Genomic DNA, 57,671 nt, shown 5'->3' on the forward strand with positions numbered 1-57,671 from the left:
CGACCAGGATCAGCTCGCCCTTGTTGATGACGCCCACGCGGTCGGCCATCTCCTCGGCTTCTTCGATATAATGGGTCGTGAGGATGATCGTCGTGCCCATCTCGCGCAGGCGGCGGACCATGTTCCACATGTCGCGGCGCAGCTCGACATCGACCCCGGCAGTGGGTTCGTCGAGAAACAGGATGTCGGGATCGTGCGCCAGCGCCTTGGCGATCATCACGCGGCGCTTCATGCCGCCCGACAATTCCTTGAGGATCGTCTTGCGCTTATCCCACAGCGACAATTCCTTGAGGATCTGCTCGATCCGCGCCGGATCGGGGCGGCGGCCGAACAATTCGCGGCTGAAGCTGACCGTGCTGAGCAGGGGCTCGAACAGGTCCATCGTCAGTTCCTGCGGAACCAAGCCGATGCGCTTGCGCACCTCGCGGAAGTTCCGCTGCCAGTCCTTGCCGTCGACCAGCACTTCACCGCCCGACGGCTTCACGATGCCGCAGATGATGCTGATCAATGTCGTCTTGCCCGCGCCATTGGGACCGAGGAGCGCGAAAATCTCCCCCCGCCGAATGTCGAGGTCGACCGCCTTCAGCGCTTCGGTGCCGCTACCATATTGCTTGCGCAAACCGCGGATGGAGAGGATGGGGTCGCTCATTCGACCGGCCCAGGCTCGGCCGGTGTGGCGTCCTCGCGCATCAGGCCGTGGCGCATCAGCATCGGGATGTTGGCCGCGGCGAACAGGAAGGTGAGTGGGATCGCGCCCCACAATTTGAAGCCGATCCAGAAATCGGTGGAGCTGTTGCGCCAGACAATCTCATTGAGCAGGGCCATGAAACCGAAGAAGATGGCCCAATTGCGGGTAAGCTTGCGCCATCCGCACATGTCGAGCCCGGGATAGGCGCTGCCGAGCACGACCTTGAGCAAGGGACGGCCGGTCAGCAGCCCGAAGCCGAGCAGTGCACTGACGAGCATATAGTAGACCGTCGGCTTCATCTTGATGAAGGTTTCGTCGCGCAGCCAGATGGTCAGCCCGCCGAGCAGTACCACCATGACGCCCGAAAACAGCAGCAGCGGCGACACCGAGCGGTAGCGCAGCGCCGAGTAAAGCATCGCCGCAACCATCGCGACCATGAATGCCCCAGTCGCCACGAACACCTTGAGCGCGCCGGGTACGGGCGCGAAGAAGTTGACGAGGAAGAAGACGAGCAGCGGCCCGAGGTCGATCAGCAGCTTCGCGCCGCCCTGCGGTTCGGCTTTGGTCGTGGGAGGGGACGTCATTCGGGCGGCAGGCCTGCAATTGCCCTAGCCACCGCGCGGGGATCGAACGGGCGCAGGTCGTCCGCCTGCTCGCCGACGCCGATGGCATGGATCGGCAGACCGAACTTCTCGGCTGCCGCGACAAGCACGCCGCCGCGCGCGGTGCCGTCAAGCTTGGTCATGATGAGGCCGGTCACGCCCGCGCTCTCGCGGAACACTTCGACTTGAGCAAGGCCGTTCTGCCCCGTGGTGGCGTCGAGCACGAGCAGGATGTCGTGCGGCGCTTCGGGGTTGAGCCGGCCGAGCACGCGGCGGATCTTCGACAATTCGTCCATCAGGTGCGACTTGTTCTGCAGTCGCCCGGCGGTGTCGACGATGAGGGCATCGATGCCCGTAGCAGTCGCCTGCTTGACCCCGTCGAACACGATCCCCGCGGCATCGCCGCCTTCCTTGCCGGTTATCACCGGGGCCCCGATCCGCTCGCCCCAGATTTTAAGCTGCTCGATCGCGGCGGCGCGGAACGTGTCTCCGGCAGCGAGCAAAACGCCATAATCCTGCTCCTTGAGCAGCCGCCCGAGCTTGCCGATTGTGGTGGTCTTGCCCGATCCGTTGACGCCGATCACGAGGATGACGTGCGGGCGGGGAAAACCCCATACTTCGAGCGGCTTGGCGACCGGCGCTAAGATCTTCTCGATCTCTTCGGCAAGGATCGTGCGAAGCCCACGCTCGTCGAGTTGCTCGAACCTGCGCGCGGCAATCGCCTCACGGATCCGGCGGGACGCCTCGGGGCCAAGGTCCGACGCGATCAGCGCTTCCTCGATGTCGTCGAGGGTCGCGGTGTCGAGCGCCGCCGTGCTGGTCAGGCCGGTGAGGTTCTCGGCGACGCGTTCGGCGGTTTTGGAAAAGCCGCCGCGCAGGCGGTCGAGCCAACTCATGCCCACACCGCCGTCAGCGCGTTGCCCGCACGTCCGGTGACCCGCGCGCGCCCCGTCTCGCCGCGTGCCGCGCCGTCAAGCCGAACGGGCGCGAACGCGTCGCTATGCCCTTGCCCAGGGCCTTCGATCAGCACCGGCTGGACCGACCCGACCAGGCTGTCGAGCCAGCGGCTTCGACGCTCGCTTGCCGCGGCACGCAGGCGGGCGGCACGGGCTTTAACGACTTCGGACGCGACTAGGGGCATCCGCGCGGCCGGGGTGTCAGGACGTGCGGAGAAGGGGAAGATATGTGCGGCGACGACGTCGCAATCGTCGAGCAATCTGAGTGAGTTCAAGGCCATCTCTTCAGTTTCGGTAGGAAATCCGGCAATCAAGTCGGCGCCGATCGTCGCGTCCGGGCGTGCCGCCTTGATCTTCGCGACCGCCGCCACTGCCTCGGCGCGGCTGTGGCGGCGCTTCATCCGCTTGAGGATCAGGTCGTCGCCCGCCTGAAGCGACAGATGGAAATGCGGCATCAGCCGCGGTTCGCCGGCAATGAGCTCGAACAAGGCCTCGTCGATCTCGATACTGTCGAGCGAGGACAGGCGCAGCCGCCTCAGCCGCGGTTCGGATGTCAGTAACCGCTGGCAAAGTGTGCCTAGTCCGCCCGCATAGTCCGTAATGTCGACCCCGGTGAGGACGATCTCCTTCGCCCCGAGGTCGATCTCGCGCGCCACCGCATCGCGGATCGCTTCGAACGGCAGCGACCGGCTCTCCCCGCGCGCCTGCCAGATCGAACAGAATGTGCAGCGATGATCGCACCCAGTCTGCACCACGACGAAGCTCTTGACCTTGTGCAGCATGCCGGTGGGGACGGATGACGTCATGGCGTCATCCATCGCGAACGCGTTGAGCTTGCTCGCATTCCCCACCACCAGCGCCACGCCGGGCATCTCCGCGAACATCCCCGACTTCAGCTCCGCAGCGCACCCCGTCACCAGGATCCGCGCATCAGGCCGATCCCGATGCGCCCGGCGGACGGCCTGGCGGGTCTGGCGCACCGCCTCGTTGGTTACCGCGCAGCTGTTGACCACCACCCAGTTCTCGCCCGCCGGCGCGGACCGCGCGATGGTCTCGCTCTCGGCAAAGTTGAGGCGGCAGCCGAGCGTGATCGTCTCGACGCTCATGCCAGGGCCGCCAAATCGAGTTCGCCGGTGAACACGTGTGTCGCGCCGCCGCGCATGCGGATCGGCTGGCCCGGCGCCCAATCGATCGTCAGCGCGCCGCCGGCCATCTCGACATTCATCGGCGACTGCGCGCGTTTGGTCAGGATTGCCGCGACCGCGCTTGCGCAGGCGCCCGTTCCGCACGCCGGCGTCTCGCCTGCGCCACGCTCGAACGTTCGCAATTTCAGCGTGTTATCGGCCAAGGTTGCGACGTTGACGTTGATCCGCTCTGGAAATGCGGGGTCGTTCTCGATGCTTGGTCCGAGCTCGTCGAGCGAAACCTCGCCGACATCGGGCACGAAGAACACCAGATGCGGGTTGCCGACATTGACCGCCACCGGATTTTCGAGCGCGTCCCACGCCATCGGCAGCGGATTCGTATCCGTCGGGTAGGCCAGCGGGATATCGTCCCAGCCAAAGCGCGGTGCGGGCAACACGACCTCGACCTCGGCGCCCAGATCCTCGCCCGTCAGCAACCCGCCCGCGCTGTCGACGCGCCGCGCGCCGGTCAGCTGGATCACGCAGCGCGTCGCATTGCCGCAGCTTTCGACCTCGCCGCCGTCGCTGTTCCAGATGCGCATCCTGAGGTCGGCGGCATCGCTCGGCTCGAGCACGATCAGCTGGTCGCAGCCGACACCGGTGCGGCGGTCGCATATGGCCCGCGCGAGCGACGGCGTGACGTCGAATGGCGCTTCTCGCGCGTCGACGATCACGAAATCGTTGCCCAGCCCATGCATCTTGTGGAAGGTGCGCCGCATCGGTCGCGTGACTTAGGGAGCGCGCCGACCATAGTCCACCAGCCGCGAGATGATCCTGACATGCAACGAGCCGCCAATGACGTCATGCAATCGGTCATCTTCTCCGCGGTGCTCGATGCCATCGCTGCGCTGAAGGCGGGGTCGGGCGGTCTGCCCAACAACCTGTTGCGCGACGTGCAGGCGATTCATCCAAACGTCACCTTCGCCGACCTGCCCAAAGCGCTTCAAGACGCCATCATCGCCAGCGCGCGCACGGCGTTCACTCAGCTGCTGAAGGAGGGCTATGCGGTCGGGCCCAAGCAGGCGATGCAGGCCAGCCGCCCGATGGACCGCGTTCCCGAGCGCGAGCGTCGCGGTCCGACCGAGCGCCGCGACATCCGCCGCACCCCCGGTCGGCGCGGACCCGGTGGCGGGGGCAGGCCGGGCGGCGGAAAGCCGGGTGGCGGTCCCAAGCCCAGCGGCGGCAAACCCCGCGGTTGAACTGAAGCCGCGCCTGCGCTAGGGGCGCCAGCGTCTTAAGGACAACATCGATGAGCGCGTCCACGGATGCACGCTGGCCGGCGAGGTTTCGCCCGCCGGCGTCTTTTGCGTTTTGCCGCGCGTTTCATCGCTGAGGAGAATTGAATGTTCGACACCCTGAGCGATCGGCTCGGTAGCGTATTCGACCGGCTTCGCGGGCGCGGCGCGCTTAACGAGGCCGACGTGCGCGCCGCGATGCGCGAAGTGCGCGTCGCCTTGCTCGAGGCGGACGTCGCGCTGCCGGTCGCCCGCGATTTCGTCGATCAGGTCACCGAAAAGGCCGTGGGCGCCGAAGTGCTGCGGTCGGTCACGCCGGGGCAGATGGTGGTCAAATATGTCCACGACGCCTTGGTCGAAACGCTCGGCGCCGAAACTGCCGAGCTGAACCTTGGCGTCACGCCGCCGGCCGTGATCATGATGGTCGGGCTCCAGGGCTCGGGCAAGACGACCACCACCGCCAAGCTCGCCAAGCGCCTGACCGAGAAAGACCGCAAGAAGGTGCTGATGGCCAGCCTCGACGTCGCACGGCCCGCGGCGCAGGAGCAGCTTGCGGTGCTCGGCCGCCAGGCGAACGTCGATACGCTGCCGATCGTCCCCGGCCAGCAGCCTGTCGACATCGCGCGGCGCGCGATCCAGTCGGCGCGGCTCCAGGCCTACGACGTTGTCATGCTCGACACCGCCGGCCGCCTCCACGTAGACGATCAGTTGATGGCCGAAATGAAGGCCGTCGCCGAGACCTCGACCCCGGCGGAAACCCTGCTCGTGGTCGATGCGCTGACCGGGCAGGACGCGGTCAACGTTGCCAAGGGCTTTGCGGGGCAGGTCGACCTCACCGGCGTGGTGCTCACCCGGCTCGACGGCGATGCGCGCGGCGGCGCGGCATTGTCGATGCGCGCGGTCACCGGCAAGCCCATCAAATTCGCCGGCGTGGGCGAGGGGATCGACGCGCTCGAGGCCTTCCACCCGCAGCGCGTCGCGGGGCGGATCCTCGGCATGGGCGACGTCGTCAGCCTGGTCGAGCGCGCTGCGGAAACGATCAAGGTCGAGGAAGCCGAAGCGCTCGCGGCCAAGATGGCCAAGGGCAAGTTCGACCTCGACGATCTGCGCGCGCAGCTTCAGCAGATGCAGCGGATGGGCGGGCTCGGCGCGCTGGCCAACATGATGCCGGGCCTCAAGGGCATGAAGGGCGCGATGGACAAAGCGGCCGACAGCAAGGCGCTGGTGCACATGGAAGCGATGCTGTCGTCGATGACCGCCAAGGAGCGCGCCAAGCCCGAGGTGATCAACGCCAAGCGCAAGATCCGCATCGCCAAGGGCAGCGGCACGACCGTTCAGGAAATCAACAAGCTGCTCAAGATGCACATGGAAATGGCCAACGCCATGAAGCGGCTGAAGAAAATGGGCGGCTTGGGCAAGCTCGCCGCGATGTTCAACAAGGGTGGCCTGGAAGGAGCGCTCGGCGGGCTCGCACCGCCCGGCGGCATGCCGCCCGGCGGGCTTGGCCTCCCCGGCGGCACGGGCGGCTTGCCTGGCCTCGGCGGCCCCGCCTTCAACCTTCCCCCCGGTTTTGACAAGTTTTCAAAGAAATAAACGAATAGACTGAAAGGAATACGAAAATGGCAGTTGCAATTCGCTTGGCCCGTGGCGGCTCGAAGAAGCGTCCTTATTATCGCATCGTCGTTGCCGACAGCCGCAACGCGCGCGACGGCCGCTTCATCGAGAAGGTCGGCACTTACAACCCGCTGCTGGCAAAGGATTCGCCGGATCGCGTGAAACTCGACGCCGACCGCATCAACCATTGGCTGGGCGTCGGCGCGCAGCCGTCGGACCGCGTCCTGCGCTTTCTTGATGCCGTGGGCATCAAGGAGCGCCCGGCGCGCAACAACCCGAAGAAGGCCGAGCCTGGCGAAAAGGCCAAGGAGCGTCTCGAAGCGCAGGCCGCCAAGGCCGCCGAGGCCGAGGAAGCCGCCAAGGCTGCCGCCGAAGCGCCGGCCGCCGAGGAAGCCGTGACCGAGGAGGCCGCGCCGGCCGAAGCCGCTGCGGAAGAGGCCGCTGCCCCGACTTCGGCGGAAGACGTCGCCGCCGAGCAGGCGCCGACGGACACCGCCGATCTCCCGGCTGAAGAGCCGGTGGCCGAGGAAGCTGCGGCCGAGGCTTCTGCGGGTGAAGAAGCCCCTGCGGCCGACGTTCCCGCCGAGGCCGCTGAAGCCGCGGCCGAGGCGTCTGCGGGCGCCGAAGGCGGCGACACGCAGCCTGCTCCAGCCGAAGGTTCGGACGAAGGCGCAACCGCTGACTCGCCGCAGGCCGCCGACGCCGCCGAAACCACCGGTGAAAGCGCGGATGCGCCCGCCGAAGGCGCCGCCGAGGACGCGAAGGCCTGAACGTGATGAAGGATGGCGGCGGCGAGCAACGGATTGCGCTCGCCGCCGTCGCCGGCGCGCATGGCATCAAAGGTGAAGTGCGTCTCAAGCTGTTCAGCGACAGCGCCGAAAGCCTGTCGCGGCACAAGACGCTATTCGTCGGTGGGGAAAAGCGGCGCCTGATCGCGGCGCGCGATGGCGGCAAGGCCGCGATCGCCCGCTTCGAAGGCATCTCCGACCGTTCGGCCGCCGAGGCGTTGCGCGGTTCGCTGGTCGAAATCGACCGCGACGCGTTGCCGCCGCTCGAAGACGGCGAATATTATCACGCTGACCTGATCGGGCTTCCCGCGATCGACGCTGGAGGCAAGCCCGTCGGCACGGTCGCCGCAGTCGAAAATTACGGCGCGGGCGACCTGCTCGAAATCGAGACCGCGGAGGGCAAGCGCTCGCTCATCCCGTTCCGCGACGGCATTGCCGACCTCAAGGACGGCAAGATCATCCTCGATCCCGACTTTCTCGCCTAAACGCCTTCCTCCGCCTCTTCGACAACCTCCGGCGCTTCGCGCCAGCGCGGTTGCTCGGCGCACAAATCGTTGCGGATGGTGGTCGCGGCAACCCCGCCTTCGCCCATCGCATGGCTGATCTGGTCGAGGCCGTGGACGACGTCCCCCGCGGCATAGAGGCCTGCGACGCTGGTCCGCTGGTGGTCGTCGCACAGGAAGCAGCCGTCTTCGGCCAGTTTCGCGCCGACCATCTCGCCCAATTGCGTGTGCGTGTCCGATCCCAGCGCGGGATAGACGCTGTCGAAGGTATGATGCCCCTCGGCGGTATCGACGACGATGAATTCGTTGGAGATCGCCGCTGCCTGCGCGGGGCCATCAACGCACACGATCCCCGCCGCGTCGAGCTTCTCGCGATCCTCCGTTTTGACCTTCATCGCCTTGTCGGGGGCGATCAGCGTGACGTCGGCGGTATAGCTGCGGATGAACAAAGCCTCGGCGACGCCGTGGCTACCGCTGCCGATCACGCCCACCTTCTTGTCGGTCACCTCGTAGCCGTCGCAGATCGGGCAATAGCGGATCAGGCCCTTGGCTAGCGCCTCGTCGTGCAGTTCCTCGTCCATCGGCGGCTTGCGGTTGGTGACGCCGGTCGCCAGCAGCACCGTGCGGGCGGTCACGCAGCCCGATCCCCAGGTTGCGGTGAACAGGCCGCTCTCGTCGTCACGATCCAGCTTGGTGACATGTTCGGTGACGACCTTTGCGCCATATTTGCACGCCTGGTCGCGCATCCGTTGGAGCAGCTCCTTGCCGTTGATGCCATCGGGGTAGCCGGCATGATTGTGCGTGCACGGGATCCAGCTCGCCCGGCTCTTGCCGCCATCGACGACCAGAATGTCCATGTGAAAGCGCGCGAGGTAGATCGCCGCGGTGAGGCCGGCGGGTCCGCCGCCGATGATCAGGCAGTCGAGGGGTTTGGGGTCATCCATCCGCCCCCAATGGATTGCCGCAGCACCAGTTCCAAGCTGTCGTGACAAGCGGCGTGCATCGTCCTAGCAAAGACGGCAGGTAACAGGTAGCAGGTGGTGACAATAGCTTCTTCGATCCGGCGGTGGAGCGGGGCCAATTGGTTTCTCATCGTCCTACCCGTGTTGGCCGCGACGGCGTGGATGACCAGCCGCACCGCGTTCGCAGGCGGCCATTCGGGGTCGCTGGAAGCGGCTCTCCTATTCGATGCCTGCGTGACCGTGCCGGCGCTATATGCGCTGTGCTATTGGCGGAAGCGCGCTTTGTGGCAGACGGCGCTTCGCATGTTGGGCGTGGCGTGCCTTGGAATCTACGCCATGAGCTGGATCGTCCCACCCGAAGCACAGCGACTGCTGCCGTCCTTCGAATTCGCACGGACGATCGGCCTCGCCCTGCTGATCGCGATCGAATTGCGGATCGTTTTTGTCACCCTGAAGCTGGTGTTCAGAGGCAAGGCAGACGCCGAGCAGATTGCCGCCGCGACCGGGGCCCCGCCGCTAATCGCCAAGCTCATGATCCTTGAGGCGCGCTTCTACAAAGCGGTCTGGCGCTTCCTGCGGCGCGGGGGCTAAACGCCGCCCGGTGACCTGGGCCGCAACCATCCTGACCCTATACCCCGAGATGTTTCCGGGACCGCTTGGCATCAGTCTGGCGGGCAAGGCGCTGCAGGACAGCATCTGGGCCCTCAACACGGTGCAGATCCGCGACTTCGCCACGGACAAGCACCGCAGCGTGGACGATACGCCCGCGGGCGGCGGTGCGGGCATGGTGCTTAAGCCGGACGTGCTCGCCGCGGCGATCGATAGCGTGTCCGATGGCCGCCCCATCCTCGCCATGACCCCGCGCGGCACGCCGCTAACCCAAGCGCGCGTTCGGCAATTGGCGGCGGGCGAGGGCGTCATCCTGCTCTCGGGCCGCTTCGAAGGTTTCGACGAGCGAATCATCGAGGCGCGCGATGTCGAATCCGTCTCGATAGGCGATTACGTCCTCTCGGGCGGAGAGGTCGCGGCGATGGTCGTGCTCGACGCTTGCGTCCGGCTGCTCCCCGGGGTAATGGGCGCGGCCTCCAGCGGAGAGGAGGAGAGCTTCGAAAGCGGCCTCCTGGAATATCCGCACTATACCCGACCAGTGACATGGGAAGGGCGCACGATCCCCGAAGTGCTGCGGTCGGGGGATCATGCGAAGATCGCGGCGTGGCGCCTCGAGCGCGCCCGCGAAGACACACGGCTAAGGCGGCCGGACCTGATCGAGCGCCACGGGGGCGCATCGCAGGCACCGCCCTCTGGCGCGCGGCGAAGAGATACGAAGGCTTAACGACGATGAATCTGATCGAGACCCTCGAGCGCGAAGCGATCGACGCGCTGACCAAGGACAAGCCCGTCCCCGAATTCCGCCCTGGCGACACGCTTCGCGTCGGCGTCAAGGTCATCGAAGGCGACCGCACCCGCGTCCAGAATTTCGAGGGCGTGTGCATCGCCCGCGCCAACAAGGGTGTCGGGTCCAGCTTCACCGTCCGCAAGATCAGCTTCGGCGAAGGCGTCGAGCGCGTGTTCCCGCTCTATTCGCCGATCATCGACAAGATCGAGGTCGTCCGCCGCGGCGCCGTCCGCCGCGCCAAGCTTTACTACCTGCGCGGCCGCACCGGTAAGTCGGCACGTATCGCCGAGCGCCGCGACCCGCGCCGCGAAGCCAAGACGACCGAAGGGGCGTAAGTCCTTCGGGCGCCCCTAGCCGCGCACCGCATTCCGGTCGACCAGGCGGGTGTAAAGATGCCAGGTCGAATAGCCGAGCCAAGGCAGCACCAGCGCCAGGCCGATGAATAGCGGGATCGAGCCGAGGATCAGCAGGCCAAGGACGATCAGACCCCATTGCGCAAGCGTGCCCGGATTCGCCCGGGCCGCGCGCCATGAGGTCGACACCGCACGCGACGCGCTGACATCGCGATCGACCAGCATCGGCAGCGAAACGACGCTGATTGCCAGCACCAGCGCGGCGAAGATCAGGCCGACGACATTGCCAACCACGATCAATGCCCAGCCTTCGGGCGTGGTGAACAGCCGCGTGACAAAGTCGCCGATCGAATAGGGCTCGTACCAGGCAATTCCTGAAAGCTGTGCTGGCGCCGAATAGCCCCAGAAAAGCACGTAAAGCGCGCCCGCGGCGACCAACCACATCCCGAAAATCACCAGCAGCAGCCCGGCGACTATGCCGATATCGTCCCAGGCCGGACGTTTGCGTACGTCCAGGAAGTGTGACCAGTTGGATGTCAGGCCAGCTTCGCGGCGCCGGGCTAGTTCGTAGAAGCCGACCGCGGCAAGGGGGCCGAGCAATCCCACGCCCGCTGCCACCGGGAAGAAGAGGGGCAGCAACGGCGCACTAGTCGTCATCACCGCAGCAGCGATGCCGATCAGGGGATACAGCAGACCAACGAAGATCAGGTCGCCGCGCATGGCGCTGAAATCCTCCCAGCCCTGCCGAAGCGCGATGCGCAGATCCCCGCTGCCGATCTTGCGCACCGGAATATCCGGCGCCGTGGCCGACGTGGAAGCGGCTGCACTATGGGTCGCCATGACACCTCTCCTTCGTCAAGGTGCCGTCCGGCGTTGGCGCCGGGCGCCTTGCAAGTCCGCTTTAGCACAACGCGGCGCCGACGGGCAGAGGCACAAGAGTTTCGGCTTTCGGGCCCCTCGTCTAAGCGCTGCATTCATGAAGGACGTATCTACGCTTGTCGCCCGCCAGTATGAGGCCTTCGCCTATCCGCAGCCGTTCGCCGACCTCGCCGAGGAGATTAGCAATGGCTACAGTCAGGTGGGCGATCCATCGCTTTACGGACCGGTTTTGTGGCCCGAGGGGCGGCCCCCGGGACGGCTGAAGATTCTTGCCGCCGGCTGCGGGACGATCCAGGCAGCTTACGCGGCCTTCATGAATCGCGAGGACGAGGTGGTCGGCGTCGACCTGTCCGACGCCTCTCTCGGCCATGAGCGCTACCTCCAGGAGCGGCACGGCCTTTCCAACCTTCGGCTGTTCAAGGGCGACCTGATCGACGTGGCCGCGACCGGCCAGGACTTCGACGTGATCCTGTGCACCGGCGTGTTGCACCACATGGCGGACCCCGGCGCAGGCCTGGCCGCCTTGCGGGATGTCCTGGCGCCGGGCGGGGTCATGGTGCTGATGCTCTATGGGCAGACCGTGCGCACCGGCGTCTACATGCTGCAGGATGCCTTCCGCCGGATCGGCATCGAGCAGACCACGGCCGGAGTCGCCCAGGTGCGGCGCATCCTCAAGGAACTGCCGCAGCGCCACTACGCCAACGATTATGTCCGCGCCGCCGACGAGTTGAAGCACGACACGGCCGTGGTCGACACCTTCCTCCATCCGCAAGACCGCGCCTATACCGTTCCGCAGATCTTCGATCTGGTCGAAGACGCCGGCCTGCAGTTCCAGAACTGGGTGGATAATTACCTCTATTGGCGAAATGGTGCGTGGGGCGCCGGCACCGCCATCGCCGATGCCGTCGACCCGCTGCCGCCGCGGGAGCACTGGGCTGCAATCGAAATGCTCCGTCAAAGCGCGGGCATGCACACCTTCACCGTGCGCGGGGTGGACACCGACCTTGCCATCGTCGATTTCGACCAGGGCGACTGGCGCGGCTTCGTGCCGCATCGCGGTCCCGGCCTGTTTCGCAAAGGCCCGGCGCTGTTCCAGCGCGGCTATTACCAGTTGAAGGCGCTCGATCTTGAGGAGTTTGTGATCGAGGCCGTCGACGGCCGGCGGAGCATCGGCGACATCATCGGCCTGCCCGCGCTGGCCGACATTCCGCGCGAGGAGCGCGACCTGTTCGGTCAGCGCTACTTCGAACATTTGTGGAAGCTCGGCCACGTCATGATCGCGCTGCCGCCGCGCTAGATCCGGACGCGCGACACCACCAAGGTCTGGTTGGGTGCATATTGCGGCCGGGCGAAGCGGGGCTTGGCGTCAAGCAAAGGAGCGGCGCTGACGGGAAGTCCCGCGCGCATCCCGACCAGCTTGAACGTCACGGGTTCGGCACGGTCGATGCGGATGTGCAGCTCCGCCCCGTCGCAGCTTCGGCCGAAGCAGCTGATGAGATATTCGCCTTCTTCGGCCGCAGCGTCGATCGGGCGCACAAAGCCCGCCGTGCCGGCCGCCCGAATGCGCGCGTCCTTCGGCCCGATCAGGGTTAGGCGCGTCGATCCGTTGGCGCGCAGGCGGGCCGTCACTGCGCGCTCGCGCCCGTTGGCAACCGTCGACACCACTTGCGCAGTGGGTGCGGCGATGCCTGGCGCGCGCGGCGCGGCGGCGACCCAGCGCTTCGCTTCGGCCGTGGGCAACGCCGCCCAGCGCCAGTCGGCCATCTCCCGATAGGCATGGGGCAGCGGCGCCTTGCCGTTGAGGATGGACCAATAGGCTTTGCCCGTTGTCGCATCGGTGACGTGCTCAATGACGAACCTCTGCTGCCGGTCGGCCGAATAGGCCGGGACCGCCGCAACCATCGCCCACAAGAGGATCATGGGGGACATCGCTACGAGCCCAGCAACCCGCCGCATCGGTCTGACGATCAGGGGTTTTGCCTCGATCAGCGCCGGCAGGATGATGAGCACGCCCAGCGGTGCGAACACCCACAGCGGCCCGGCATTGAGCAACTCCTCGAGCAGGCCGAGCATTGCGCCCCACGTCAGGTACAAGGCGACAACCGCTGCCAGAGCCCCGGCTTGCTCGGCGCGGGGCCACCAGCGGCGCGCGAACATCCCGATCAGAAGCAGGGTCGGGGGCAGGAGGAAGAAGACGACCCCGCCCGGTGCGGCGATGGCGATGATCGCGCCAAGGATCAGGAAGACCAGCCAGAACAGGGGCCGCAAGTGCGTGCGATCTACCCGCCGTCCGACCGTCGCCAGAAGCACAACCGCGACCAGCGCCACCGTCGCGGAAATGGCAAGGTGCGTCCACATCGGGTGCGCGCGCCAGAAGTGACCTGGTCGCGCAGCGCCGAGCAGGGCAAGCATAAGCCACGTTAGTCCCGTCGATAGTAGCAGTGTGCCAATGACAACGGCGCCGGTCCGCGCCAAGCCGCCACGCGCCCAGCTGACGCGGGCGACGGCGAGGAGCAGCGCGGCAAGAACAAGGAGGCCGACCGCAAGCGGCAGCGTGAACAGATAGCGCCCGCCAAGGTCCATGAAGATCCAGTCGGCCTGCGCCTTGGGCACGCCCGGGTCGAGCTCCGCCACCAGCGCCAGCGTCTGGTCGCCCATATGCTGCAGCGTCGCGCGGTCGAGCGCGGCGAGGTCGTCGCCCGGGCTGTGGTAGCGCGTCTCGTTGCCGATCGGCGCCAGGTTGAGCGTTAGCCAGCCGCGCTCCGCCAGCGTGTTCACGTCGGTATAATTGGGCATCAGCCGATAGACGTCGGTCGACAGCGAATTGGCGACGGGATTGGCGGCGGCGCGCTTGAAGACCGCGATGGCGGCGGCGTTGGGGCGGCTGGTCTCGAACATGTTGACCGGTCCGCGCACCCCGCGCGCCTCAAGGTTCACCAGGCTATCGACATTGCGGCTGAGCGGATCGTCAAGGAACGCCCGCGCGCCGATCAAGCCAAGTTCTTCGCCCTCGTTGAACAGGAAGATGATCGGGCGCTGCAAAGGCCGATCCTTCGTCAATGCAGCGACCTCCAGCAGGGTGGCCACGCCGATCCCCGCGTCGCCCGCGCCCGGCCCGGTCGGCGTGCTGTCGTAATGCGCGCTCAGCAGCAGTGCCTTGCCGGTGGCCGGTCCGACCGTGGCGATGACGTTGCGCACCCGCGCGCAGCTTACACCCCGCGACTTGTACAACTCGTTGCACGCCCGCTGGTCGCGGACGATCGGGCTCAACCCCATGCCGCGCAACTGCGCGATCAGCCGCGCGCGAACCACGTCGTTCGCGGCCGTGTCGGCGGGGTGGGGGACTTGCTCGCGCAGCACCACTGCGAGCCGCGCGTGGGCGCGGTTTGCGTCGAATTGCGTCGGGGCGGATTGCGACCGCGCCGCGGGGATCGCTGTCAGCTGCGACCTCAGGCCCATCGCCGCCAGGATCGTCACCAGCACCGCAAGCAGAAGGATTGGTTTGCGCATGCTCCCCCCTTGCCCGCGCGCCTCGGCACGCCATATCGCTTTCCCGGCGCGCTTGCGATAGGCGCTGCGCCGTCAGCTTGGAGTCGAAGCAAATGGGTTATCGGGTCGCCGTCGTCGGCGCGACGGGCAATGTCGGGCGCGAGATCCTCAACATCCTCGCCGAACGGCAATTCCCGGCCGATGAAGTCGCCGCGCTCGCGTCGGCGCGCTCGACCGGCGATGTGATCGATTTCGGCGACAGCGGGACCGAGCTCAAGGTCAAGAACCTCGAGCATTTCGATTTCGAAGGGTGGGACATCGCTCTGTTCGCCGCCGGCTCCGAAGTCTCCAAGCTCCACGCCCCGCGCGCCGCGGCGGCGGGCTGTACGGTGATCGACAATAGCTCGCTCTACCGCATGGACCCCGACGTGCCGCTGATCGTGCCCGAGGTGAACGCCGAAGCGATCGCCGGCTACCGCGCCCGCAACATCATCGCCAACCCAAATTGCTCGACCGCGCAGCTGGTGGTGGCGCTGAAGCCGCTGCACGATGCGGCGACGATCAAGCGCGTCGTTGTCGCCACCTATCAGTCGGTCTCCGGCACCGGCAAAGCGGGCATGGACGAACTGTTCGAGCAATCGCGCAACATCTTCGTCGGCGATTCGAACGAGCCCAAGGTCTATCCCAAGCAAATCGCCTTCAACGTCATCCCCCACGCCGGCGACTTCCTCGACGACGGATCGACCACCGAGGAATGGAAGATGGTGGTCGAAACCAAGAAGATCCTCGACCCCAGGATCAAGCTCACCGCGACCTGCGTCCGTGTCCCCGTCTTCGTCTGCCACTCGGAAGCGGTGAACATCGAGTTCGAGAACGAAATCACCGCCGACGAGGCCCGCGCCATCCTGCGCGAGGCGCCCGGCGTGATGGTCGTCGATAAGCGCGAGCCCGGCGGCTATGTCACCCCAGTCGAGGCCGTCGGCGAATACGCCACCTACATCAGCCGCATCAGGGAGGATTCAACGGTCGAGAACGGCTTGTCTCTCTGGGTCGTCAGCGACAACCTTCGCAAGGGCGCGGCGCTCAACGCGGTGCAGATCGCCGAGCTATTGGGCCGCAAGCACCTGCAGAAGGCGGCCTAGGGCTTCTCGCCCCAGATCCTGAGCAATTGCTGCTGCACGAGCTGCAGCCGCGAATAGTTCGTCGGGTCCATCCCAAGGCCTTCCAGCGCGGCGACCTCGTTGAGGGTATAGAGCAGGCTGCGCTTGAACGGGTCGGGCACGCGGCTCTGGATGAAGGTGATCGCCACCAGCCGCTCCCCGCTCGTGACCTGCTCGACCTGGTGGAAGGTGTCGGACGGATAGACGATGGCGTGCCCAGGCGGCAACTTGAAGCTCATCGCTGCATCGCCCAGCTGGACCTGCAGCGCGCCGCCTTCGTAGGTTTCGGGATCGCTGAGGAAGATCGTGCAGCTGAGGTCGCTGCGCAGCGTCCCGCCGGGCAGCACGATATAGGCCATGTCGGTGTGCAGGCCGTAATGCTGCGACGGGTTGTAACGCGTGATCAGCGGCGGCGCGATTGCCGTGGGGAAGGCGAAATTGCGAAAGTCCTCGCTGCGCATCAGCGCCTGGTGAAGCAGCTGCGCGCTCTGGTTGTAGACCGCCGGGTCGTGCAGCTGCTCGTTGTCCTTGGCCGTGTTGTGCGGGTTGGTGATTCGGCCGTGCACGAACTTCGCCGATGCCGCGATCTCGCGGCACCGCGCGACCTCGTCCGCCGTCAGGACCTCAAGCACCTTATACATTCGTCTCTCCCCCGACCGGGCAAGCGCGCGCGCCAGCAGGGGCGACTTTTCCGCGCCCCGCGCCAGCATGGCAAGCGCGCCGGCGATGTCCTCGCGATGATGCGCGGTTGCCTCGTCCAGCAGCTCGCGCCGGAGGCCCGGACTATATTCATATTCCAGCGCCTTGGAGTAGCGTCGGATCAGCGGCCCGGTGGCGATCTCGCGCAATTGCGCCTCGTCCGCGGCAAAGCCGAACAGTGCGGCGGCCCGCGCCAGCTCGCCCGGCATGTCGTCCAGGGCGCGGTCGAAATCCATCCACCCGATGGTCCGGTCGGGCATGGCGTCCGCCGCCTGCTCGAGCGAGGTCATCTCGCACGCCCAGGACGCGGCGGCGAGCTCGGCAAGGTTTTGCGGCGGCGCGAGCGTGACCCGCTCCGCCATCCGCTGCGCCCGCACCGGCGCCAGCACCTGCAGCTCCTGCAGACTGTTCTCGCCCGCCAGCATCCCGGCGATATAGGCCTCGGGCGCCGCATACATGAACAGCGCGCGTTCGCCCGCCGGCACCAAGTCAGGCGCGATCTCGCTGACGAAGCTGGTCGCCTTGACCAGTGCAGCCTGCTCGGGCCCGAAGGTGCGCGAGTAGAGCGCGCTGATCATCCCCGTATAAGCGCCGTGGTCGCTCGCGGCCGCCAGGTCACGCAGCAGCCGCGGCTCACGCACAGAAAGCACGTTGGGCAACTCGCCCAGCATCCGCGCCAGCAGCGTCGACCCGACATGGCCGATATGGAAGATCCACCGCGCGTCCCGCCGCGCTTCCGGCCCCATCGCCGCCGTGACGCCGGCCCACGGCACTATCCGCGCATCCAGCCCCGGCTGAAGCATCCGGTCGTCAAGGAAGCTCGCCGCCCGATATTCTTCAGCAGTCATGGCGATCAGCCGCACCACGCCTGCCGCGGGGTCGAGCGCCTGCGCCAGCCAGCGCGCGTCGCGGGCAATCTCGGCAGGTTCGGGGACGCTGGACATGCCGCCCTTAGCGCTGCATCACGTTCGCGCGAAAGGGAGTGCGAAGATGACCGAGCGAATGTCCGGCGGCTGCGCCTGCGGGCGGGTCCGCTTCACGGCGGAGGTCGAGCCGGCCGAGGCCTATCTCTGCCACTGCCGCATGTGCCAGCGCGCGACCGGATCGGTGTCGATCGCCTTCGTCCACGCCCAGCTCGATTCGATCAAATGGGGCCATGAGCCCGACTGGTACGACAGCTCGCCGATCGCCCGCCGGCCGTTCTGCCGCGAATGCGGCACGTCGCTTGGCTTCGCCTTCAAGGAGGGGAGCGACAAGATGGACCTGACGGTTGCCGCCTTCGACGACCCGTCGCCGTTCAAGCCCAAGCATCATTTCGGCGCGGAGAGTATCCATCGCGCCTGGCTGAACACCGAGGGCCTGCCCGAAATGCGCACTCAGGATTATCAGAAACTGGTCGACAAATGGGTCGACGCCACAGGCGAATTTCCGGGCTGATTCGCGCCGCGAAGCCATCGGTGGTAAAGACTCGCCCGCCAGCTGGGGGCAGCATCGATGGGGCTCAACACATCCACGCTTAAGCGCCGCTATGTCATCGGCAGCGCCGCGATTATCGCGCTTGCGCTGGGCGCCTACGGCGTCGGCCAATATTTTCCGGTGCTCGGCCCCATTGCCGGCACCGTCGCGCCGCAAAGCTACGTGCAGTCGATCACCGACGGCCAGTTTCCCGCGCGCGGACGCTATATTCTCGTCGATGCCGCCTCGGCGCGATTGTACATGATGGAAGACGGCCGCGTGCGCGATTCGATGAAGGTCATCGTAGGCAAGCCCGAAGCACAGACGCCCGCGCTTCGCAGCGTCCTTCATTACGCGACGCTCAATCCCTATTGGAACGTTCCCGCCGACCTCGCGCAAAAGCTAATCGCGCCGCATGTCGTCCAGGAAGGCGCGGCCTACCTTGCCGCGCGCAATTACGAAGTCGTCTCCGACTTCAATGACCCGAACGCCGAGGTGTACCCGCCCGAAAGCGTCGACTGGCAGGCGGTCGCCGATGGTCGCGCGCAGGTAAAGGTCCGCCAACGGCCCGGTCCGGCCAACTCCATGGGGCAAATGAAGTTCAACCTGGCCAACGCCAACGGCATCTTCCTCCACGACACGCCCAAGAAGGAACTGTTCGCCAAGGATGTCCGCACGCTGAGTAATGGCTGCGTGCGACTGGAAGATGCGCCGCGTCTTGCGCGTTGGCTGCTCGGCGGCGACCCGCCGCTCGCCACGGCGTCACCGGAGCAGCATGTCGCGCTCCCCCGCGGCGGCGTTCCGGTCACGATCGCCTATCTCGACGCCAGTGCGCAAATGCAGTTGGCGGGATTGCAGTAGAGCCCGCCACAACTTTGCGATCATGACCTTCGGCACTTGGGCGGGCAGGGAGAAGTGCTGCAGATCCACTTTCGGGCTGCGCAATGGCGGCTCGGGATCGGGTCCCAATGTCGCTTATTTCGAAGAAACGAGCCAAGGCCGGTTGCTCGAATGAATTCGTGCCACGCGACGGTGAGCCGCGCGCGCGAGCGGCCAACGAGGACGCTGATCCAAAGCCATCGGTTTTCCGCGCGGTACGAAAGCCCGGATTGTACGAAGACTTGCCGGGGACGTCCGCGTTGCAAAGTAGGAATTCGGCTGACATGCGAGCGGCATGGATTTCGCCAGCCTTCACCATGATCGGGCAGTCATCATTCGCCGCGTGAGCGCAGCTTGTTCGCGCGCGCGAGTCACTGCGACTTTTGTGACCTTCCGCAAGTGACCGAGGCCCAAGGCCATCGCTGGGCCGCGTCTGACGGCGTCCAGCTTGCTTGGCACGAAGTCGGGCAGGGGCAACCGGTCATCCTCCTTCATGGGCTTTTTTCAGACGCGAACATGAACTGGATCAAATTCGGTCATGCGGCGCGCATTTCTGCGGCGGGCTTTCGCGTGATCATGCCGGACTTGCGGGCGCACGGACAAAGCGGGCGACCGCATGGTGCCGATCATTATCCCAAGGGCATCCTCGCCCGCGACTTGCGCGAGCTGATCAAGCATCTGGCGTTGACCGATTTCGACCTTGGCGGTTTTTCGCTGGGCGCACGGACCACGGTCGAGGGGGTCGGAGAGGGGCTGGTGCCGCGGCGCGCGATCCTCGGCGGCGCCGGCCTGGAAGGCCTTCGCAATTGGGAGCGGCGAAAGAATTTCTTCCTCGAAGCTATCGCCCTGTTCGAAGACAAGCTCCCGCGGACCGACTCGCACTGGCTCTCGATACAGTTCATGAAGAGCCAGAAGATCGACACCGTGGCTGCCGGCCATCTCCTCGAAAGCTTCGAGGATACGTTCATGGACTGGCTGCAGGCGTTCACCATGCCGACGTTGGTCGTCTGCGGTAGCGAGGATGACGACAATGGCTCGGCTGCCGAACTGGCCGCGGCCATGCCCCATGCGACCTTCGAGGAAATTCCCGGCACGCACATGAGCAGCGTCACCAAGCCCGAACTGGGGGAGGCAATCGCGCGATTCCTCGCCGCATGATCCCCCGGATCATGCGCTCGGTGGACATCCTGCGCGGCTTGACGAGGGCGCTCGTCAGTTCCAGTCGGGGCACACGCGAAACCCTTGAGTCACCAGGGATAAGGACGCCTTCATGAAACTTGCCGCTTCCGTTTCGTTCATTGCTCTCGCTCTGACTGCTTGCGCCACCGCCGCGCCGCCGCCGGCGACGGCCGCTGCAATGCAGCCTGCCCCGCCGCCCGCGGAGGCGGCTGCAACTGACCAGGCCGCCGCTTATCCGCTGACGCCTGCCGGCGCCGATGCTTTCGTCGCCGCGGTCGAAAAGGACCTGTTCGGCTATTCGATCGAAGCGAGCCAGGTGAACTGGGTCAATTCCACCTACATCACCGAAGACACCGATGCGCTCGCCGCGCGGATCAACGCCATCGGGACCGAGAAGTCGGTGAAGTACGGTCTCGACGCCGCCAAATATGCGGCCGTCCCGGGCCTCAGCTACGACACCAAGCGCAAGCTCGACATCCTGCGTAACGGGATTGTGCTCCCGGCGCCGACCACGCCGGGCGCGGCGCAGGAGCTGGCGACCATCCAGACCGGCCTTCAGTCGCAGTACGGCAAGGGCAGGGGGACGCTCAACGGCAAGCCCATCAGCGGCAGCGACATCGAAGCGGAAATGGGCAACCTCAAGCACAGCCCGGCTCAATTCGCCGAGATGTGGACGAGCTGGCACGACAATGTCGGCGCGCCGATGAAGAACGACTACGTCAAGATGACGGAGCTTTCGAACGCCGGTGCGAAGGAACTTGGCTTTGCCGACACCGGCGCCATGTGGCGCTCCGCCTACGACATGCCGCCCGAGCAATTCGCCGCCGAGACGGAGCGCATGTGGCAGGAGGTGAAGCCGCTATACATGGCGCTTCACACCTACGTGCGGACTAAGCTCAACCAGAAATATGGCAATGCGGTCCAGCCCCGGACGGGGCCGATCCGCGCCGACCTGCTCGGCAACATGTGGGCGCAGGAATGGGGCAATATCTACCCGCTCGTCGCGCCGCCGGGCGCGGGCGACGTCGGCTATGACATCACCGACTTGATCGCCGCCAGGAAGATGGACGAGCTTGGCATGGTCAAGACCGGCGAGGGCTTCTTCTCCTCGCTCGGCTTCGCGCCGCTGCCCGAGACCTTCTACCAGCGCTCGATGTTCCTGAAACCGCGCGACCGCGAAGTCGTGTGTCACGCATCGGCTTGGAACATCGACAACAAGGACGACCTGCGCATCAAGATGTGCATCAAGCGCAACTCGGACGATTTCGTGACCATCCACCACGAACTCGGCCACAACTATTACCAGCGCGCCTACAACAAGCAGCCCTATCTCTATCTCAACGGCGCCAATGACGGCTTCCACGAGGCGATCGGCGATGCCGTCGCGCTGTCGATCACGCCCGAATATCTGGTGCAGATCGGCATGCTTCCGCGCAACCGCGTGCCAAGTGCCGACAAGGATATTGGCCTGCTGCTTCGCCAGGCGATGGACAAGGTCGCATTCCTGCCCTTCGGCCTGATGATCGACCGCTATCGCTGGGGCATCTACGATGGCTCGATCTCGCCGGCAGAATATAACAATGCGTGGACCAAGATGCGGCTCGACTATCAGGGCATCCGGCCGCCCGTCGATCGCCCGGCGAACGGCTTCGACGCTGGCGCGAAATACCATATCCCGGGCGCCGTTCCCTACACCCGCTATTTCCTTGCGCGGATCCTGCAGTTCCAATTCTACAAGGCGGCGTGCGACCAGGCGGGCTGGACCGGGCCGCTCCACCGCTGCAGCTTCTATGGCAACAAGGAAGTTGGGCGGCGCCTCAACGCCATGCTCGAAATGGGCGCTTCGAAGCCCTGGCCCGATGCGCTCCAGGCGTTCACTGGCGAACGCCAGATGTCGGGCAAGGCGATGATGGAATATTTCGCCCCGCTTAAGGCCTGGCTTGACCAGCAGAATGCGGGGGCGACCCCCGGCTGGTGACATAAAAAAGGGCGCCCCGTGGGGCGCCCTTTCATTGTCGAATGAAGGAAAAGGCCTAAAGGGTCGCGCCGGTTTCCTTCAGCGTCAGAGCCTCCTCGGCGATGTCGGACTGGCTTTTGCCCCGGTTCGAACGGCGCGACTTGGTGCCCATGTTGGTGCTGCTGCCGGTGCTCCCGCTGCCGATGAGCGATTCGTTGCCGAAGTCGTCCTCGGTCGATCCCATGCTCTGCTTCCATTCGCCGAGCTGATCGGTGAGGTTATTGATCTGGTCGGTGATCTGGGCGCGCTTCGACCACAGAAACAGGCCCGTGGCGGCGGCGCCGGCGGCGACGGCCGCGGCTGCGACGGGCTTCTCCCGGGCGATGTCGAGCACGCCTCCGCTATACTGGTTGCGGCCGGTGGGGTTGTTGCTCTTCGACGTACGATTGTTACGCTTGGTACTTGCCACGTGGGCTCTCCTCACATGTTGTTACGCCTCCTCAAACGATTGAAGGCGCTAGCTGTTGCCGCCTTTTCGGCGCCAGCGGTGAGGAGAGGCCGTGGTGCGACGAGGTTCAGGAGGTCTGCATTTGCTCGAGCATATGCTCCGCGCTCGACGCGCGATATTCGCCCGGCGCTTCGACGTTGAGTTGCTCGACAACGCCGTCGTTGACCAGCATCGAATAACGCTGGCTGCGCTTGCCCATGCCGAACTTGGCGCCGTCCATGCTGAGTCCGATGGCGTCGGAAAATTCGCCATTGCCGTCGGCCAGCATGGTGATGTCCCGCGATCCGTCGCGTTCGCCCCAGGCTGCCATAACGAACGGGTCGTTGACCGACACGCAGGCGATTTCGTCGATGCCGCCGGCCTTCAGGTCACCCGCTTTCTCGACAAAAGACGGCATGTGCCGGGCCGAGCAGGTGGGGGTGAACGCGCCGGGAACCGCGAACAAGGCGACCTTCTTGCCGCCGAAATATTCGCTGGTGGTGGTCTGCTGCGGGCCGTCCGGGGTGGCGATGGCCAGCGGCATGTCGGGCAGCTTGTCGCCCACTTGAATGGTCATGGTCGTATCTCCTCGTGTCGGGAAGTCAGGGCGGCAGATAGGCTCGGCAGACCGCGCCCTCAAGCCTTGCTCGCGGCGGGCCGTAGCACCATTTTCGAACGCGTGAGCGATCCGCCGAACTTCCTGTCGGGCAAGCTGCTGCTGGCGATGCCTGGAATGGCCGACCCGCGCTTCGAGCGGGCCGTGATTGCGCTGTGCGTCCATGACGAAAATGGCGCGATTGGCATCGGGATCGGCCACAAGCGTGCGGGCATCGGCTTTCGCGGGCTGCTCAAGCAGCTCGACATCGATCCGGGCGAAGCACCTGATGGCGCGGTGCACCACGGCGGGCCGGTCGAGCCCGGGCGCGGCTTCGTTCTCCATTCGACCGACTGGGGCGGTCAGGACACGCTTCATGTCACCAGCGGCAGCGAACCCCTGTTCGCTATGACCGGGACCATCGACGTGCTCCGCGCCATCGCCGAAGGACGCGGCCCGGCCAAATGGATCGTGGCGTTGGGCTATGCCGGCTGGGGCGAGCACCAGCTCGACGAGGAGATGACGCGCCACGGCTGGTTCGCGGCGGCAGGTCGCGAGCGCATCCTGTTCGATACGCCGACCGACGAGCGGTGGGGCGAATCGTTCAAGGCCGAAGGCATCGACCCGCGCTTGCTGACAAGCGAGACCGGGGTCGCCTGAATCAACATATAAAGAATCCTTTATATTTGCCTTTGGCTTGGCTCGCGGCTAGGGGCGGCGGCGACGCGCACATGCGCACCCCCTCGATCTGATCCGGAGACTCTCACGTGGCTACGCAGGCTGAAACCCGTTTCAACGACTATGTCGTCAAGGACCTCGGCCTCGCCGACTTCGGTCGCAAGGAGATCGAGATCGCCGAGACGGAGATGCCCGGCTTGATGGCGCTGCGCGAAGAATTTGGTGGATCGAAGCCCTTGAAGGGCGCGCGCATCACCGGCTCGCTTCACATGACGATCCAGACCGCGGTGCTGATCGAGACGCTTGCCGACCTCGGCGCCGAAATCCGCTGGGCCTCGTGCAACATCTATTCGACTCAGGACCATGCCGCCGCGGCCATCGCCGCGCGCAACATTCCGGTGTTCGCGGTCAAGGGCGAGACCCTTGAGGAATATTGGGATTACGCCGCGCGCATCTTCGATTGGGGGCAGGACGAAACCTGCAACATGATCCTGGACGACGGCGGCGACGCCACCATGTTTGCCCTGTGGGGCGCGCGGGTCGAAGCGGGCGAGACGCTGTTCACGCCGTCAAACGAAGAAGAGGAGATCTTCGTCGCCACGCTGCAGCGCTTCCTCAAGGAGCGTCCGGGCTATCTCACCAAGACGGTAGCCAACATCAAGGGCGTCAGCGAAGAAACGACCACCGGGGTCCACCGCCTGTACGAGCTCGCCAAGCAGGGCAAGCTCCCGTTCCCGGCGATCAACGTCAACGACAGCGTCACCAAGTCGAAGTTCGACAACCTTTACGGCTGCAAGGAAAGCCTCGTCGATGCGATCCGCCGCGCGACCGACGTCATGCTGGCCGGCAAAGTCGCGGTGGTCGCGGGCTTCGGCGACGTCGGCAAGGGTTCGGCCGCTTCGCTCCGCAATGGCGGTGCGCGCGTGCTGGTGACCGAAGTGGATCCGATCTGTGCGCTTCAGGCGGCGATGGAAGGCTATGAAGTCGTGACGATGGAAGAGGCCGCGCCGCGCGCCGACATCTTTGTCACCGCGACGGGCAACATGGACGTCATCACGCTCGACCACATGCGGGCGATGAAGAACATGGCGATCGTGTCAAACATCGGCCACTTCGACAGCGAAATCCAGATCGGTGCGCTGGCCAACATGAAGTGGACCGAGATCAAGCCGCAGGTCGACGAGGTTGAATTCCCCGACGGCAAGAAGATCATCGTGCTGTCGAAGGGCCGTCTGGTGAACCTCGGCAATGCCACGGGTCACCCGAGCTTCGTCATGTCCTCGTCCTTCACCAACCAGGTGCTTGCGCAGATCGAGCTGTGGACCAAGTCGAACCAATACAAGAACGACGTCTACGTCTTGCCCAAGCATCTCGACGAGAAGGTCGCGCGGCTCCACCTCGGCAAGCTCGGCGTGCATCTCACCGAACTGAACGAGAAGCAGGCGGCATATATCGGCGTCCCGCCCGAAGGGCCGTTCAAGCCGGACCATTACCGCTACTGATCGGACGCCGGTTTTATCCCCGGCTTTCCAATCGAATAGCTTCCTTTTGCGCACCCGCTGGCCCTATGTATTCCCGCGATGGGGATAGGGGGTCTTCCGGCGTCTGTCTGGGCGGTTGTCGTGCTCGCGCTGCTGTGGCTGGCGATCGGCGTGGCGATAGCCGTGGTTGCGGCCCGCCGTTTCCACCTGGCGGAGCGCGTACTTGGTGCTGCGCGGTCAAGCTCGACCTTGCTGGACCTGAATCCCGCGCGGCCGCTGTTGGTGCGGCCCGACGGCAAGATAGAAATAGATGCGCAGCTTCAGCGCGATCTTGGTCTCGCGGGCTCCGCGGACCGTTTTGAGGACCTCGCGTCAAGCGCGAGCGGCATCGCGCGCGCCGACCTAGACGATCTGCGAGCCAGCCTGGACAGCGCGCGCTTGTCAGGCGGGCGGGTGTCGTGCCGGATCCACGCCAACAATGATGCGCGGGCGTTCGAGGTTCGGGGTGGCCCAGCGCCGGCGGAAGAGCCGGCCGGGTCGGTGCTCCTGTGGTTCTTCGACACCAGTAGCAGTGAAGAAGACCGCGCTCGCCTTTCTCTGCGTCTGCGCCAGACGGAAGGCGCGCTCGATTCGCTGACTCATCTGATCGAGGCTGCGCCGTTCCCGATGTGGTATCGTGGGCCGGACCTGAAGTTGGGCCTGGTCAACAGCGCCTTCGTTGTCGCCGTGGAAGGCCGCGACGCCGCCGACGTGATCAACCGTGGATCGGAGCTGTTCGAGGCGGAAGGCGAGGATAGCGCAATCGCGTCGGCCAGAACCGCCCAGCAAAGCGGCCGGGTCGATTCCCGCCTCCACGCCGCGATCATCGGCGGGGAGCGGCGCATGCTCCGCATCGTCAACGTGCCGCTGGCGACGGGCGCGGTCGCCGGGTTCGCGATCGATGTCCAGGACCTCGAAGATGCGCGGCACGAGCTCAGCCGACACATTGAATCTCAGCGTGAAATCGCTGACCGGATGACCGCGGGCACGGCCCAATTCGATGGCGAGCGAAACCTCAGCTTCTTCAACCGCCCGTTCGCCGCGATGGTCCAGATCGAGCCCGACTGGCTCGCCGAAAAACCCGAGTTCGATCGCCTCCTCGAACGGATGCGCGACAACCAGCGCGTCCCGGAAAACCGCGATTTCCCGCAATGGAAGGAGGAACGGCGCAACTGGTTCACCAGCGCCGACGAGGTGATCGAGGAAGAATGGATGTTGCCCGGAGGCGACCATTTGCGCGTCGTGGCGCAGCCGCTTCCCGACGGCGGGCTCCGCCTAATTCTCGAGGACCGGACCGAGCAGCTCCGCCTGGCATCGGCGCGTGACACCCTACTGCGTGTCCGCACTGCAACCTTTGACAACCTCTATGAAGCGATCAGCGTTTTCGCCAGCGATGGCCGTCTCTACTTGTGGAACCGTCGATTTCGCGACGATTGGGAGATGGACGAGGAGTGGCTCACGGCTCACCCCCGCGTCGATGAACTGGTGCCGGCAATGGCGCGCAAACTGGTCAACCCGACCGCCGCTGCGCAGATCCGGGAACTGGTTCGTGAAACGACCAATGAGCGCAAGTCGTCCACCGGACGAATCTCGATGACCGACGGTCGCCACTTCCAGTTCGCCGCCGTCCCTCTGCCCGACGGAAATGCGCTGTTCACAATGGTCGACGTGACGGATTCCACCAGGATCGAGGCGGCGCTGCGGGAGCGCGCGGCGGCGTTGGAAGAAGCCGACAGGGTCAAGACCGACTTCGTGGCCAATGTCAGCTATGAGCTTCGAACCCCGTTGACGTCGATCGGCGGGTTCTCGGAAATGCTGGCGGGCGGCTATGCCGGCAAGCTCACGCCTAAGGCAAAGGACTATGTCGACGCCATCCTGGAGGCCGTCGGGCGCTTGTCGAAGCTGGTCGACGACGTCCTTGATCTCACCACCGGCGATTCGCGATCGGTTGCGCTTGAAAGGGAGCGTGTCGATATCGCCGGCCTTTGCCGAACCGCGGTCGAAACCGTGCGGCCACGCGCAGAGGAGAAATCGCAAAAGCTGGAATCGACCATCGAGTCCAGCGCAGGGTTTGTTTTCGGCGATGCTCGGCGCTTGCGGGAATCGGTCGAACATGTGCTTCAGAATGCGATCGCCTACACGGACAGCAACGGCCGAATCCAGCTGTTGGCGGAGGGCGACGCCAATCGGGTGACCGTTCGCATTAGCGATAACGGATCCGGCATCGCGCAAGAGGACATCCCGCGCGTTTTCAACCGCTTCGACCGTGTGGTCGAAGTCGGGGTGCGGGGGGAAGCCGCGCTCGGCCTTGGCCTGCCGCTGACCCGTCAATTCATTGAGGCGCACGGCGGGACGGTCGAGCTGGAATCGCAGCAAGGGAAGGGGACAAAGGTGACCCTTACGATTCCACGTGGCGCCAAATGATCCTGGAGGACGAGGCAGCGACTCACGCTTTTGGGGAACGTCTCTCCGCGCTGGCGCGAGTGGGGGACGTGATCACGCTTTCCGGGCCGCTCGGAGTGGGGAAAACGTCGCTTGCTCGCGGGTTTCTCGCCGGACTCGGCCATCAAAGCGAGGTGCCTAGCCCGACCTTCGCCATCGTTCAGCCCTATGAACAGTTGGATCCGCCCGTTTGGCATGTCGATTTGTACCGGATCGAGGACCCCTCGGAGCTAGAGCAGATCGGCCTCGATGCCGCGGACGATGCGGTGTTGCTCGTCGAATGGCCGGAGCGGGCAGGGGCGGCGGCGTGGCCCGACGCGCTCAGGCTGTCGCTCGCGGTCGATGATGCTGGCGCACGGCGCTTGACAGCGGATGTGCCCCCGGCATGGGAGGCGCGATGGTTTCGCCAATGACCCCGCCGCCGCACGCCCAGGCGTTCCTTGCCACTTGCGGGTGGGAAGATGCGCAGATTCTGCCGCTGGCCGGCGATGCGTCGTTCCGCCGTTATTTCCGCGTCGTCGATGGTTCGCGCAGCGCCGTCCTGATGGATGCGCCCCCGCCGCATGAAGATCCGCGGCCGTTCATCGCCGTTGCCGAATGGCTGGTTTCGCGAGGGTTGAGCGCACCGGCGATCCTCGCGCGCGATCTTGAACGGGGGCTGCTGTTGCTCGACGATTTCGGCAACGGACGTCTGCGTGAAACGCTGGACACCGATCCCGGCCGAGAGCGCGATTTATATGCGCTGGCGACGGACCTGCTCGTCGACCTTCACCGGCATCCTGCCATGCCTGGCCTTCCCATCCACGGCCTCGATCAATGGCTGGAGGAAGTTCAGTTGTTCATCGACTGGTATTGTCCGGCAGTCGAGGCGCAGGTGGATGTCGAGGGATATCGGTCGGCCTGGACCGAAGTGCTCCGCCCGGTAGCGTCGGACGGCCTCGGCCCGGTCACCGTGCTTCGCGACTACCATGCCGAAAACATCATGCTGGTCGACGGGCGCGAGGGCGTTGCCCATTTCGGGTTGCTCGACTTCCAGGACGCGCTTGCTGGGCATCCCGCCTATGACTTGGCGTCGGTTCTCGAGGACGCGCGGCGCGATGTGCCCCGGGGATCGAGCGTGAGATGATGGACCGCTATATGGCGTCGACCGCCGACGCTGCCTCGTTCGAGCGTGCCTATTGGGCGCTTGCGGCGCAGCGCAACACGCGCATTCTCGGCGTTTTCACGCGCCTGTGGAAGCGCGACAACAAGCCCGGCTACCGGCGCTTCCAGCCGCGCATGTGGGGGCTTTTGGAACGCGATCTTGCGCAGCCGCACCTGGCGCCGGTGCGCGACTGGTTCGATGCGAACCTGGCCGAGGAATATCGCCGCCTGCCGTGGAAGCAGGCAGCATGAGCCAGGCCCGGCGAGCGCTACGGCTTCGCGCCGAGGTAGAGGCGGAAGTGCCGCAGACGGCGATGATCATGGCCGCCGGCCTTGGCAAGCGGATGCGGCCGCTGACGGCGACCAAGCCCAAGCCGCTGATCGAAGTCGCCGGAAAGGCACTGCTCGACCATGTTCTTGAACATTTACGAACCGCCGGCGTGAAAACCGTCATCGTGAACGTCCATTATCTTGCGGACGCGCTTGAGGCGCATTTGAAGTCGCGCGCCAACGGTCTCGACATCCGCATTTCGGACGAACGCGATCTTCTCCTGGAGACGGGTGGCGGATTGGTTCGTGCCGCGCCGATGATCGATTGCGATCCGTTTCTTGCCGTCAACAGCGACAATTATTGGGTCGATGGCCCGGCGGATACGTTGCGGCTGCTCGCTTCGCAGTGGAACAGTGAAAAGATGGACGCCCTGCTGTTGCTCGTGCCTCTCGCTCGAGCCCAAAATCACGGCGGAATCGGCGATTTCCACTTAAGCCGCGACGGCAAGGTCCGGCGGCGCGAGCGAAGCCATGTCGCACCCTTCGTCTATACGGGCGTGCAAATGGTGTCGAAGCGCCTGCTCCGCGATGCGCCGGAGGGGGCGTTCTCGACCAACATCCTGTGGGACCGTGCCATCGAGGAGGGTCGCTGCTTTGGCGCGGTTCACCAGGGGCTGTGGTTCGACGTTGGCACGCCGCAGGCAATCCAGATGACGGAATCGGCACTGCAATATGCCTGAACCGCAAGGCGATCGGCCTGCGGTTTTCACCATTCCCGGACATCGCTCGTTCGCCGATGCGCTTGCGGTCGGTTTGATCCGCATGTTTGGCGGCGATCCGCTCGGCCTGGCGCGAGGCCGCATCCTGCTTCCCAACAATCGCGCGGTGCGGTCGGTCACCGAGGCCTTCGTCCGCGCCAGCGGCAGCGGCTTGCTGCTGCCGCGACTGATCCCGATCGGCGATCCCGATCTCGACGAACGGGTCAGCGTCAGCCTCGACGCGCAGGCGGAGGCAATCCCCCCGGCGATCGACCCGCTCGATCGGCTGTTACGCCTCGCGTCGATCGTCCGCGGGCCGGAGGAGAGCGCCGCCGAGGCGCTGCGGATGGCGGCCGATCTGGGCCGGACGCTCGATGCCCTGCTCGTTGAAAAGATCGAGCCCGCTCGCTTGCGGGAAGCTGCATCGGACGCGGAAGATCTTTCGCGCCACTGGCAGAAGTCGCTCGACAAATTGCAGGTGATCATGGCGCATTGGCCGGCGATCCATGCCGATCAGGGCGCGCTGGACCTCGCCGAACGGCGCAATCGGCTTCTCGACGGGCTCGCCGACCAATGGGCGCGCACGCCACCGGCGGGCTTCACCGTCGCAGCTGGGATTACGACGTCCGCGCCCGCCGTCGCAGGGTTACTGGCGCGCGTTGCGCGGATGCCGGGCGGGATGGTGATGCTGCCCAACCTCAACGACCGCCGCACCCTGCCCGACGCGGAATGGGATGCGCTCGGGGGTGAGGATGGACGCGGCGAGCAGACCCATCCGCAATTCCATCTCAAGCAACTGCTCGACCGCATGGGGATCGCGCGGGGCGAGGTGCAGGTGTGGCGGCATTCGGGTGGCGCAAGCTCACCCGCGCCGCGTGGGCGGGCCGTCGCCAATGCGATGGCCGCGCCGGATTTTTCGCATAAATGGCAGAGCCTCCCGCCGCTCGAGCGACGCCTGAGCGGAGTCCGCCTCGCCGAATTGCCCGACGCCGCGACCGAGGCGCAAGCGGTTGCACTTGCGCTTCGTCAAGCGCTCGAGACGCCCGGTCGAACGGCGGCCCTGGTCACCCCCGATCGTCAATTGGCCAAGCGCGTCGCCGCCTTGCTGGCGCGGTGGGACATTGCCGCTGACGACAGTGCCGGCACCGCGCTGACGCAGACGGCGCCGGGCACGTTGCTCCTCGGCATCGCTGCCGCCGCAGCAGAAGAACTGGCACCGGTGCCGCTGCTTGCGCTGCTCAAACATCCGCTCGTCGGCAGCTGGAGTGATGTGGAACGCCGCGACTGGCTCGGCGCGGTTCGACGCCTCGACGTCGCGCTCCGTGGTCCGCGGCCGGCGGCCGGGCTGCGCGGCCTGGACGAGCGGTTCAAAGAGAAAAAATGCACGCCCCAGTGGCAGGTGGTGCGGCCACGCCTGGAAAGCGTTGCGGGCCTGTTGGCAAAGCCGATTTCGGTGGCGGAATTTGCCGAAAGGCTGGCGAAGGCCGCGACAGCGCTTGCGGGCGATGCCGCTTGGCGCGGACCCGCCGGACGACTGGCATCCGACCTACTTCTGGAACTGCAAGGCTCCCCGGCCGCACAGGCCCTCACCGTAAGCGCGCAGGACGCGGTGCCGCTGCTTCGCTTGCTGTGCGAGGGCAAAGCGGTGCGACCGTCCTACGGCGGCCATCCGCGCATCTTCATCTGGGGGCTGCTCGAAGCGCGCCTGCAGCATGCCGATCTGGTTATCCTCGGCGGGCTCAATGAAGGCGTATGGCCGGCCCTGGCCGCGCCCGATCCTTGGCTCCCGCCCAAGGTCCGCGCCAACCTCGGGCTACCCAGCCTGGAATTCCGCATCGGCCTTGCCGCGCATGATTTCGCAAGCGCGCTCAGCGCCCCGCAAGTGCTGATCACGCGCGCCCGGCGCGACGGACGCTCGCCGACGGTGGCGTCGCGCTTTCTGCTGCGGCTGCAAGCAATGACCGGCGGCCTTGCTCGCGACCGCACGCTCGAGCGGCTGGTCGCGGCGCTCGACGATCCCGGACCGCCGAAACCTGTCACGCGGCCGATGCCCGCGCCGCCGCCCGAGCAGCGCCCCGAGCGGATTTCGGTGACCGCGGTCGATCGCCTCAACGCCGATCCCTTCGCCTTTTACGCGCAGGCGATCCTCAAGCTGCGCAAACTCGATCCGGTCGATGCCGACCATACGGCGGCGTGGAAAGGCAGCGCGGTGCACAAGGTGTTCGAGCTATGGCTGAGCGAGGACGATTGCGCGCCGGCGCTGCTCCGGCCCCGTGCCGAAGCGCTGCTGCGCGGCGACGACATCCACCCGATGCTGCGCGCCTTGTGGGCACCGCGCTTGCTCGAAGCGATCGACTGGATCGCCGAGCGCGACGCCACCAATCGCGCGGCGGGGCGCCTGCCGCTCAAGGCCGAGGTCGATGGCGAGGCAGTAGTCGCGGGCGTGACCGTGTACGGCCGCGCCGACCGCATCGACCGCCTCGCCGACGGCACGCTGGCGATCATCGATTACAAGACGGGCGCGCCGCCGACGCAAAAGGCGGTGAACGAGGGTTTCGCGCTTCAGCTCGGGCTGCTTGGCCTGATCGGGCGCGCGGGCGGCTTCCCGGGGATCAATGGCGATCCCGACACCTTCGAATATTGGTCGCTGGCGCGGCACAAGAAAACGTTCGGCAAGCTGATGTGTCCCGACAAGGACATGCAGCCGGGCGAATTTCTCGATCATGCCTACGGACGTTTCGCTTCGGCGGCGGCGAAGTGGCTGACGGGCGACGCGCCTTTCACGGCCAAGCTCAACCCCGCTTACGCGCCCTATGGCGACTATGATCAGCTGATGCGGCTGGAAGAATGGTACGGCCGCGGATGAGCCTATTTCTTCTTCGGGTTCTTCTTGACCTTCGAGGCGTAGAGCAAGGCGGCGACGATCGCGGCCGACCCAATCCCGACGGCAACGCCCGCCTTGACGAGTTTGGTCCGGCGCTCCTCCGGTCCCTTGCCGGTTTCGTCGTCGCTCATCCTTCACTCCATGGTCGTGACGCTGGCTTGCCGTCTATGGATTTCGTGTCCGGATGTGAAGCGGCATGAGCGCGCGCTTCAAGCCGTTTCCGCCACTGAACGGTGCGCAGGCGCGCGCCGCCGACCCCATGGTCCATGCGGCGCTTTCCGCCTCCGCCGGAAGCGGCAAGACGCAAGTGCTGACCGCGCGCGTGCTGCGCTTGCTGCTCAAGGGTGCGCGCCCCGAATCGATCCTGTGCCTGACCTTCACCAAGGCCGCCGCCGCCGAGATGGCCAACCGCGTCGGCGCGCGCCTGGCGCAATGGGTGCGGCTCAAGGACAGCGATCTTGCCATCGAACTCGACCGCCTGGGCGAGCGCAACGACCCGCCCACCCGCGAACGCGCGCGCAAGCTGTTCGCGCGCGTGCTCGATTGTCCCGGCGGCCTGCGCATCCAGACCATCCACAGCTTCGCCCAGTCGCTGCTCGCGGCCTTTCCCGCCGAGGCGGGAATCACGCCAGGCTTCCAGCCGATCGAGGGCCGCGCCGAGCAGGAGCTGGTGCGCCGAACTCTCGCCGATCTGCTTTCGATCGCCGAAGCGCGGGAGGATGTGCGGTTGATCGACGACGTGAAGGTGCTCAGCCGCCGCCTCGGCGAAGCCCGCGCCGTCGAATATTTGCAGGCCTGTGCGCGCAGCGCCGAGGCCTTTGCGGGCTTCGCTTCGCCGGACCTGATCGAGCCCGCGATGCGCCGAACGATCGGCGTTCCCGAGGGCTCGACCGAAGATTATATCGCCGAGCAATGCGGGGACAGCGGGTTCGACTGCGACCTGCTCCGCGCGGTCGCTGACGCCAATCGCCGCTGGGGCGCGCAGACCGGATTGCAAAATGCGCGCGCGATCGAAGACTGGCTGGCGCTGACCCCGATCGAGCGCGCGGCGCAGCTGGGAGAGCTGCGCAAGGTCGTCCTCACCGAGAAAGGCACGGCCAAGGTGACGGCCGGGCAGACGCGCGCCGAGCCGCATTACGAAACCCATGCCGGACGGCTCGCCAACCTGATCGGCAATCTTCTCGACCAGCAGGATGGCGCGCGACTTGCGGCGGAAATGTCCGCGGGCCTGCGCGCGGGCTTTGCCTTTGCCGAGGCCTACACCCGCGCCAAGCGCGCCGCGGGGGTCGCCGATTTCGACGACCTCATCCAGTGGACGCGCAAGCTGCTGACGACGCCGGGCATGGGCGATTGGGTGCGCTTCAAGCTCGACCGGCAAGTCGACCATGTGCTGATCGACGAAGCGCAGGACACCAATGCGCCGCAATGGGAAATCATCCATCGTATCGTCGAGGAGTTTTTCACCGGGTCGAGCGAGACCGAGCGGCGCTGGCGCACCTTGTTCATGGTCGGCGATTTCAAGCAGGCCATCTACGGCTTCCAGGGCACCGATCCGCACGCGTTCGAGGCCGCGCGGCAGGATTTCCGGGTCAAGGCCGAGAGCCTGAGCTTCCGCGATGATTTGTTCTCCTCCACCGGCGATGCCGCGCGCGAGTTCCGCGACTTGTCGATCGCCGCCAGTTTCCGTTCGGCGCAGCCGGTCCTCGACGTCGTCGACGCGGTGATCGGACACCTCGGCCACGGCGCGCTGGCGCTGCCTGAGCCGCCGCCGCCCCACCGCGCGCATCACGCAACGCGTGCCGGACTTGTCGAGCTGTGGGAGCCATTCGCGGTGACCGAGGACGATGAGGACGAGACCGGCGAGGAACGCTGGGTCGACCTTCGCGACCGGCTCTACGCAGAAGCGCTCGCCACCCGCATCCGCGCCCTTGTCGACGAAGCGCCTATGCTCGAATCGACGGGCAATCGCCTGACGCCCGGCGACATCCTCGTCCTGGTCCGCAGCCGCGGCGAGCTGGCTTCGTTACTCGTCGCGCGCCTGCTGGCCCGGCGCATCCCCGTGGCGGGGGTCGACCGGCTGCACCTCCAGGAGCCGCTCGCGGTCCAGGATCTGCTCGCCGCAGTGCGTTTCGCGGTGCAGCCCGACGATGATTTGAGCCTTGCCGAGCTGCTCGTCTCGCCGCTGATCGGCTGGGACCAAGAGCAGCTTCGCGAGCTGGCGTTCGGCCGCAACCGCAGCCTCTGGGCCGAACTCCGCCATCGATCCGATGAGATGGCGTTGCTTCGAACCGCACGCGATACGCTCGCCGAGCTGCTGCGCATTGCCGATTTCGTGACGCCGTCACGCTTCCTCGAGACGATCCTTTCGGGTCCAATGCAGGGGCGGCGCAAGCTTTACGCGCGGCTCGGCCTCGCGTCGCGCGACCCGATCGACGAGTTGATGACCAGCGCACTGGATTTCGAGCGCAACGAAACGCCTTCGCTCGATCGCTTTCTGTCGTGGTTCGATCGCGGCGACGTCGATGTCCAGCGCGATCCCGGCCAGCCGAGCAATGAGGTGCGGGTGATGACCGTGCACGGCGCCAAAGGGCTTGAAGCGCCGGTGGTCATCCTCGCCGATGCCACTGCGGATCCGGGAAAGCTCGGCCGCATTCCGCTGACTCTCGATTTCCCACTGGACGACCATGGCAAGCTCCCGCTTCTCCGTCCGAAGAAGGCGGAGCGGCGCGCGCCATTCGATGCCCTGATCGACCGGCAGGACGAGCGCGACCTGCAGGAGCATTGGCGGCTGCTCTACGTCGCGCTGACCCGCGCGGCGGACCGGCTGATCGTCGCCGGAGTCGCGCCGCGGCGGGATCGCCCGGCCAATTGCTGGCACCTCGCCGTCGAGCGCGCGCTGGACTCGCTCGGCGCCGAGGCGGTTGCGGACGGGGAGGAGCGAACGAGGCGCGTCTATGGTTCGGCGTCGGGTTTGCGTGCGCCAGCCGCGCGGCAAGTCCAGCCGCCGCCTGTGGCGCTGCCGGGCTGGGTGCATACCCCGGCGCCGGTCGAGGAGCGCCCACCGCGCCCGCTCGCGCCGTCGGCCATCGGCACTAACGATGAGGCGGCGCCGGCGCCCACCGCCGCGATGCGCGCGGCGGCGCAGCGGGGCACGATTATCCACTTGCTCCTCGAGCGATTGGTCGCTGTTCCCCCCGACACGCGCAAGGTGACGGCCGAGGCCTGGCTCGAGCGGAGCGCGGGCGTCGACGACGCTACGGCGCGGCACGAGATTGCAGAGCAAGTCTGCGATATTCTCGCCGACCCGCGCTTCGCGCCCTTGTTCGGCCCCTCCTCGCTCGGCGAAGCGCCGATCGCCGCGACCTTACCCGACGGACGCGTGATTGCCGGGACGATCGATCGGCTGCTGATCGAGGAAACCGAGGTCTCGGTGATCGATTTTAAGACCGGCCGCGTGCCGGACAGCGCGGCCGACGTTCCGCCATCGCACCGCGCGCAGATGTCCGCTTATGAAGAGGCGCTGCGCGTCATCTTTCCGGGCCGGCGCATCCGCGCATCGCTGCTCTACACCGCCGCGCCGCGCCTGTTCGAACTGAGCGCTTGAGAGGGCAGGGTAAAGACACCATATCGCGCTTCAACCACATCCCGGAGAGTCGCCGCCATGGGCACCAAAGCCGTCACCGATCAAAGCTTTTCCGCCGACGTTCTTGAGGCCGACGGTCCTGTCCTCGTCGACTTCTGGGCCGAATGGTGCGGCCCGTGCCGGATGATCGCTCCGGCGCTCGAGGAGATCTCGCAGGAGCTGGGTGAAAAAGTCACCATCGCCAAGCTCAACATCGATGAAAATCCGGATACGCCAAGCCGCTACGGCGTCCGCGGCATCCCGACCATGCTCCTCTTCAAGGGCGGACAGCCGATCGCTCAGAAGGTAGGCGCCGCGCCGCGCAGTCAGATTCAGCAGTGGCTTGAGGGCCAGATCGACGGGTCGGCTACCGCCCAGGTTTAATTGACTAGGTCCGGCGCGCTGCCTACATCGCCGCTCGCACGTGCGAGCGCGGCGCCGGGTCGTGTCGACCCGGCCGAACGCGAAGGCATTTAAGGAATACTATGATCGCCGGATTGGCAAAGAGCATCTTCGGATCGGCCAACGACCGCTATGTCCGAGGGCTCGGTAAATATGTCGACGCCGTCAACAGCCTCGAACCGTCGATCCAGGCGTTGAACGATGACGAATTGCGCGGACAGACCGAACTGTTCCGGCAGCGCTTGGCCAATGGCGAAAAGCTCGACAGCCTGCTCCCGGAAGCGTTTGCGACGGTGCGCGAGGCGGCGATCCGCACGCTGGGCCAGCGCCATTACGACGTCCAGCTGATCGGCGGGATTGCGCTTCATCGCGGCGAGATTGCCGAGATGAAGACCGGCGAGGGCAAGACGCTGGTGGCGACGCTTGCGGTCTATCTCAACGCCCTTGAGGGTAGGGGCGTCCACGTCGTCACCGTCAATGACTATCTCGCCCGCCGCGACGCAGACTGGATGGGCCAGATCTACCGCTTCCTCGGCATGACGGTCGGGGTCATCGTCCCCAACCTATCGGACGAGGAGCGCCGCGAGGCCTACAACAGCGACATCACCTACGCGACCAACAACGAGCTCGGCTTCGATTATCTGCGCGACAATATGAAATATTCGCGCGACGCGATGGTCCAGCGGCCGTTCAATTTCGCGATCGTGGACGAGGTGGACTCGATCCTGATCGACGAGGCGCGCACCCCGCTGATCATCTCCGGCCCGACCGACGACAAGTCCGATCTCTACATGTCGGTCGACGCGCTGGTGAAGACACTGGGCGAGGGCGACTACGAGAAAGACGAGAAGCAACGCTCGGTCGTCCTCACCGAGGATGGGACCGAAAAGGCCGAGCGAATGCTGGAGGAGGCGGGGCTCATCGAAGGCCGCAACCTCTACGACATCGCCAACACCCAGGTCGTCCACCACTTGAACCAGTCGCTCAAAGCGAACGTGATGTTCAAGAAGGACATCGATTACATCGTCAAGGACGGCAAGGTCGTCATCATCGACGAATTCACCGGCCGCATGATGGACGGGCGGCGCTGGTCCGACGGGCTTCACCAGGCGGTGGAGGCCAAGGAAGGCGTGACGATCGAGCCCGAAAACCAGACCCTCGCCTCGATCACCTTCCAGAATTACTTCCGCATGTATCCCAAGCTGTCGGGCATGACGGGTACGGCGATGACCGAAGCGCCCGAATTCTTCGATATCTACAAGATGAACGTGGTGTCGATCCCGACCAACGTCGATGTGAAGCGCATCGACGAGGACGACGAATTCTACAAGAATTTCACCGACAAGCTCGCCGCGATCGCCAAGGAGATCAAGGCGCGGCAGGAAAAGGGCCAGCCGGTCCTGGTCGGCACCGTGTCGATCGAAAAGTCCGAGATGCTCGGAGAATTCCTCACCAAGGAGGGGATCCAGCATTCGGTGCTCAACGCCCGCTTCCACGAGACCGAAGCGCATATCGTGGCGCAGGCGGGGCGGATGGGGGCGGTCACCGTCTCGACCAATATGGCCGGGCGCGGCACCGATATTCAGCTCGGCGGCAACCTGCCGTTCCGTATGCAGGACGAGCATCCCGACCTTGTGGCGGGAACGCCTGAGTACGAGGCAAAGGCCGAGCAGATCCGCGCCGAGATCGCGCAGGAAAAGCAGCGCGTGCTGGAAGTCGGCGGCCTGTTCGTGCTCGGCACCGAGCGCCACGAAAGCCGGCGCATCGACAATCAGTTGCGCGGTCGTTCAGGCCGCCAGGGCGACCCGGGCCTGTCGCGCTTCTACCTCAGCCTCGACGACGATCTTCTGCGCATCTTCGGCCCGCAAACCATGTTCGCGCGGTTGATGAACAAGAATCTGGAGGATGGCGAGGCGATCGTCTCTCCCTGGATCTCCAAGGCGATCGAAACCGCGCAAAAGAAGGTCGAGGCGCGCAACTACGACATTCGCAAGCAGGTCGTCGAATTCGACGACGTGATGAACGACCAGCGCAAGGTCATCTATGAGCAGCGCGCCGACATCATGGATGCGGACAGCGTCAGCGACGTCATCAACGACATGCGCGCCGAAACCGTCGTCGCGCTCGTTACCGTCCATTGCCCGCCCGCGACCTACCCCGAGCAGTGGGATGTCGAAGGCCTCAAGCGTGACCTGGACGAGGTGTTCGGCCTTCAGCCGCCAATCGACGATTGGATGCAGGAAGAGGCGGTCGAGCCCGAACTAATTATCGAGCGCGTCCAGCAGCTTGCCGATGAGCGGATGACGGCCAAGCTTTCGGAGGTCGAACCCGATCGCTGGACCGACATTGAAAAGCAGATCCTCATCCAAACGCTGGATCATCACTGGAAAGAGCATCTGGCGACCCTCGATGCGCTTCGCACCGTCATTCACCTGCGCAGCTACGCGCAGAAGAAGCCGATTGATGAATATAAGCAGGAGGCCTTTCTGCTGTTCGAGCGGCTGTTGGTTGCCATCCGCGAAGAGGTGACACGGGTGCTGATGCGCATCGAGGTGTCGTTCGACCCTCCGCCCTTGCCGGTCCTTCCGGACTTCATCACCCAGCATCTCGATCCCTTCTCCGGGGACGACGATACGGCGGATATCGATGCTTCGACGGGCGCGATATTGTCGAACATCCCGAACCTCAACATTCCCCAGCCGCAAATGCCGCGCGGTGAGGCGGCGGGTGGCGTCGTCGAAGCCCCGGTCAGCCGCAACTCGCCTTGTCCGTGCGGATCGGGCAAGAAGTACAAGCATTGCCACGGACAGCCCGCGTAGCGTCGGGGGTGGCGCCGCCGCGCATCGCCCGCGTTGCCGTTCGCGATGCCTATCGCCCGGAAGAGGATCGGGTGGTTGCCGAGCGACTTGCCCAGGCTAGGCTGACTCCTGCCCAGCAGGGCGAGTCCGCAGCAATGGCGAAGGCCCTGGTCAAGGGCGTTCGCGCCCATAAGCCGGCGGGCATCGACGCCTTCATGCAAGCCTACGACCTGGGTTCGGACGAGGGCATTGCGATGATGTGCCTGGCCGAGGCGCTCTTACGCATTCCCGACGCGCATACGGCGGACGAGCTGATCGCGGACAAATTGTCGGGGCCAGATTGGTCGGACAAGCTCGGCCGGTCGGACTCGGCCTTCGTCAATGCCGCGACTTTCTCGCTGCTGCTCACCGGGAAGGTGCTCGAAGGCGCCAACGACCGGTCGGACAATTGGCGCTCGGCGCTGGGCCGAGCGGTCGGTCGCCTTGGCGAGCCCGTTGTTCGCACTGCTGTGCGCGAGGCGATGAAGATCCTCGGCCGCAACTTCGTCTTTGGCCGGGACATCGACGAGGCGCTTAAGCGTGCCGCGCCCGAACGGCGCCAGGGCCTCAGCCACAGCTTCGACATGCTTGGCGAGGCGGCGCGGACGTTTGCGGATGCCGAGCGCTATGCCCGATCCTATCGCGGCGCGCTGGAAAGGATCGCTACCGATGCAGCCGGCGGTTTCCGCTCGGCGCCGGGCATCTCGGTCAAACTTACTGCGCTTCACCCGCGGTTCGAATGGAGCCATGCCGAGGACGCTGTTGCGGCGGTTCTGCCAACGGTCCGCGAACTGGCATTGTTGGCGTCCAAGGCCGACGTCCATCTCACGATCGACGCGGAAGAGGCCGACCGGCTCGAACTGCACATGGACGTGTTCGAGGCGCTGCTGGGCGATGACGAATTGTTCGCCAACGGCTGGGGCGGTTTCGGCATTGCGCTCCAGGCCTATCAAAAGCGCGCCGTGCCGCTGTGCGAATGGGTCGTGGAGGCAGCGCGTACGCACGGCCGGCAGCTCATGGTGCGCCTGGTCAAGGGCGCCTATTGGGACACGGAGATCAAGGCGGCGCAGGTCGCCGGATTGCCGGATTATCCGGTGTTCACGCGCAAGATCGCGACCGATGTGTCCTATCTCGCCTGTGCCAAGATCCTGCTCGATGCGGACGACGTCATCTACCCCGCGTTCGCGACGCACAACGCCAACACGATCGGTCAGGTGAAGGCCATCGCCAAGGGCCGGCCGTTCGAATTCCAACGCCTGCACGGGATGGGAGAAGGGCTCTATGCCGAACTCGCCAAGCTCGAAGAGGCAATTGGGGAGCCGCAAACGCCGGTTCGCATCTATGCGCCAGTCGGTAGCCACAAGGATTTGCTCGCCTATCTCGTCCGCCGCTTGCTCGAGAACGGTGCTAATTCGAGCTTCGTCAACCGTATCGCCGACGAGCAGGTGTCGGCCGACCAGCTAGTGATCGATCCGGTCGCTGAGCTCAGCGCGCTTCAGCCCAAGCGCAACCCTAAGATCATCCTACCGCGCGATGTTTTCGGTCCGCATCGCCACAACAGCGCAGGCGTCGACCTTAGCGACCCGCTGGTCCGCGAGCCGCTCATGGAGCGCCTCAAAGCGCTTGAGAGCCGCGAATGGACGGCCAAACCGGCGCTTGGCCAAGGCGAGGCCAAGCCCGTGACCTCACCGTTCGACAATCGCATCCGGGTCGGGACCGTGTTCGAAGCCACCGCCGCGGATGTCGATGCCATGGTTCGCGCCGGGCACGATGCCCAGGAAACGTGGGACGCGCTGGGTGGCGAAGCCCGGGCCCGCCTGCTCGATCGCACGGCGGACCTCTATGAAGAGCATCGCGAAGAGTTTTTCTCCTTGTGCATTCGCGAGGCGGGCAAGACCCTGGTCGATGCGGTGCTCGAAGTGCGCGAAGCGGTCGATTTCCTGCGCTTCTACGCGTCCGAAGCGCGGCGCCAGTTCACCCAGCCCTTGCCGCTGCCCGGCCCGACCGGCGAGCATAACGAGCTTCGCCTGCATGGTCGCGGCGTCTTTGCCTGCATCTCGCCGTGGAACTTCCCGCTGGCAATCTTCACCGGGCTGGTGGCGGCGCCTCTGGCCGCGGGCAATGCCGTCATCGCCAAGCCGGCGGGCCAGACGCCGCTGATCGGCGCGCTGGCGGTCGATCTCATGCACTGCGCCGGCATTTCGAAGGCCATTGCGCAGCTTGCGCCGGGGTCCGGCAGGGTCGTCGGCGGAACGCTGACCGCCCATCCCCTGCTGGCAGGCGTCGTTTTCACCGGATCGACGGGTACTGCGCGGACGATCAACCGCACGCTCGCCGAGCGGGACGGGCCGATTATCCCCTTCGTCGCCGAGACCGGCGGCCAGAATGCGATGATCGTCGACAGCTCGGCCCTTCCCGAGCAGGTCACGCGCGACGTTCTGTCCTCGGCCTTCCAGAGTGCGGGCCAGCGCTGCTCGGCCTTGCGCGTGCTGTTCGTCCAGGAGGATGTCGCCGACGGCATGATCGAGATGATTGCCGGGGGCATGCAGGCCTTGACCGTCGGCGATCCGCGGGAACTGACGACCGATGCGGGGCCGGTGATCGATGAAGCAGCGAAAAAGGCGCTCGACGATCACCTCGACTGGCTCGACGCCAACGCCAAAAAGATCGCGCGGATCGAGCTTCCCGAAAGCGCGAAGCACGGCAGCTTCGTTTCTCCGGCAATGTATGAGATTCAGTCGCTAAACCAATTGAATGACGAGAATTTCGGGCCGATCCTTCACGTTGTCCGTTTTGCTGCGGAAGACCTTCCCAAGGTCGTCGATGCGATCAACGCCACTGGCTTTGGCCTGACGCTTGGCCTGCAGAGCCGGATCGACACCGTCCGCGACTTTGTCCAGCGGCGCGCCCGGGTCGGCAACTTCTACGTCAACCGCAACCAAATTGGCGCCGTCGTGGAGAGCCAGCCATTCGGCGGTGAAGGCCTGTCGGGCACGGGACCCAAGGCCGGCGGGCCGCATTATGTCGCGCGCTTCGCGACCGAGCGCGTGACGTGCATCGACACGACCGCAGCGGGCGGCAACGCCAGCCTGATGGCCTCGATCGACGGCTGACCTGTCCCGGGCCGGGACTGCCCGGAGCGCCCGTCCAGTCTGATCGTTTTGCGGATGCGGGGTGGTCCACCGGACACGAACGCACCCCGTCGGAGCGGCCGGTCCCCGGGATCGGCCGCCCCGTTCATCTCGGCCGCCGGGATCGACGCCGCAACATCCGCCCGACCCAGGTATCGACGTAGCGGGGGCGGCGATGCGTTAAATAATACCAACCCCATAGCGAAATCAGCGCCGCGCCGAGTGTGTCGACCAGAAGGTCGCGCATCGTATCTGTCAGGCCTGATGGGTCGCCCGGCACCGGCTTTTGCATCGTGAGGCCAAAGAACTCGTCCATCCCGAACTCGAAAATCTCCCACAGCGCGCCGAGGCTCACGCTGAACAGGAAGGCGAACAGGGCGACGAACATGGGCCGCATCCGGAAATGCACCTGCGCACTCTGATTGAGGACAAAAGCGACGATGAAACCGACCAAGCCAAGCAACAGACCAGCGGTGGCGTGCAGTGCGATGTCCCACCACCAGAAGCGCTCATAGAAATCCCGGACTTCGCCCAGGAACAAACTTGCAAAGAGGAAAATGCTCGCGAGGATCTGAACCTCCGAGGGGATTTCGACGCCAAGACGTTGCCGCAGCACTTCAGGCACGATGATCGACGCCGACACCGCTATGACCAGGAAGACGTGCATCCACTCGCCATTGGCGATCAGGAAAATGGCCTCCAACGCCATGATCGCCTGCAGAGCAACAAGAACGAGAATGTGCGCGCGCCGTGCGACATGGCGGGATGCGCGGTCGATGGAAGCGTCGATCATCGCGAAAGAATGGCTCCCCGGGCCTGATTCGAACAGGCGGCCGTCCGATTAACAGTCGGATGCTCTACCGCTGAGCTACCGGGGAGCAGCCCTCAGCAAGTTCTGGGGGCAAGCGCGGGCTAGATAGCGAAAGGGCACCCAAACGCAAGGGTCTTAAGTCGCGAACTGCTCCATCGCGATGCGTTCGTCGAGGGCGTGTTCGGGATCGAACAGCAAGGTGAGCGAGCGCTCACGGTCGAGCGTGATTTCGACCCGCGTGACATCGCGCACTTCGGTCTGGTCGGCAACGGCGGAGACGGGGCGCTCTTCCGGGTCGAGGACGCGCAGGCAAACCGCCGTATCGTCGGGCAGGATCGCGCCGGACCAGCGCCGCGGCCGAAATGCACTGATCGGCGTCAACGCGAGCATTCGCGCCTGCAACGGCAGGATCGGCCCGCCCGCGGACAGATTATAGGCACTTGATCCTGCGGGCGTCGCGACGAGAACGCCGTCGCAGACCAACTCGGGTAGCGCGGCGCGTCCGTTGACCAGCACTTCGATCTTCGCCGTCTGGCGCGTTTCGCGCAGCAGCGACACTTCGTTGATCGCGGCGTGGGTGAAGGTCTCGCCCGACAGGGTCGTTGCGCGCATTTCCAGCGGGGTCACGCGGATTGCCTTGGCCGCGGCAATCCGCTCGGGCAGATTGTCGAGCCGCCACTCGTTCATCAGGAAACCGAAGGTGCCGCGGTTCATCCCGAATACAGGCTTGGGCGAACCACCCTCCAGCATCTCATGCAGCGTGTGCAGCATGTAGCCGTCGCCGCCCAGCGCGACGAGCGTGTGCGCATCCTCCGGGGCAAGGAAAAGATAGCGTTCACGGAGGAGCGCCTCGGCCGCCTGCGCTACTTCGCGGTTGGAGGCGAGGAGACCGATGCCAAGCGGGCGCAGGTCCACCAGGTCGTCGTCACTTTGCTGCGGGGCGTCAGGGCGCAAACATCGGTCCTAAGGCTGCTTCGCTCGGCCCAGAGCATATGAGCATCCGCCGCGCTCGTCACTGTCCCGTTTCGGGTCGCGGCCCGGGCGCGGGGTTACCGGAGGCGAGGGCGGGCGATACCCCCGGCGCATGTTCAAGTTTCCTAGCGTATTCGAGTGGGGGCGGCGGGCGTCGGATCGTCGAGAGCCGGCGCCCGCCATGCCCACCCGCGACCGTCTCCTCGAAAGCGCGATTTCGCTCGAGCAGATCGAGGTTCAGTACCAGCCGATCATCGAGCCGCGTAGCGGGCGGATCGTCGGCGCCGAGGCCCTGGCGCGCTCCCGCATTTGCAACTCCGCCACAGCCTTGTTCGAACGTGCGGCGGCGGGACGCCTCGACCAGCGACTGTCGCGCCTGGTGCAGCGCAAAGCCCTGCGCTCGGCGGCGGTGTGGGAAGGACCGCTCAAGGACCTCAAGCTATCGATCAACCTGCTGCCGGCCGATCTGGCCAATCCGGGCTTCGAGCGCTGGCTGCTCGACGAGATCGACGCTTCGGGCATCGCGCCAGCGCGGGTAACGGCGGAAATCACCGAAAGCGCGCTGCTCGAAGATCGCGAAGCGGTGGCCGATCGCCTCGCCTCGCTCCGCGCCGCGGGCGTCACCGTCGCCGTGGATGATTTCGGAACCGGTTATGCGAGCCTCGCATATCTGACCGCGCTTCCGCTCGACATGCTCAAGATCGATCGCGGCCTTGTCACCGATATCGCCGATCGCGAACGCGACCGGATCGTCGTCCAGGCAATCATCCGCCTCGCGCACGAACTTGGCCTGAAGGTGCTGGTGGAGGGCGTCGAGAGCACCGCCCAATTGGTCCTGCTGTGCGAATGGGGCTGCGATCTGTACCAGGGCTTTATCGGCGCCGGGGCGCTGACCGAGCTCGAGCTGGCGCGGTTCGTCGCGGCGACGACTGCGGAGGCGGCTTAGGCCGGCTCCAGTTCGGGCTTCACCGCGGCTTCGCCCGCCGCCGCGACCCGCGCCAGGCCGCGTGACAGTTGCAGCGCACCATTTAGCCGCGCTTCGGGCGTTGCCCAGTCGCGTGACAGCGCCATCTTGCTGTCCGGCCGAAGCTTCGCCGCGCCCTTCAACCGATCCATGTAGCCCAGCAGCCCAGGCAGGTCGGGGAAGCCGCTGTCGGCGAAGGTTATGACAGCGCCCTTCGGCCCGGTGTCGAGCTTGGCGATCATCGCCTGCTTGGCGTTGAGCTTGACTTCGACGATCTTCATCAAATTCGCGGTTTCCTCTGGCAAGGCGCCGAAGCGGTCGATCAGCTCGGCGGCGAACGCGTCGATGGCCGCGCGGTCGTCGAGCTCGCCGAGCCGCCGGTAAAGGCCCATGCGCAGGTCGAGATCGGGAACGTAGGCCTCGGGGATCATGATGGGGGCATCGACGCTGATCTGCGGCGAGAAGTCCTCGGTCCGCGCCGTGCCGCCAGCCTTGAGGTCGACGATCGCATCCTCAAGCATCGATTGGTAAAGCTCGAACCCCACCTCCTTGATGTGCCCCGATTGCTCGTCGCCGAGCAGATTGCCGGCACCGCGAATGTCGAGATCGTGGCTGGCGAGCTGGAAGCCCGCGCCGAGGCTGTCGAGCTCGGCCAGCACGTGCAGGCGTTTCTGCGCCGCCTCGGTGATCGACCGGTTCGACGGCATCGTCAGATAGGCATAAGCGCGCGTCTTCGACCGGCCGACGCGGCCGCGCAGCTGGTAAAGCTGGGCCAGCCCGAAGCGGTCCGACCGATAGACGATCAACGTATTCGCGGTCGGGATGTCGAGCCCGCTTTCGACGATCGTGGTCGACAGCAGAACGTCATATTTGCGGTCGTAGAAGGCGCTCATGCGCTGCTCGACCTCGGTCGCGCTCAGCTGTCCGTGCGCGGTGATGAACTTCACCTCGGGCACCTGCTCGCGCAGCCATTCCTCGATGTCGGGCAAGTCGGCGACGCGCGGCACGACGAAGAAGCTCTGCCCGCCGCGATAATGTTCGCGCAGCAACGCTTCGCGCAGCACGACCTGGTCCCACGGCGTGACATAGGTGCGAACCGCCAGGCGATCGACCGGCGGGGTCTGGATGACGCTGAGGTCGCGCAGGCCGCTCATCGCCATTTGCAGCGTTCGCGGAATTGGGGTGGCGGTCAGCGTCAGCACATGGACGTCGGCGCGCAGGGCCTTCAAGCGCTCCTTGTGCGCGACCCCGAAATGCTGCTCTTCGTCGACGATCACCAGGCCGAGCCGCTTGAATTCTATCGTCTTTGCAAGAAGCGCGTGGGTGCCGATGACAATGTCGACCGTCCCGTCGGCCAGGCCTTCCTTGGTCGCCTTGGCCTCGGCCGCGGGCACAAGCCGCGACAAGCGCCCGATCTTGATCGGGAAGCCCTGCAGCCGTTCCTCGAAGTTCCGATAGTGCTGCCGCGCCAGCAATGTCGTGGGGCAGATCAACGCGACCTGCTTGCCCGACATCGCCATGACGAATGCGGCGCGCAGCGCCACCTCGGTTTTGCCGAAGCCTACGTCGCCGCACACCAAACGGTCCATCGGCTTACCCGATTCCAAATCGCCCAGGACGTCGGCGATCGCGCGCTCTTGGTCGTCGGTCTCTTCGTACGGGAAGCGGTCGACGAATTGCGGATAGCTGGCGTCGGTTTCGGCGATGATTCCCGCGCGGGTCGCGCGCAGCGCCGCGGTCTTGATGAGTTCGCCCGCAATCTCGCGGATGCGCTCCTTCATCTTCGACTTGCGACGCTGCCAGCCTTCGCCGCCCAGGCTGTCGAGCGTTACGCCCTCGCTCTCGCTGCCATAGCGGGTCAGCAGCTCGATATTTTCGACCGGCACGTAGAGCTTGTTGCCGCGCGCATATTCCAGCGCGACGCAATCGTGCGGTACCTTGCTGACCGGGATCTGCGTCAGCCCCTCGTAGCGGCCGATGCCATGTTCGGCGTGCACCACCAGATCGCCGGGTGAGAGCGTCGCCAATTCCTGCAGGAAGGCGTCCGCCGCGCGGCGTTTCTTGCGTCGCCGGACGAGACGGTCGCCGAGCATGTCCTGCTCGGTAAGCACCGCGACGTCGGGCGTGGTGAAGCCATGCTCAAGCGGCAGCACCAGCAACACGGGGTGGGTCTTGCTGCCGAGCGCTTCCTGCCAGGTGTCGACCGCCTTCTGCGCCTTCACCCCATGGTCTTCGAGCAGGCCGCTCAGCCGTTCTCGCGCGCCGCGCGTGTAGCTTGCCAGAACGATCTTGCGGCCGTCCTTGCGCAGCTTGGCGATATGCTTGGCCACCGCTTCGTAGACATTGGCCTGCTGCGTCCGTTCGGGCGCGAAATCCCGCGCGGCCTCGACCCCGAAATCGATCGTCCGCACTGATTCCGCTTCAGGGAAGGGCGAGGCAAGGTGGATCGGACGCGCGTCCGCCTCTCGCGCCCACTCTTCCTTCGAAAGGTACAATTTGTCGGGTTCGAGCGGGCGGTAGCTGCCCGGTTGGCCAGCCATCGCACGGACGCGATTCTGATAGTAATCGTCCACCGCGTCGCGCCGTGCCTCGAGCGCCTTGTCCGCGGCGGAATCGCGAATGATGATATCGTCTTCGCCGAGGTGGTCGAACAGCGTTGCAAGCTTGTCCTCAAGCAGGGGCAGCCAATGCTCCATCCCCGCCATGCGTCGCCCGTCGGACACCGCCTGATAAAGCGGATCGCCGGTCGCGGTGGCGCCGAATGTCTCGCGATAGCGCGAGCGGAAGCGCTTGATCGCCTCCTCGTCGATCAGCGCTTCGGACGCGGGCATCAGCGTGAACGCCTTCGCCCGTTCGGTCGATCGTTGGTCGACGGGATCGAACCGCCGGAGTGAATCGATCTCATCGCCAAAGAAATCGAGGCGGAGCGCGAGCGGCTCGCCCGCCGGGAACAGGTCGATGAGCGAACCGCGCACCGCATATTCGCCGGCTTCCGCGACCGTGTCGGTGCGCTGGTAGCCGAGCGCATTGAGCTGGCGCACCAGTTCGTCGCGGTCGATCCGTTCGCCCTGCGCGATCCGCCGCGTCAGCTGGCGGATGCGGAACGGCGTCAGGACACGCTGGCTAGCCGCGCTTGCCGTCGTGACCAGCATTTGCGGCCAATCACGCTTCTCCTGGAGGGCGTTCAAGGCCGCGAGACGCTCGGCCATCGTCCGCAACGCAGGGGAGGAGCGGTCGTAGGGCAGGCAATCCCAGGCGGGCAGGGTGACGACGTCGATTTCGGGCGCGAACAAAGGCGCCGTCTCGGCCAGCGCGCGCATCGCGGCTTCGTCGGCCGCGATGATCACCGCCCGGCCCTTGCCCCCGCCGTGCGCGGCACGCGCAAGATCGCCGGCGAGCAGAGCGAGGAAACCGGTCGGAACGCCAGCAAGGGTGAGTGGCGACGATGCCTTTAGGACGCGCTGCAGCGGCTCGCTCATTTGGCCACCCGGATGTAATTCAGCTTGCGCAAATCCTCGATCATCGGACCCGCGAAGCGCTCGGGCGGCGCGGCGGTTCCGAGCGCCCAGGCCATGATGTCGACGTCCTGCTCATCGAGTATTTGGGCGAAGGTCGCGCGCTGTGCCGCATCCCACGTCGCATGATGCGCGTCGAAAAAGCCGCCGATCAGCAAGTCTGCTTCCTTGGTGCCACGATGATGCGCGCGCCACTGCAGGCGCTTGATGTCGACGTCGATGGTCATGAGTGCCCTCCATCTAGGGGGCGCGCGCGCGCTGTGCTAGTCGCCGGCGCGGGGGATTCATGCAGCAGGCGCCAGCCAAGGACCGCATCCAATTGGTAGATGCCCTGCGCGGCTTTGCCTTGCTTGGCATCTTCCTGGCCAACATCCTGATCTTTTCGGGCTGGGAATTCCTGACGGACGCCGGGCGCGCCGCGCTGGCCGACGCAAGCGCGATCGATTGGCAGCACCGCTTCCACAAATTTTTCGTCGACGGCAAATTCTACACCCTCTTCTCCATGCTGTTCGGGGCAGGCTTCGCGCTTCAGCTGGAGCGGCTGACGCAGCGCGGCGCCGACGGCCTGCGCATCTACCGCCGCCGAGTCCTGATCCTGCTCGGCATCGGCCTCGTCCATCAGTGGCTGATCTGGGACGGCGATATTCTGGTGCTTTACGCGCTCATGGGTCTGATCCTGCCCGCCTTCCATCGCCTGTCGGATCGCGCGCTGCTCGCGTGGAGTGCGCTGCTCATCTTCGCGGTCCCGATCGCCGGCGTACTGACCGTGAACGCCGCGGGCTGGCCACCTGACGCGGGCTTGTTGGCGCTGAGCGAGCGGGTCGCCGTGGCGCTGGGCGCGGTCAACCCGCAGGACGGCGTCACCTGGCTTCGGCGGACGGACTTCGACGGTTGGTTCTCCTGGGTCATGAGTGGGCCAATCTATTCGTGGGGCATCCGGCTGATGAGCTGGCGCATCTTCAAGGTGCTCGGAATCATGCTGCTCGGCATGTGGATCGGGCGTCGCGTTGCCAGCGGATCGCTGCTCAACGACCGCCGCTTGCTGTGGCGTGTGCTGGCCGGCGGCCTCTTGATTGGTGTGCCGGCGAATGTCGCTTACACGTACGGCAAGCAGTGGCAGACGGATTGGCCGTCGCTGATCGGGACGGTCCCGCTCGCCCTCGCTTATGCCGCCGCGTTCGCGCTCGCCTGGCCCCGCGCGCAACGCGTGCTCGGCATTTTCAGCTTTCCTGGGCGGATGGCGCTGACCAATTATCTGACCCAGTCGATCATCTGCATTCTCGTCTTCTACGGCTTCGGCCTGGGGCAGGTCGGCTATTGGCCGCCGGCGGCATTCTACACGTTCGCGCTCGCCGTCTTCCTCGTTCAACTCTTGCTGTCGCGCTGGTGGCTTCGACACCATGCGCAGGGGCCGATGGAAGCCCTGTGGCGGCGCGGGACCTATAGCGGTAGGGTGACGCGGGCGGCCGCCCCGGGCTAATCCGGCAATCGATGCGTCCCGAGATTCTCAACCCGTTGTTCACTGAGGTGGAGGCGCTCAAGGGCGTCGGGCCGCAGGTTGCAAAGACGCTCAAGCGGCTGAAGCTCGAGCGACTGGTCGACCTGCTCTACCATTTGCCGACCGGGGCGATCGAGCGTGTCCGCGCGCCGGCCGCCAGCGCCGCCTTGCTCGGCCGCCATGTCATCCTCGACGTGACGCCGTTCGAAACGCGCCAGGCACGCTCGGGCCGCGGGCCGTTCCGCGTGCTCGCCGGCGATGCCGACGGCAACACCATCACGCTCATCTACTTCAACAACCCAGGCTGGGCGCGGAAGACTCTGCCGATGGGTGAGGCGCGCACCGTGTCGGGCAAGCTCGAAGCCTATGGCGACGAATGGCAGATCATCCATCCTGAGGTTGCCGAGCCGGGCGGCGCGCAGCAGCCGGCGCTGCGCGAACCCGTCTATCCGTTGACCGAAGGCCTGACCAACCGGCGAATGGGCGAGCTTGCGGCGACGGCTCTCGAGCGTGCGCCCGAGCTGCCCGAATGGGTCGAGCCGGGCCTGGTGTCGCGCGAGGGCTGGCGGCCGTGGCGCGCGGCACTGGCGCAGGCGCATCGCGAGCCCGGATCGGACGACGCCAGGCGCCGGCTGGCCTATGACGAAGTGTTCGCCAACCAGCTTGCGCTGCTGCTTCTCCGGCAATCGCAGCGCCGGCACCGCACCAACGCGTTGCCAGGCGACGAACGGCTGACCGGCGCGCTTCGCCTGCCTTATCAGCTGACGGGCGCCCAGCGCCGGGTGATCGAGGAAATCCGCGGCGATTTGGCGCAGCAGGTGCCGATGCTGCGCCTGCTCCAGGGCGATGTCGGTTCGGGCAAGACCCTGGTCGCGCTCATGGCGATGCTCGTCGCGGTTGAATCGGGGGCGCAGGCGGCGTTGCTTGCGCCGACCGAAATCCTCGCGCGCCAGCATCATGCGACCCTCCTCGGCCAGCTGGACAGCCTTGGCGTGCGCGTCGCCATCCTCACCGGCCGCGAAAAGGGCAGGGCGCGCGAAAGCGTGCTGATGGGCCTCGCCGACGGATCGGTCGACATCCTGGTCGGCACCCACGCGATCTTTCAGGAAAAGGTCGCGTATCGAAACCTCGGGCTCGCGGTGATCGACGAGCAGCATCGCTTCGGCGTTTCGCAGCGACTGCTGCTTTCATCCAAGGCCGAACGGCCGCCACATTTGCTGGTCATGACCGCGACGCCAATCCCGCGTACGCTGACGCTGACCCAATATGGCGAAATGGACGTCAGCCGGATCGACGAGATGCCGCCCGGGCGCACGCCCATCGAAACGCTCGTGATCAGCGACGAAAAACTGGCCGACGTCATCGGCGGCCTCGCGCGTCACGCGGAAAACGGCGGCCAGGCCTATTGGGTCTGTCCGTTGGTTGACGAGAGCGAAAAGAGCGATGCCGCCGCAGCCGAAGAGCGCGCGCAGGTTCTGCGCCTGCGCCTCGGCGGGGACAGGGTGGGGCTGGTCCATGGCCGGATGAAGGGGCCGGAAAAGGACGCGGTGATGACCGCCTTTGCCTCGGGCAGCTTGGCGGTGCTCGTCGCCACGACGGTAATCGAAGTCGGCGTCGACGTGCCCAATGCGACCCTGATGATCGTCGAGGGTGCCGAGCGCTTTGGCTTGGCTCAGCTTCACCAGCTGCGCGGACGCGTCGGGCGCGGATCAGGCAAGAGCACGTGCCTGCTGATCCGCGGGCAGAACCTGACCGAATCGGGACGCGCGCGCCTGGCGCTGATGCGCGAGACAAATGACGGTTTCCGCATTGCGGAGGAGGACTTGCGGCTGCGCGGGCCGGGCGAGATCCTCGGGCTTCGTCAGTCGGGCGAGGAGGCGTTCCGCGTCGCGACCGTCCAGGATGTCGAACAACTCGCGCCGATTGCGCAAAGCGACGCCCAGCTTCTGCTCGACCGCGATGGCGGGCTGACCGGCGAGCGCGGCCGGGCCGCGCGGGTATGCCTCTATCTGTTCGAACGCGACCAGGCGGTGGGGCTCATCCGCTCAGGCTAGGCGGTGAGCAGTCCGTGCTTCTTTTTGCCAAGGCTGAGCTTGCCTTTGGTGACGACCAATGCCGGATCGCTGACGACGGCGTCATCCAACCGTACCGCGCCTTCGGCGATCTTGCGTTTTGCTTCTCCGTTGGACGCGCAGAAGCCGAGGCCCGTCAGTGCGGCGAGAATCGATATCCCCCCGCCCGTCGACAAGCTCGGAAGGTCGGCGCTGGCGCCACCGGCGAAGGTCTCCGCGGCGGTGCGCTTCGCCTTTTCGGCATGTTCACGCCCGTGCAGCATCGCCGTCGCTTCGGTCGCTAGAACGATCTTGGCTTGGTTGATCTCGGCGCCTTGCAACCCCTCGAGCCGGGCAATCTCGTCCAGCGGCAAATCGGTGAACAGGCGCAGGAATTTCGCGACGTCGGCGTCGGCCGTATTCCGCCAGAACTGCCAGTAATCGTAAGGGCCTAGCTGGTCGGCGTTGAGCCAGACCGCGCCCTGCGCCGTCTTGCCCATCTTGCCGCCGTCCGCGGTAGTGATGAGCGGCGTCGTCAGGCCGAAGACCTCTGTCCCGTCCATCCGCCGCGTCAGCTCGATGCCGTTGACGATATTCCCCCATTGGTCGGATCCGCCCATCTGCAGGCGGCAGCCTTCGCGCCGGGACAGTTCACGGAAATCATAGCCCTGCAGGATCATATAGTTGAATTCGAGAAAGCTGAGCGACTGCTCGCGGTCGAGACGCAGTTTGACCGAATCGAAGCTCAGCATCCGATTGACCGAGAAATGCTGCCCGACCTCCCGCAGGAACGGCACATATTCCAGGCGATCGAGCCAGTCGGCATTGTCGGCCATGATCGCGTCCGCCGGTCCGTCGCCGAAGGTCAGGAAGCTTTCGAACACCCGCTTGATGCTCGCAATATTGGCGTTGATCGTTTCCGCCGTGAGCAGCTTGCGCGCTTCGTCCTTGAAGCTGGGATCGCCGATCTTCGACGTGCCGCCGCCCATCAGCACGATCGGGCGATGTCCCGCTTGCTGCAAACGGCGAAGCAGCATGATCTGAACCAGGCTGCCGACATGCAAGCTCGGCGCCGTGGCATCGAACCCGATATAGCCGGTGACGACCTCACGCGCCGCCAGCGCGTCGAGCGCCTCCGCGTCCGTGACTTGATGGATGTAGCCGCGCTCGTCGAGCAGCTGGAGGAGGGGCGAGCGATAGGTCATGATCGCCGCTTAGCGTGACGCCCCGCGCGCTGCTACTGCGTCGCGATGCAGCTCAGTCTGGTTCCGCATCCGCAGTCGCCACCGTCCGACCCGTCGTTCAGGCTCTGGGTGGATCTGCAACATGCCGGATCATTGGGCGCGAAGGCGACGACAAACCTTTGGTTCTGCGTCGGTGCGCCGATGTCGCGTTTCGTCATCCCGGCGCCCGGCGACCCAGAGAGGACCGACGATTTGTGGCAGGCGACCTGCTTCGAAGCCTTCCTCAAAGCCGACGGCCAACCCCATTACCAGGAATGGAATTTCGCGCCGTCGGGTAATTGGGCGGCGTACGATTTCACCGACTACCGAAGCGATCGAACTGACGCTCCGGTCACGCAGCCGCCGTACGTCCGGTTGCAGGACAATTTCACTTGGTGGCAGCTTGGCGCGACCTTTGCGGTCGAGGCGCGCGCCGACTGGACCTTGGGCTTGTCGGCGATCCTCATCGAGCAGGACGGAACGAAATCTCATTGGGCGCTGGCGCACGGCGCGGGTGAGCCCGATTTCCACGACCCGGTTTGCTTCGCTGCGCGGCTTCCCTAACACGCCGTCATGACCCTGTTCGGAATCGACCGGCTGCTTGCCGAGCCGGAACTTCGCCGCCCTCTCGAAGGCAAGCGCGTCGCGCTGCTCGCCCATCCGGCGTCGGTGACGCGCGACCTGACGCACAGCCTCGACGCGTTGGTCGCGGCCGGCCTCAACGTCTCGGCGGTGTTCGGGCCGCAGCATGGCGTGCGCGGCGACCTCCAAGACAATATGATGGAATCGCCCGACTTCACCGACCCGACCTACGGCGTGCCGGTGTTCAGCCTGTATGGCGAGGTCCGCCGGCCCACGGGCCAGTCAATGAGTACCTTCGACGTCCTGCTGGTTGATCTGCAGGATCTCGGCTGCCGCATCTACACCTACGTCACGACCTTGCTCTACGTTCTCGAAGCTGCCGCCGAACACGGCAAGGCGGTATGGGTGCTCGACCGTCCCAACCCCGCCGGCCGCCCGGTCGAGGGGCTGACGCTCCGTCCGGGCTGGGAAAGCTTCGTCGGCGCGGGGCCATTCCCGATGCGCCACGGACTGACGCTCGGCGAGCTCGGCGCCTGGTTCGTCGATCATTTCAAGCTCGACGTCGATTATCGCGTGATCGAAATGACGGGCTATGCGCCCGACGCCGCGCCGGGTTTCGGTTGGCCGGCGGAACGCATCTGGATCAATCCCAGCCCCAATGCCGCCAACCTCAACATGGCGCGCGCTTACGCCGGTACCGTGATGCTCGAGGGGACCAATCTGAGCGAGGGCAGGGGTACCACGCGTCCGCTAGAGCTGTTCGGCGCGCCGGATCTCGCGCCCCGCGAGGTCATGGCGGAAATGGCGCGGATCGCGCCCGACTGGCTCCGCGGCTGTAGGCTGCGCGAGGTCGCGTTCCAGCCGACCTTCCACAAGCACCAGGGGGAGCTGTGCCACGGCATCATGATCCATGCCGAGGGCGACGGATACGATCATCAAGCCTTCCGCCCGTGGCGGCTGCAGGCGCTCGGCTTCAAGTCGATCCGCAATCTTCATCCGGACTATGACCTGTGGCGCGACTTTCCCTATGAATATGAATTCGACAAGCTTGCGATCGACGTCATCAACGGATCGTCGCTCCTGCGCGAATGGGTTGATGACCGCACGTCCGAAGCCGGCGATCTCGACCAGCTGACCCGTCCGGACGAAGAATCATGGGCGAAAGACCGGGAACGGTTCCTGCTTTACGCCTAGGCCGTGAGGGAATCCTTGAGATTTCCGTTACGGGTCGTACCAATCCGCCTGTCTAGATCGATGAACCTGCTTGGGGAGATCGAAAATGCGCGCAGGGTGGTTGGTGGTCGCGGTAAGCGTCCTGGCGTCTCAAGCATCGGCGGCGCAGGTCGCGAGTTCGAACTCGGCGGCGGTACCGGATCGCGCAAAGCTGGAGCGCGAAGCCAAAAACTGGGAAACCCTGCACAAGTTGTACCCTAAGCAGTCGCTGGCGGCGGGCGAGCAGGGTTTGGTGGGATTTCTGATCGGAATTGACGCGGCAGGCAGCCCGACCAAGTGCCAGATCACGCATACGAGCGGCTACAAGACGCTGGATGAAGAAACTTGCAAGCTCATCATGGTGCACGCGACGTTCAAGCGCCCGGCAGGGCTGAGCCTGTCGCAGGAGCGCACCTATGAAGGCGTGGTCAACTGGAAGCTTCCGTCGACACCGCTCGCCGCGGTGCCCGAAATACCCAAGCCCGTGCTCGCCTCCGCTGCACCGGAGCCGCAAATCTGCAAACGGACCGTGCGCGTGGGAACGCTGGCCGGCTTCGAACGGACGTGCATGACCCAGCGCGAATGGGACAAGGCAACGCAGGATACGCAGGATTATTGGAATGATCTGCAAGGCCGGAAGGGATCGTCGCGATGCCCGCCCGGCAGTGAGTCTTGCTGACGTCGATTACCCGTAAGCCATAAGGATAGTTCAGGAGCACCCGATGCGTATTGTTGTTCTACTTCTTAGCGCGACCTTTGCCGGATTGTCGGTGCCGGCTGCGGCCGAAACGTCAACCGCGGCGCAAAACGCCCGCGACATGGCGAATCTCAGCGTGCTGCAATCCTATTATCCGGCGCGCGCCTTGGCTGCCCGCGAACAGGGCCCTGTCGGCTTCCGCGTCAAGATCGACGCGTCGGGCCAGCCGACCGAATGCCAGGTGACGCAAAGCAGCGGTTACCCCCTGCTCGACAAGGAGACGTGCGACCTCATTACCCTGCGTGCCGTGTTCAAGCGCGCCGAAGGGGTCAGCGGGTCGCAAGTGTCGACGCACGATGGCGTGGTCAATTGGAAGCTTCCGGATTCGATGTCGATCAAGACGCTGACGTCGCCGCAGCGGGTCGCGACCGCCGTCGCGCCCGAAAAGAAGATCTGCAAGAAATCGGTAAAGACCGGGTCGTTGGTAGCGACCGAGCGGGTCTGCATGACTTCGTCCCAATGGAAGCGCCAGTCGGATGAATCCAAGCAATTCTGGGAAGAAAACAGCCGCAAGGGCTCGACCTCGGGCAACTAGGCGACATTGACCTCATAAGCCGGCGGCGCCCCCTTTGCCGCCGGCTTTGTTGTGGTTAACGAAAGAGTAGCTCTTCGCCCCTATGCCGTCCCCAGGAATGCAAGGGGGAACGGGCGTCCAATGGCCACGCACGGGATCGAGGAAGTTACGGAAAATGCGATCCGCGCGGTCGCGCGCGATTGCGGGTCGCTGTCGATGGAATGCAGCGATGTCGCCGGTTACGTGAAGGGCGTCTCGGACCGCATTGGCGAGCATTTGAAGATGCTCGACCAGCTCGAGGAGGTCACCACCCGCCTGCTCGGCGACCAGGCCCGCGTGTCGGACTCCACTGATGAAGCGCGGCTGTTGTCCGAACAGGCCCGCGCCAAGCTCGAAGCGGGGCGCGCGGCGATCGACGACACGATCGGCGGGTTCAAGGGCCTGACCGAGCTCGTCGTCCAGCTCGGTGAGCGCATGGCCGGTTTCGCCTCGGCGATGAACCAGGTGCAGACCGTGTCCTCGACCATCGAGACAATTGCGCGCAAGACCAACATGCTGGCGCTCAACGCGACGATCGAGGCCGCCCGTGCCGGCGACGCCGGGCGCAGCTTCGCGGTCGTCGCCGCCGAGGTGAAGAAGCTTGCTCACGACACGCGCACAGCGACCAGCCAGATCGCCTCGACCATCGGGGAACTGACCCGCGAGGCCAGTGCCGTGACCGCGGAAATCAAGACAGGCGTGGAGCGCAGCCGCGCCGCGCAATCGGGCTTCGGCGCGATCAGCGACACGGTGCGTGAGGTGAGCGAAATCGTCGGCATGGTCGAC

The 57,671-nt window shown here is 65.5% G+C and carries 47 protein-coding genes, 1 tRNA gene and 2 pseudogenes (2 of these 50 running past the window's edge); 32 read left to right on the forward strand and 18 right to left on the reverse strand.

What is annotated here, in order from left to right:
• The 5 genes in view from H9L13_RS07245 to dapF are tightly spaced (each overlapping or abutting the next) and all read right to left on the reverse strand, a layout consistent with a single transcriptional unit that may run on beyond the window.
• Window positions 1-649: the 5' portion of an ABC transporter ATP-binding protein gene (locus tag H9L13_RS07245; RefSeq protein WP_187537106.1), read on the reverse strand. It extends 290 nt beyond the left edge of the window; the window shows 649 of its 939 coding nt (coding positions 1-649); the start codon lies at window positions 647-649; its stop codon lies beyond the left edge, outside the window.
• Entirely contained in the window at window positions 646-1,272 is a 627-nt protein-coding gene (locus H9L13_RS07250) for a septation protein A (RefSeq protein WP_187537107.1), read from the reverse strand. Before H9L13_RS07250 ends, H9L13_RS07245 begins: the two co-directional genes overlap by 4 nt.
• Window positions 1,269-2,186, reverse strand: a complete 918-nt coding sequence (gene ftsY / locus H9L13_RS07255) for a signal recognition particle-docking protein FtsY (protein ID WP_187537108.1) — start codon at window positions 2,184-2,186, stop codon at window positions 1,269-1,271. The genes H9L13_RS07250 and ftsY overlap by 4 nt, the downstream gene beginning before the upstream one ends.
• Entirely contained in the window at window positions 2,183-3,352 is a 1,170-nt protein-coding gene (locus H9L13_RS07260; protein ID WP_187537109.1) for a MiaB/RimO family radical SAM methylthiotransferase, read from the reverse strand. Before H9L13_RS07260 ends, ftsY begins: the two co-directional genes overlap by 4 nt.
• Entirely contained in the window at window positions 3,349-4,149 is an 801-nt protein-coding gene (gene dapF / locus H9L13_RS07265) for a diaminopimelate epimerase (RefSeq protein ID WP_187537110.1), read from the reverse strand. The genes H9L13_RS07260 and dapF overlap by 4 nt, the downstream gene beginning before the upstream one ends.
• 60 nt (window positions 4,150-4,209) lie before the next feature.
• Here dapF and H9L13_RS07270 point away from each other — a divergent pair, with 60 nt between their 5' ends.
• The 4 genes and pseudogenes from H9L13_RS07270 to rimM all read left to right on the forward strand — a co-directional run bounded on the left by H9L13_RS07270 (window position 4,210) and on the right by rimM (window position 7,552).
• Entirely contained in the window at window positions 4,210-4,629 is a 420-nt protein-coding gene (locus tag H9L13_RS07270) for a hypothetical protein (RefSeq protein ID WP_187537111.1), read from the forward strand.
• A gap of 144 nt (window positions 4,630-4,773) precedes the next feature.
• Window positions 4,774-6,258, forward strand: coding sequence for a signal recognition particle protein (gene ffh, locus H9L13_RS07275; RefSeq protein WP_187537112.1), 1,485 nt, complete (start codon window positions 4,774-4,776; stop codon window positions 6,256-6,258).
• A 26-nt stretch (window positions 6,259-6,284) separates the two neighbouring features.
• Window positions 6,285-6,740, forward strand: a pseudogene (gene rpsP / locus H9L13_RS12745) (30S ribosomal protein S16); the annotation flags it as partial.
• 314 nt (window positions 6,741-7,054) lie between these two features.
• Window positions 7,055-7,552 (forward strand): ribosome maturation factor RimM, encoded by a 498-nt coding sequence (rimM, locus tag H9L13_RS07285; RefSeq protein ID WP_187540229.1) that lies wholly within the window; start codon window positions 7,055-7,057, stop codon window positions 7,550-7,552.
• Here rimM and H9L13_RS07290 read toward each other — a convergent pair.
• Window positions 7,549-8,514, reverse strand: a complete 966-nt coding sequence (locus tag H9L13_RS07290; protein ID WP_187537114.1) for an NAD(P)/FAD-dependent oxidoreductase — start codon at window positions 8,512-8,514, stop codon at window positions 7,549-7,551. The two genes, rimM and H9L13_RS07290, sit on opposite strands and share 4 nt — an antisense overlap.
• Before the next feature lie 96 nt (window positions 8,515-8,610).
• On the opposite strand from H9L13_RS07290, the gene H9L13_RS07295 reads away from it, so the two are divergent.
• The 3 genes from H9L13_RS07295 to rplS are packed head-to-tail and all read left to right on the forward strand — an operon-like array spanning window position 8,611 to window position 10,263.
• Window positions 8,611-9,123 carry a hypothetical protein gene (locus H9L13_RS07295; RefSeq protein ID WP_187537115.1) on the forward strand — a complete coding sequence of 171 codons (513 nt, stop codon included), beginning with the start codon at window positions 8,611-8,613 and terminating at the stop codon, window positions 9,121-9,123.
• Window positions 9,124-9,133: 10 nt separating this feature from the next.
• Window positions 9,134-9,865 (forward strand): tRNA (guanosine(37)-N1)-methyltransferase TrmD, encoded by a 732-nt coding sequence (gene trmD, locus H9L13_RS07300; RefSeq protein WP_187537116.1) that lies wholly within the window; start codon window positions 9,134-9,136, stop codon window positions 9,863-9,865.
• Window positions 9,866-9,870: 5 nt separating this feature from the next.
• A complete protein-coding gene (rplS, locus tag H9L13_RS07305; protein WP_187537117.1) occupies window positions 9,871-10,263 on the forward strand; it encodes a 50S ribosomal protein L19 in 393 nt (130 codons plus the stop codon).
• A 15-nt stretch (window positions 10,264-10,278) separates the two neighbouring features.
• On the opposite strand, the gene H9L13_RS07310 is transcribed toward rplS, so the two are convergent.
• Window positions 10,279-11,121 (reverse strand): DUF2189 domain-containing protein, encoded by an 843-nt coding sequence (locus H9L13_RS07310; protein WP_187537118.1) that lies wholly within the window; start codon window positions 11,119-11,121, stop codon window positions 10,279-10,281.
• A 136-nt stretch (window positions 11,122-11,257) separates the two neighbouring features.
• Here H9L13_RS07310 and H9L13_RS07315 point away from each other — a divergent pair, with 136 nt between their 5' ends.
• Window positions 11,258-12,457, forward strand: coding sequence for a class I SAM-dependent methyltransferase (locus H9L13_RS07315; RefSeq protein WP_187537119.1), 1,200 nt, complete (start codon window positions 11,258-11,260; stop codon window positions 12,455-12,457).
• Here H9L13_RS07315 and H9L13_RS07320 read toward each other — a convergent pair.
• Window positions 12,454-14,670, reverse strand: coding sequence for a M28 family peptidase (locus tag H9L13_RS07320; protein ID WP_187537120.1), 2,217 nt, complete (start codon window positions 14,668-14,670; stop codon window positions 12,454-12,456). The two genes, H9L13_RS07315 and H9L13_RS07320, sit on opposite strands and share 4 nt — an antisense overlap.
• Window positions 14,671-14,762: 92 nt before the next feature.
• Between H9L13_RS07320 and H9L13_RS07325 the strand changes: the two genes are divergently transcribed.
• Window positions 14,763-15,791 (forward strand): aspartate-semialdehyde dehydrogenase, encoded by a 1,029-nt coding sequence (locus H9L13_RS07325; protein ID WP_187537121.1) that lies wholly within the window; start codon window positions 14,763-14,765, stop codon window positions 15,789-15,791.
• Here the strand turns inward: H9L13_RS07325 and H9L13_RS12750 are convergent.
• The gene (locus H9L13_RS12750) at window positions 15,788-17,452 is read right to left on the reverse strand and encodes a Fe2+-dependent dioxygenase (RefSeq protein WP_244954798.1); all 1,665 of its coding nucleotides are present in this window, start codon (window positions 17,450-17,452) and stop codon (window positions 15,788-15,790) included. The two genes, H9L13_RS07325 and H9L13_RS12750, sit on opposite strands and share 4 nt — an antisense overlap.
• 46 nt (window positions 17,453-17,498) lie before the next feature.
• Between H9L13_RS12750 and H9L13_RS07335 the strand changes: the two genes are divergently transcribed.
• The 4 genes from H9L13_RS07335 (at window position 17,499) to H9L13_RS07350 (ending at window position 21,999) form a co-directional block, all read left to right on the forward strand.
• Window positions 17,499-17,945, forward strand: coding sequence for a GFA family protein (locus H9L13_RS07335; RefSeq protein ID WP_187537122.1), 447 nt, complete (start codon window positions 17,499-17,501; stop codon window positions 17,943-17,945).
• A 57-nt stretch (window positions 17,946-18,002) separates the two neighbouring features.
• Window positions 18,003-18,824, forward strand: coding sequence for a L,D-transpeptidase family protein (locus tag H9L13_RS07340; RefSeq protein ID WP_187537123.1), 822 nt, complete (start codon window positions 18,003-18,005; stop codon window positions 18,822-18,824).
• Between the two features lie 534 nt (window positions 18,825-19,358).
• Window positions 19,359-20,000 carry an alpha/beta fold hydrolase gene (locus tag H9L13_RS07345; RefSeq protein WP_235090752.1) on the forward strand — a complete coding sequence of 214 codons (642 nt, stop codon included), beginning with the start codon at window positions 19,359-19,361 and terminating at the stop codon, window positions 19,998-20,000.
• A 112-nt stretch (window positions 20,001-20,112) separates the two neighbouring features.
• Window positions 20,113-21,999 carry a M2 family metallopeptidase gene (locus H9L13_RS07350; RefSeq protein ID WP_187537125.1) on the forward strand — a complete coding sequence of 629 codons (1,887 nt, stop codon included), beginning with the start codon at window positions 20,113-20,115 and terminating at the stop codon, window positions 21,997-21,999.
• Between the two features lie 55 nt (window positions 22,000-22,054).
• Here the strand turns inward: H9L13_RS07350 and H9L13_RS07355 are convergent, their stop codons facing one another.
• Together H9L13_RS07355 and H9L13_RS07360 are read right to left on the reverse strand one after the other, a co-directional pair.
• On the reverse strand, window positions 22,055-22,447 hold the full coding sequence (locus H9L13_RS07355; RefSeq protein ID WP_187537126.1) for a hypothetical protein: 393 nt from the start codon (window positions 22,445-22,447) through the stop codon (window positions 22,055-22,057).
• Window positions 22,448-22,553: 106 nt separating this feature from the next.
• Window positions 22,554-23,042 carry a peroxiredoxin gene (locus tag H9L13_RS07360; protein WP_187537127.1) on the reverse strand — a complete coding sequence of 163 codons (489 nt, stop codon included), beginning with the start codon at window positions 23,040-23,042 and terminating at the stop codon, window positions 22,554-22,556.
• Between the two features lie 147 nt (window positions 23,043-23,189).
• Between H9L13_RS07360 and H9L13_RS07365 the strand changes: the two genes are divergently transcribed.
• The 7 genes and pseudogenes from H9L13_RS07365 to addB all read left to right on the forward strand — a co-directional run bounded on the left by H9L13_RS07365 (window position 23,190) and on the right by addB (window position 32,737).
• Window positions 23,190-23,720, forward strand: a complete 531-nt coding sequence (locus H9L13_RS07365; RefSeq protein ID WP_187540234.1) for a YqgE/AlgH family protein — start codon at window positions 23,190-23,192, stop codon at window positions 23,718-23,720.
• Between the two features lie 107 nt (window positions 23,721-23,827).
• Entirely contained in the window at window positions 23,828-25,240 is a 1,413-nt protein-coding gene (gene ahcY / locus H9L13_RS07370; protein WP_187537128.1) for an adenosylhomocysteinase, read from the forward strand.
• A gap of 120 nt (window positions 25,241-25,360) precedes the next feature.
• Window positions 25,361-27,682, forward strand: coding sequence for a sensor histidine kinase (locus H9L13_RS07375; RefSeq protein ID WP_235090753.1), 2,322 nt, complete (start codon window positions 25,361-25,363; stop codon window positions 27,680-27,682).
• Window positions 27,679-28,113 (forward strand): tRNA (adenosine(37)-N6)-threonylcarbamoyltransferase complex ATPase subunit type 1 TsaE, encoded by a 435-nt coding sequence (gene tsaE, locus H9L13_RS07380; protein ID WP_187537130.1) that lies wholly within the window; start codon window positions 27,679-27,681, stop codon window positions 28,111-28,113. The genes H9L13_RS07375 and tsaE overlap by 4 nt, the downstream gene beginning before the upstream one ends.
• Window positions 28,110-29,095, forward strand: a pseudogene (locus tag H9L13_RS07385) (aminoglycoside phosphotransferase family protein). The gene tsaE and the pseudogene H9L13_RS07385 overlap by 4 nt, the downstream one beginning before the upstream one ends.
• A complete protein-coding gene (locus H9L13_RS07390; protein WP_187537131.1) occupies window positions 29,092-29,853 on the forward strand; it encodes a nucleotidyltransferase family protein in 762 nt (253 codons plus the stop codon). The pseudogene H9L13_RS07385 and the gene H9L13_RS07390 overlap by 4 nt, the downstream one beginning before the upstream one ends.
• Window positions 29,846-32,737 (forward strand): double-strand break repair protein AddB, encoded by a 2,892-nt coding sequence (addB, locus tag H9L13_RS07395; RefSeq protein WP_187537132.1) that lies wholly within the window; start codon window positions 29,846-29,848, stop codon window positions 32,735-32,737. Before H9L13_RS07390 ends, addB begins: the two co-directional genes overlap by 8 nt.
• 2 nt (window positions 32,738-32,739) lie before the next feature.
• On the opposite strand, the gene H9L13_RS07400 is transcribed toward addB, so the two are convergent.
• A complete protein-coding gene (locus tag H9L13_RS07400) occupies window positions 32,740-32,886 on the reverse strand; it encodes a hypothetical protein (RefSeq protein ID WP_187540442.1) in 147 nt (48 codons plus the stop codon).
• A 65-nt stretch (window positions 32,887-32,951) separates the two neighbouring features.
• Here H9L13_RS07400 and addA point away from each other — a divergent pair, with 65 nt between their 5' ends.
• The 4 genes from addA to putA all read left to right on the forward strand — a co-directional run bounded on the left by addA (window position 32,952) and on the right by putA (window position 42,729).
• A complete protein-coding gene (gene addA / locus H9L13_RS07405; protein WP_187537133.1) occupies window positions 32,952-36,359 on the forward strand; it encodes a double-strand break repair helicase AddA in 3,408 nt (1,135 codons plus the stop codon).
• A 57-nt stretch (window positions 36,360-36,416) separates the two neighbouring features.
• Complete coding sequence (gene trxA / locus H9L13_RS07410; RefSeq protein WP_187537134.1) at window positions 36,417-36,761, forward strand: thioredoxin TrxA; 345 nt, start codon at window positions 36,417-36,419, stop codon at window positions 36,759-36,761.
• 101 nt (window positions 36,762-36,862) lie between these two features.
• Complete coding sequence (secA, locus tag H9L13_RS07415; protein WP_187537135.1) at window positions 36,863-39,598, forward strand: preprotein translocase subunit SecA; 2,736 nt, start codon at window positions 36,863-36,865, stop codon at window positions 39,596-39,598.
• Complete coding sequence (gene putA, locus H9L13_RS07420; protein WP_187537136.1) at window positions 39,577-42,729, forward strand: bifunctional proline dehydrogenase/L-glutamate gamma-semialdehyde dehydrogenase PutA; 3,153 nt, start codon at window positions 39,577-39,579, stop codon at window positions 42,727-42,729. Before secA ends, putA begins: the two co-directional genes overlap by 22 nt.
• 124 nt (window positions 42,730-42,853) lie before the next feature.
• Here putA and H9L13_RS07425 read toward each other — a convergent pair whose 3' ends face one another.
• The 3 genes from H9L13_RS07425 to H9L13_RS07435 all read right to left on the reverse strand — a co-directional run bounded on the left by H9L13_RS07425 (window position 42,854) and on the right by H9L13_RS07435 (window position 44,467).
• On the reverse strand, window positions 42,854-43,540 hold the full coding sequence (locus H9L13_RS07425; RefSeq protein WP_187537137.1) for a DUF2238 domain-containing protein: 687 nt from the start codon (window positions 43,538-43,540) through the stop codon (window positions 42,854-42,856).
• A gap of 10 nt (window positions 43,541-43,550) precedes the next feature.
• Window positions 43,551-43,625: transfer RNA gene (locus H9L13_RS07430), tRNA-Asn, on the reverse strand.
• A gap of 68 nt (window positions 43,626-43,693) precedes the next feature.
• The gene (locus H9L13_RS07435; protein WP_187540236.1) at window positions 43,694-44,467 is read right to left on the reverse strand and encodes an NAD kinase; all 774 of its coding nucleotides are present in this window, start codon (window positions 44,465-44,467) and stop codon (window positions 43,694-43,696) included.
• Window positions 44,468-44,711: 244 nt separating this feature from the next.
• Between H9L13_RS07435 and H9L13_RS07440 the strand changes: the two genes are divergently transcribed.
• Complete coding sequence (locus tag H9L13_RS07440; protein ID WP_187537138.1) at window positions 44,712-45,476, forward strand: EAL domain-containing protein; 765 nt, start codon at window positions 44,712-44,714, stop codon at window positions 45,474-45,476.
• Here the strand turns inward: H9L13_RS07440 and mfd are convergent.
• Window positions 45,473-48,973 (reverse strand): transcription-repair coupling factor, encoded by a 3,501-nt coding sequence (gene mfd / locus H9L13_RS07445; protein ID WP_187537139.1) that lies wholly within the window; start codon window positions 48,971-48,973, stop codon window positions 45,473-45,475. The two genes, H9L13_RS07440 and mfd, sit on opposite strands and share 4 nt — an antisense overlap.
• Complete coding sequence (locus H9L13_RS07450; RefSeq protein ID WP_187537140.1) at window positions 48,970-49,236, reverse strand: FAD assembly factor SdhE; 267 nt, start codon at window positions 49,234-49,236, stop codon at window positions 48,970-48,972. Before H9L13_RS07450 ends, mfd begins: the two co-directional genes overlap by 4 nt.
• 59 nt (window positions 49,237-49,295) lie before the next feature.
• Here H9L13_RS07450 and H9L13_RS07455 point away from each other — a divergent pair, with 59 nt between their 5' ends.
• Window positions 49,296-50,489, forward strand: coding sequence for a DUF418 domain-containing protein (locus H9L13_RS07455; RefSeq protein WP_187537141.1), 1,194 nt, complete (start codon window positions 49,296-49,298; stop codon window positions 50,487-50,489).
• A gap of 11 nt (window positions 50,490-50,500) precedes the next feature.
• A complete protein-coding gene (recG, locus tag H9L13_RS07460) occupies window positions 50,501-52,561 on the forward strand; it encodes an ATP-dependent DNA helicase RecG (protein ID WP_187537142.1) in 2,061 nt (686 codons plus the stop codon).
• Here the strand turns inward: recG and tyrS are convergent.
• Entirely contained in the window at window positions 52,558-53,763 is a 1,206-nt protein-coding gene (tyrS, locus tag H9L13_RS07465) for a tyrosine--tRNA ligase (RefSeq protein ID WP_187537143.1), read from the reverse strand. The two genes, recG and tyrS, sit on opposite strands and share 4 nt — an antisense overlap.
• 180 nt (window positions 53,764-53,943) lie before the next feature.
• On the opposite strand from tyrS, the gene H9L13_RS07470 reads away from it, so the two are divergent.
• The 5 genes from H9L13_RS07470 to H9L13_RS07490 form a co-directional block, all read left to right on the forward strand.
• Window positions 53,944-54,345, forward strand: coding sequence for a DOMON-like domain-containing protein (locus H9L13_RS07470; protein ID WP_187537144.1), 402 nt, complete (start codon window positions 53,944-53,946; stop codon window positions 54,343-54,345).
• Window positions 54,346-54,354: 9 nt separating this feature from the next.
• Complete coding sequence (locus H9L13_RS07475) at window positions 54,355-55,557, forward strand: exo-beta-N-acetylmuramidase NamZ family protein (RefSeq protein WP_187537145.1); 1,203 nt, start codon at window positions 54,355-54,357, stop codon at window positions 55,555-55,557.
• Window positions 55,558-55,642: 85 nt separating this feature from the next.
• Window positions 55,643-56,254 (forward strand): energy transducer TonB, encoded by a 612-nt coding sequence (locus H9L13_RS07480; protein ID WP_187537146.1) that lies wholly within the window; start codon window positions 55,643-55,645, stop codon window positions 56,252-56,254.
• A 43-nt stretch (window positions 56,255-56,297) separates the two neighbouring features.
• Window positions 56,298-56,867 carry an energy transducer TonB gene (locus H9L13_RS07485; protein WP_187537147.1) on the forward strand — a complete coding sequence of 190 codons (570 nt, stop codon included), beginning with the start codon at window positions 56,298-56,300 and terminating at the stop codon, window positions 56,865-56,867.
• 120 nt (window positions 56,868-56,987) lie between these two features.
• Window positions 56,988-57,671, forward strand: partial view of a methyl-accepting chemotaxis protein gene (locus tag H9L13_RS07490; protein ID WP_187537148.1) — the 5' portion only. The gene runs 714 nt beyond the window's last position; only the first 684 of its 1,398 coding nucleotides appear in the window; its start codon is at window positions 56,988-56,990; its stop codon lies off the right edge, out of view.

Origin of the sequence: Sphingomonas lutea (assembly GCF_014396785.1) — a bacterium.
GTDB lineage: Bacteria > Pseudomonadota > Alphaproteobacteria > Sphingomonadales > Sphingomonadaceae > Sphingomicrobium > Sphingomicrobium luteum.

Bases quoted from the DNA above. Each gene is read 5' to 3' on its own strand.
- H9L13_RS07365 (WP_187540234.1), top strand. From the start codon at position 23,190: ATGCCTGGAATGGCCGACCCGCGCTTCGAGCGGGCCGTGATTGCGCTG.
- H9L13_RS07425 (WP_187537137.1), bottom strand. From the start codon at position 43,540: ATGATCGACGCTTCCATCGACCGCGCATCCCGCCATGTCGCACGGCGC.
- ffh (WP_187537112.1), top strand. From the start codon at position 4,774: ATGTTCGACACCCTGAGCGATCGGCTCGGTAGCGTATTCGACCGGCTT.
- H9L13_RS07345 (WP_235090752.1), top strand. From the start codon at position 19,359: ATGAACTGGATCAAATTCGGTCATGCGGCGCGCATTTCTGCGGCGGGC.
- H9L13_RS07480 (WP_187537146.1), top strand. From the start codon at position 55,643: ATGCGCGCAGGGTGGTTGGTGGTCGCGGTAAGCGTCCTGGCGTCTCAA.
- addB (WP_187537132.1), top strand. From the start codon at position 29,846: ATGCCTGAACCGCAAGGCGATCGGCCTGCGGTTTTCACCATTCCCGGA.
- H9L13_RS07400 (WP_187540442.1), bottom strand. From the start codon at position 32,886: ATGAGCGACGACGAAACCGGCAAGGGACCGGAGGAGCGCCGGACCAAA.
- tsaE (WP_187537130.1), top strand. From the start codon at position 27,679: ATGATCCTGGAGGACGAGGCAGCGACTCACGCTTTTGGGGAACGTCTC.
- recG (WP_187537142.1), top strand. From the start codon at position 50,501: ATGCGTCCCGAGATTCTCAACCCGTTGTTCACTGAGGTGGAGGCGCTC.
- tyrS (WP_187537143.1), bottom strand. From the start codon at position 53,763: ATGACCTATCGCTCGCCCCTCCTCCAGCTGCTCGACGAGCGCGGCTAC.
- rplS (WP_187537117.1), top strand. From the start codon at position 9,871: ATGAATCTGATCGAGACCCTCGAGCGCGAAGCGATCGACGCGCTGACC.
- rimM (WP_187540229.1), top strand. From the start codon at position 7,055: ATGAAGGATGGCGGCGGCGAGCAACGGATTGCGCTCGCCGCCGTCGCC.
- H9L13_RS07485 (WP_187537147.1), top strand. From the start codon at position 56,298: ATGCGTATTGTTGTTCTACTTCTTAGCGCGACCTTTGCCGGATTGTCG.
- ftsY (WP_187537108.1), bottom strand. From the start codon at position 2,186: ATGAGTTGGCTCGACCGCCTGCGCGGCGGCTTTTCCAAAACCGCCGAA.
- H9L13_RS07475 (WP_187537145.1), top strand. From the start codon at position 54,355: ATGACCCTGTTCGGAATCGACCGGCTGCTTGCCGAGCCGGAACTTCGC.
- H9L13_RS07270 (WP_187537111.1), top strand. From the start codon at position 4,210: ATGCAACGAGCCGCCAATGACGTCATGCAATCGGTCATCTTCTCCGCG.
- H9L13_RS07335 (WP_187537122.1), top strand. From the start codon at position 17,499: ATGACCGAGCGAATGTCCGGCGGCTGCGCCTGCGGGCGGGTCCGCTTC.
- H9L13_RS07360 (WP_187537127.1), bottom strand. From the start codon at position 23,042: ATGACCATTCAAGTGGGCGACAAGCTGCCCGACATGCCGCTGGCCATC.
- H9L13_RS07390 (WP_187537131.1), top strand. From the start codon at position 29,092: ATGAGCCAGGCCCGGCGAGCGCTACGGCTTCGCGCCGAGGTAGAGGCG.
- addA (WP_187537133.1), top strand. From the start codon at position 32,952: ATGAGCGCGCGCTTCAAGCCGTTTCCGCCACTGAACGGTGCGCAGGCG.
- H9L13_RS07455 (WP_187537141.1), top strand. From the start codon at position 49,296: ATGCAGCAGGCGCCAGCCAAGGACCGCATCCAATTGGTAGATGCCCTG.
- H9L13_RS07440 (WP_187537138.1), top strand. From the start codon at position 44,712: ATGCCCACCCGCGACCGTCTCCTCGAAAGCGCGATTTCGCTCGAGCAG.
- trxA (WP_187537134.1), top strand. From the start codon at position 36,417: ATGGGCACCAAAGCCGTCACCGATCAAAGCTTTTCCGCCGACGTTCTT.
- H9L13_RS07310 (WP_187537118.1), bottom strand. From the start codon at position 11,121: ATGGCGACCCATAGTGCAGCCGCTTCCACGTCGGCCACGGCGCCGGAT.
- mfd (WP_187537139.1), bottom strand. From the start codon at position 48,973: ATGAGCGAGCCGCTGCAGCGCGTCCTAAAGGCATCGTCGCCACTCACC.
- H9L13_RS07320 (WP_187537120.1), bottom strand. From the start codon at position 14,670: ATGCGCAAACCAATCCTTCTGCTTGCGGTGCTGGTGACGATCCTGGCG.
- H9L13_RS07325 (WP_187537121.1), top strand. From the start codon at position 14,763: ATGGGTTATCGGGTCGCCGTCGTCGGCGCGACGGGCAATGTCGGGCGC.
- H9L13_RS07315 (WP_187537119.1), top strand. From the start codon at position 11,258: ATGAAGGACGTATCTACGCTTGTCGCCCGCCAGTATGAGGCCTTCGCC.
- H9L13_RS07450 (WP_187537140.1), bottom strand. From the start codon at position 49,236: ATGACCATCGACGTCGACATCAAGCGCCTGCAGTGGCGCGCGCATCAT.
- H9L13_RS07290 (WP_187537114.1), bottom strand. From the start codon at position 8,514: ATGGATGACCCCAAACCCCTCGACTGCCTGATCATCGGCGGCGGACCC.
- dapF (WP_187537110.1), bottom strand. From the start codon at position 4,149: ATGCGGCGCACCTTCCACAAGATGCATGGGCTGGGCAACGATTTCGTG.
- H9L13_RS07470 (WP_187537144.1), top strand. From the start codon at position 53,944: ATGTCGCGTTTCGTCATCCCGGCGCCCGGCGACCCAGAGAGGACCGAC.
- H9L13_RS07350 (WP_187537125.1), top strand. From the start codon at position 20,113: ATGAAACTTGCCGCTTCCGTTTCGTTCATTGCTCTCGCTCTGACTGCT.
- H9L13_RS07260 (WP_187537109.1), bottom strand. From the start codon at position 3,352: ATGAGCGTCGAGACGATCACGCTCGGCTGCCGCCTCAACTTTGCCGAG.
- secA (WP_187537135.1), top strand. From the start codon at position 36,863: ATGATCGCCGGATTGGCAAAGAGCATCTTCGGATCGGCCAACGACCGC.
- H9L13_RS12750 (WP_244954798.1), bottom strand. From the start codon at position 17,452: ATGTCCAGCGTCCCCGAACCTGCCGAGATTGCCCGCGACGCGCGCTGG.
- H9L13_RS07250 (WP_187537107.1), bottom strand. From the start codon at position 1,272: ATGACGTCCCCTCCCACGACCAAAGCCGAACCGCAGGGCGGCGCGAAG.
- H9L13_RS07340 (WP_187537123.1), top strand. From the start codon at position 18,003: ATGGGGCTCAACACATCCACGCTTAAGCGCCGCTATGTCATCGGCAGC.